Source organism: Citrobacter sp. NCU1, assembly GCF_010231475.1.
Lineage (GTDB): Bacteria > Pseudomonadota > Gammaproteobacteria > Enterobacterales > Enterobacteriaceae > Citrobacter_D.
The window spans coordinates 1-44,227 of sequence record NZ_NRDO01000038.1 but is presented as its reverse complement, the minus strand read 5'-3'; the positions used below and the strand labels follow the sequence as shown (position 1 = coordinate 44,227).

The 44,227-nt window shown below is 51.4% G+C and carries 43 protein-coding genes and 2 pseudogenes; 24 read left to right on the top strand and 21 right to left on the bottom strand.

Translation table 11 applies throughout. The features are described from left to right. Positions 1-327 precede the first annotated feature (327 nt). The gene (gene mobB / locus CJP72_RS12715) at positions 328-849 is read right to left on the bottom strand and encodes a molybdopterin-guanine dinucleotide biosynthesis protein MobB (RefSeq protein ID WP_162381629.1); all 522 of its coding nucleotides are present in this window, start codon (positions 847-849) and stop codon (positions 328-330) included. Further along, complete coding sequence (gene mobA, locus CJP72_RS12710; protein ID WP_162381627.1) at positions 831-1,415, bottom strand: molybdenum cofactor guanylyltransferase MobA; 585 nt, start codon at positions 1,413-1,415, stop codon at positions 831-833. Before mobA ends, mobB begins: the two co-directional genes overlap by 19 nt. Positions 1,416-1,484: 69 nt before the next feature. Between mobA and CJP72_RS12705 the strand changes: the two genes are divergently transcribed. The 3 genes from CJP72_RS12705 (at position 1,485) to dsbA (ending at position 3,466) form a co-directional block, all read left to right on the top strand. Next, a complete protein-coding gene (locus CJP72_RS12705) occupies positions 1,485-1,754 on the top strand; it encodes a YihD family protein (protein WP_162381625.1) in 270 nt (89 codons plus the stop codon). 76 nt (positions 1,755-1,830) lie between these two features. Continuing rightward, positions 1,831-2,817 (top strand): serine/threonine protein kinase, encoded by a 987-nt coding sequence (locus CJP72_RS12700; protein ID WP_162381623.1) that lies wholly within the window; start codon positions 1,831-1,833, stop codon positions 2,815-2,817. Positions 2,818-2,842: 25 nt separating this feature from the next. Next, positions 2,843-3,466: a thiol:disulfide interchange protein DsbA gene (gene dsbA / locus CJP72_RS12695; RefSeq protein WP_162381613.1), complete on the top strand. Its 624-nt coding sequence runs from the start codon at positions 2,843-2,845 to the stop codon at positions 3,464-3,466. Between the two features lie 12 nt (positions 3,467-3,478). Here dsbA and CJP72_RS12690 read toward each other — a convergent pair whose 3' ends face one another. Beyond that, positions 3,479-4,414 carry an acyltransferase gene (locus CJP72_RS12690; RefSeq protein ID WP_162381611.1) on the bottom strand — a complete coding sequence of 312 codons (936 nt, stop codon included), beginning with the start codon at positions 4,412-4,414 and terminating at the stop codon, positions 3,479-3,481. A 365-nt stretch (positions 4,415-4,779) separates the two neighbouring features. On the opposite strand from CJP72_RS12690, the gene polA reads away from it, so the two are divergent. Together polA and CJP72_RS26320 are read left to right on the top strand one after the other, a co-directional pair. Beyond that, a complete protein-coding gene (gene polA / locus CJP72_RS12685; RefSeq protein ID WP_162381610.1) occupies positions 4,780-7,566 on the top strand; it encodes a DNA polymerase I in 2,787 nt (928 codons plus the stop codon). A 166-nt stretch (positions 7,567-7,732) separates the two neighbouring features. After that, on the top strand, positions 7,733-7,780 hold the full coding sequence (locus CJP72_RS26320) for a spot 42 RNA, inhibition of DNA synthesis (protein ID WP_071892919.1): 48 nt from the start codon (positions 7,733-7,735) through the stop codon (positions 7,778-7,780). A gap of 243 nt (positions 7,781-8,023) precedes the next feature. On the opposite strand, the gene yihA is transcribed toward CJP72_RS26320, so the two are convergent. Next, positions 8,024-8,656, bottom strand: a complete 633-nt coding sequence (gene yihA, locus CJP72_RS12680; protein WP_162381608.1) for a ribosome biogenesis GTP-binding protein YihA/YsxC — start codon at positions 8,654-8,656, stop codon at positions 8,024-8,026. A 280-nt stretch (positions 8,657-8,936) separates the two neighbouring features. Between yihA and CJP72_RS26115 the strand changes: the two are divergent. The 3 genes and pseudogenes from CJP72_RS26115 to hemN all read left to right on the top strand — a co-directional run bounded on the left by CJP72_RS26115 (position 8,937) and on the right by hemN (position 11,306). Next, a pseudogene (locus CJP72_RS26115) lies at positions 8,937-9,120 on the top strand (hypothetical protein). A 117-nt stretch (positions 9,121-9,237) separates the two neighbouring features. Beyond that, a complete protein-coding gene (gene yihI, locus CJP72_RS12675) occupies positions 9,238-9,744 on the top strand; it encodes a Der GTPase-activating protein YihI (protein ID WP_193568704.1) in 507 nt (168 codons plus the stop codon). Between the two features lie 188 nt (positions 9,745-9,932). Further along, positions 9,933-11,306, top strand: coding sequence for an oxygen-independent coproporphyrinogen III oxidase (hemN, locus tag CJP72_RS12670; protein WP_162381606.1), 1,374 nt, complete (start codon positions 9,933-9,935; stop codon positions 11,304-11,306). Between the two features lie 73 nt (positions 11,307-11,379). Here hemN and glnG read toward each other — a convergent pair whose 3' ends face one another. From glnG to glnA, 3 genes are all read right to left on the bottom strand, one after another. Next, positions 11,380-12,789: a nitrogen regulation protein NR(I) gene (gene glnG, locus CJP72_RS12665; RefSeq protein WP_162381604.1), complete on the bottom strand. Its 1,410-nt coding sequence runs from the start codon at positions 12,787-12,789 to the stop codon at positions 11,380-11,382. A gap of 11 nt (positions 12,790-12,800) precedes the next feature. Next, the gene (gene glnL / locus CJP72_RS12660) at positions 12,801-13,850 is read right to left on the bottom strand and encodes a nitrogen regulation protein NR(II) (protein WP_162381602.1); all 1,050 of its coding nucleotides are present in this window, start codon (positions 13,848-13,850) and stop codon (positions 12,801-12,803) included. A gap of 272 nt (positions 13,851-14,122) precedes the next feature. Then, positions 14,123-15,532 carry a glutamate--ammonia ligase gene (gene glnA, locus CJP72_RS12655; protein WP_162381600.1) on the bottom strand — a complete coding sequence of 470 codons (1,410 nt, stop codon included), beginning with the start codon at positions 15,530-15,532 and terminating at the stop codon, positions 14,123-14,125. 376 nt (positions 15,533-15,908) lie between these two features. On the opposite strand from glnA, the gene typA reads away from it, so the two are divergent. The 5 genes from typA to CJP72_RS25530 all read left to right on the top strand — a co-directional run bounded on the left by typA (position 15,909) and on the right by CJP72_RS25530 (position 21,855). Beyond that, positions 15,909-17,732 carry a ribosome-dependent GTPase TypA gene (gene typA, locus CJP72_RS12650; RefSeq protein ID WP_162381599.1) on the top strand — a complete coding sequence of 608 codons (1,824 nt, stop codon included), beginning with the start codon at positions 15,909-15,911 and terminating at the stop codon, positions 17,730-17,732. A gap of 242 nt (positions 17,733-17,974) precedes the next feature. Then, the gene (locus CJP72_RS12645) at positions 17,975-18,685 is read left to right on the top strand and encodes a GntR family transcriptional regulator (protein WP_162381597.1); all 711 of its coding nucleotides are present in this window, start codon (positions 17,975-17,977) and stop codon (positions 18,683-18,685) included. Positions 18,686-18,692: 7 nt separating this feature from the next. Next, positions 18,693-19,673, top strand: coding sequence for a sugar phosphate isomerase/epimerase family protein (locus CJP72_RS12640; RefSeq protein ID WP_162381635.1), 981 nt, complete (start codon positions 18,693-18,695; stop codon positions 19,671-19,673). 105 nt (positions 19,674-19,778) lie between these two features. Continuing rightward, positions 19,779-21,044, top strand: coding sequence for an MFS transporter (locus CJP72_RS12635; protein ID WP_162381595.1), 1,266 nt, complete (start codon positions 19,779-19,781; stop codon positions 21,042-21,044). A 166-nt stretch (positions 21,045-21,210) separates the two neighbouring features. Beyond that, positions 21,211-21,855: a DUF2778 domain-containing protein gene (locus tag CJP72_RS25530; RefSeq protein ID WP_238340060.1), complete on the top strand. Its 645-nt coding sequence runs from the start codon at positions 21,211-21,213 to the stop codon at positions 21,853-21,855. 571 nt (positions 21,856-22,426) lie between these two features. Here CJP72_RS25530 and CJP72_RS12625 read toward each other — a convergent pair. Continuing rightward, positions 22,427-22,687 (bottom strand): annotated as a pseudogene (locus CJP72_RS12625) (integrase core domain-containing protein); the annotation flags it as partial. Positions 22,688-22,876: 189 nt separating this feature from the next. Here CJP72_RS12625 and yihX point away from each other — a divergent pair. Genes yihX through fabY form a run of 4 tightly spaced genes read left to right on the top strand, consistent with a single transcriptional unit; the run spans position 22,877 to position 25,762 of the window. Then, positions 22,877-23,476, top strand: coding sequence for a glucose-1-phosphatase (yihX, locus tag CJP72_RS12620; RefSeq protein WP_162381593.1), 600 nt, complete (start codon positions 22,877-22,879; stop codon positions 23,474-23,476). Then, entirely contained in the window at positions 23,470-24,342 is an 873-nt protein-coding gene (locus CJP72_RS12615; protein WP_162381591.1) for a virulence factor BrkB family protein, read from the top strand. The genes yihX and CJP72_RS12615 overlap by 7 nt, the downstream gene beginning before the upstream one ends. Next, positions 24,339-24,776: a D-aminoacyl-tRNA deacylase gene (dtd, locus tag CJP72_RS12610; protein ID WP_162381589.1), complete on the top strand. Its 438-nt coding sequence runs from the start codon at positions 24,339-24,341 to the stop codon at positions 24,774-24,776. The genes CJP72_RS12615 and dtd overlap by 4 nt, the downstream gene beginning before the upstream one ends. A gap of 44 nt (positions 24,777-24,820) precedes the next feature. Beyond that, positions 24,821-25,762 (top strand): fatty acid biosynthesis protein FabY, encoded by a 942-nt coding sequence (fabY, locus tag CJP72_RS12605; RefSeq protein ID WP_162381587.1) that lies wholly within the window; start codon positions 24,821-24,823, stop codon positions 25,760-25,762. An 11-nt stretch (positions 25,763-25,773) separates the two neighbouring features. Here the strand turns inward: fabY and CJP72_RS12600 are convergent, their stop codons facing one another. Next, positions 25,774-26,694: an alpha/beta hydrolase gene (locus CJP72_RS12600; RefSeq protein WP_162381586.1), complete on the bottom strand. Its 921-nt coding sequence runs from the start codon at positions 26,692-26,694 to the stop codon at positions 25,774-25,776. A 206-nt stretch (positions 26,695-26,900) separates the two neighbouring features. Between CJP72_RS12600 and CJP72_RS12595 the strand changes: the two genes are divergently transcribed. Together CJP72_RS12595 and CJP72_RS12590 are read left to right on the top strand one after the other, a co-directional pair. Next, complete coding sequence (locus CJP72_RS12595; RefSeq protein ID WP_162381631.1) at positions 26,901-27,143, top strand: ribbon-helix-helix protein, CopG family; 243 nt, start codon at positions 26,901-26,903, stop codon at positions 27,141-27,143. Continuing rightward, positions 27,143-27,517, top strand: coding sequence for a type II toxin-antitoxin system VapC family toxin (locus CJP72_RS12590; protein WP_162381584.1), 375 nt, complete (start codon positions 27,143-27,145; stop codon positions 27,515-27,517). Before CJP72_RS12595 ends, CJP72_RS12590 begins: the two co-directional genes overlap by 1 nt. A gap of 37 nt (positions 27,518-27,554) precedes the next feature. Here the strand turns inward: CJP72_RS12590 and fdhE are convergent, their stop codons facing one another. Genes fdhE through fdnG form a run of 4 tightly spaced genes read right to left on the bottom strand, consistent with a single transcriptional unit; the run spans position 27,555 to position 33,078 of the window. Beyond that, the gene (gene fdhE / locus CJP72_RS12585; protein WP_162381582.1) at positions 27,555-28,484 is read right to left on the bottom strand and encodes a formate dehydrogenase accessory protein FdhE; all 930 of its coding nucleotides are present in this window, start codon (positions 28,482-28,484) and stop codon (positions 27,555-27,557) included. Then, positions 28,481-29,116 carry a formate dehydrogenase cytochrome b556 subunit gene (fdoI, locus tag CJP72_RS12580; RefSeq protein WP_162381580.1) on the bottom strand — a complete coding sequence of 212 codons (636 nt, stop codon included), beginning with the start codon at positions 29,114-29,116 and terminating at the stop codon, positions 28,481-28,483. The genes fdhE and fdoI overlap by 4 nt, the downstream gene beginning before the upstream one ends. After that, on the bottom strand, positions 29,113-30,015 hold the full coding sequence (fdxH, locus tag CJP72_RS12575) for a formate dehydrogenase subunit beta (RefSeq protein ID WP_162381578.1): 903 nt from the start codon (positions 30,013-30,015) through the stop codon (positions 29,113-29,115). The genes fdoI and fdxH overlap by 4 nt, the downstream gene beginning before the upstream one ends. A 12-nt stretch (positions 30,016-30,027) precedes the next feature. Beyond that, positions 30,028-33,078, bottom strand: a complete 3,051-nt coding sequence (fdnG, locus tag CJP72_RS12570; protein WP_162381576.1) for a formate dehydrogenase-N subunit alpha — start codon at positions 33,076-33,078, stop codon at positions 30,028-30,030. 191 nt (positions 33,079-33,269) lie between these two features. Here fdnG and fdhD point away from each other — a divergent pair, with 191 nt between their 5' ends. Both fdhD and CJP72_RS12560 read left to right on the top strand, forming a co-directional pair. Further along, entirely contained in the window at positions 33,270-34,106 is an 837-nt protein-coding gene (gene fdhD, locus CJP72_RS12565) for a formate dehydrogenase accessory sulfurtransferase FdhD (RefSeq protein ID WP_162381574.1), read from the top strand. 129 nt (positions 34,107-34,235) lie between these two features. Beyond that, positions 34,236-34,448 carry a DUF1471 domain-containing protein gene (locus tag CJP72_RS12560; RefSeq protein WP_162381572.1) on the top strand — a complete coding sequence of 71 codons (213 nt, stop codon included), beginning with the start codon at positions 34,236-34,238 and terminating at the stop codon, positions 34,446-34,448. A 43-nt stretch (positions 34,449-34,491) separates the two neighbouring features. On the opposite strand, the gene CJP72_RS12555 is transcribed toward CJP72_RS12560, so the two are convergent. Both CJP72_RS12555 and CJP72_RS12550 read right to left on the bottom strand, forming a co-directional pair. After that, the gene (locus CJP72_RS12555; RefSeq protein WP_162381570.1) at positions 34,492-34,815 is read right to left on the bottom strand and encodes an AzlD domain-containing protein; all 324 of its coding nucleotides are present in this window, start codon (positions 34,813-34,815) and stop codon (positions 34,492-34,494) included. Further along, positions 34,815-35,474 (bottom strand): AzlC family ABC transporter permease, encoded by a 660-nt coding sequence (locus tag CJP72_RS12550; protein WP_162381568.1) that lies wholly within the window; start codon positions 35,472-35,474, stop codon positions 34,815-34,817. Before CJP72_RS12550 ends, CJP72_RS12555 begins: the two co-directional genes overlap by 1 nt. 100 nt (positions 35,475-35,574) lie before the next feature. Between CJP72_RS12550 and CJP72_RS12545 the strand changes: the two genes are divergently transcribed. Next, complete coding sequence (locus CJP72_RS12545) at positions 35,575-36,123, top strand: helix-turn-helix domain-containing protein (protein WP_162381566.1); 549 nt, start codon at positions 35,575-35,577, stop codon at positions 36,121-36,123. Positions 36,124-36,222: 99 nt separating this feature from the next. Here CJP72_RS12545 and rhaM read toward each other — a convergent pair whose 3' ends face one another. From rhaM to rhaB, 5 genes are all read right to left on the bottom strand, one after another. Next, positions 36,223-36,537 carry an L-rhamnose mutarotase gene (rhaM, locus tag CJP72_RS12540; protein ID WP_162381564.1) on the bottom strand — a complete coding sequence of 105 codons (315 nt, stop codon included), beginning with the start codon at positions 36,535-36,537 and terminating at the stop codon, positions 36,223-36,225. Beyond that, on the bottom strand, positions 36,534-37,682 hold the full coding sequence (fucO, locus tag CJP72_RS12535; protein ID WP_162381562.1) for a lactaldehyde reductase: 1,149 nt from the start codon (positions 37,680-37,682) through the stop codon (positions 36,534-36,536). The genes rhaM and fucO overlap by 4 nt, the downstream gene beginning before the upstream one ends. 75 nt (positions 37,683-37,757) lie before the next feature. Further along, on the bottom strand, positions 37,758-38,582 hold the full coding sequence (gene rhaD, locus CJP72_RS12530; RefSeq protein ID WP_162381560.1) for a rhamnulose-1-phosphate aldolase: 825 nt from the start codon (positions 38,580-38,582) through the stop codon (positions 37,758-37,760). 143 nt (positions 38,583-38,725) lie between these two features. Beyond that, positions 38,726-39,985, bottom strand: a complete 1,260-nt coding sequence (gene rhaA, locus CJP72_RS12525) for an L-rhamnose isomerase (RefSeq protein ID WP_162381558.1) — start codon at positions 39,983-39,985, stop codon at positions 38,726-38,728. Continuing rightward, positions 39,982-41,451 carry a rhamnulokinase gene (rhaB, locus tag CJP72_RS12520; protein WP_162381557.1) on the bottom strand — a complete coding sequence of 490 codons (1,470 nt, stop codon included), beginning with the start codon at positions 41,449-41,451 and terminating at the stop codon, positions 39,982-39,984. The genes rhaA and rhaB overlap by 4 nt, the downstream gene beginning before the upstream one ends. Positions 41,452-41,754: 303 nt before the next feature. On the opposite strand from rhaB, the gene rhaS reads away from it, so the two are divergent. Both rhaS and rhaR read left to right on the top strand, forming a co-directional pair. Further along, a complete protein-coding gene (rhaS, locus tag CJP72_RS12515; protein ID WP_162381555.1) occupies positions 41,755-42,591 on the top strand; it encodes an HTH-type transcriptional activator RhaS in 837 nt (278 codons plus the stop codon). Between the two features lie 92 nt (positions 42,592-42,683). After that, positions 42,684-43,532, top strand: coding sequence for an HTH-type transcriptional activator RhaR (gene rhaR / locus CJP72_RS12510; protein ID WP_162381554.1), 849 nt, complete (start codon positions 42,684-42,686; stop codon positions 43,530-43,532). Here the strand turns inward: rhaR and CJP72_RS12505 are convergent. Beyond that, positions 43,529-44,227, bottom strand: a 699-nt coding sequence (locus CJP72_RS12505) for an L-rhamnose/proton symporter RhaT (RefSeq protein WP_162381552.1), incomplete at its 5' end; no start/stop codon positions are given. The two genes, rhaR and CJP72_RS12505, sit on opposite strands and share 4 nt — an antisense overlap.

Genomic DNA, 44,227 nt, shown 5'->3' with positions numbered 1-44,227 from the left:
ACTGCCAGGCATCAAATTAAGCAAAAGGCCCAGTCGAAAGACTGGGCCTTTTGTTTTATCTGTTGCTTAATGGCGAGCACTCTCCGGAACAGGACCTATTCGTCGGGAGCGGATTTAAACGTTGCACAGCAACGGCCCGGAGGGGGTAGGACGCCAGCCATAAGCGGCCAGGTATAAAGCACGTGAAGAAGCCCATCCTGACGGATGGGCTTTTTTGCGTCTGTGGTCCGGGTGAAATGCCGGATTGAGCAGATTTTATCAGTCCATATCCGACGTGCAGGCCTGATAAGCGCAGCGCCATCAGGCAATCCAAATAAATAGCACGGCTCATAAACCCCGCATCCATTGCTCAACGAAATCAGCAAGTTGCTGAACGTCATTGATATCTAATAACGGGACATTAACCGTCAAAGGCACATCGCTGGCGACGGCAATCACGTGCGCGTCAGTCACCAGCTCTTCGTGATGGTGCCCGGTTCCCTCGCGAAACAACACGATCTTCGCGATGTCCTCATGCTTAAACCCTTCTACCAGAAGCAAATCCAGCTTTGAGGCATCCATTCTGCTGGCCAGAAAGGCGAGATCCAGTTCCTGTTCTTCCGGCGTTTCCGTCATGAGTGCCCAACGCTGTTGGCTGGCTACCAGCGTTTGTGCAGCACCCGCTTTACGTAGCTCGTAGCTGTCTTTACCGGGTTTGTCGACATCCATATTGTGATGAGTGTGCTTAATCAGTCCTGGACGAATGCCTCTGGCACACAGTTCCGGGATCAATTTTTTGAGCAGCGTAGTTTTTCCCGTGCCGCTCCATGCGGCAATGGCAAGTAGTGGAATCATCGTTTCTCCTGCCATCTGGCAAGTTCTTCAGGGGTATTCACATTAGCAAACGCGTCTTTTTGGTCACTAAAATCGACGGCATGCCCACCGGCAAGACGCATAAAGACCATTACTCGTCGCTCGCCGGACTGAAGGTAATCCTGTAGTAAAGGTTGTACTGAGCGGTTTACCAACGCGATAGTAGGGTGATCCCGCTCGCCGTCATGGACCCACACGACGGCAGCGTCGTTGCGTTGGGCCTTTAAACGCGCAACCAGATCGCGAGGGATATATGGCGTGTCACAGGGGCAGAATAGAAACCAGTCGCCTTTTTCTTGCAGAAAAACGGACAGCATTCCCGCCAGTGGACCAGGAAAATCTGCAAGCGAATCGGGGATCACTCGCAGCCCGCTTTTTTGGTAAATATTTCGATGGCGATTGGCATTAACCACAACGGTTTCAAGCTGCGATAAAAGGTTATCGGCAACGTGTTTCCAAAGAGGTTTGCCATGCAGTTCAAGTAAACCTTTATCGGCCCCACCCATCCGACGAGCTTTACCCCCCGCCAGTACAACCCCCGTTATTGCACTATCCTGATTCACTGATATCGCCTCTTTTATTGTGGGATTGACCCTGCTAACGTATCTATATCAAGAGTAAGGAGCACAACCATGAAATGTAAACGCCTGAATGAAGTTATCGAACTCCTGCAGCCAGCCTGGCAGAAAGAGCCCGAACTCAACCTGATGCAATTTTTGCAGAAACTGGCGAAAGAGTCAGGTTTTGACGGCGAACTGGCCGATTTAACTGATGACATTCTGATCTATCACCTGAAAATGCGTGACTCAGCAAAAGATGCCACGATCCCTGGGATCCAAAAAGATTATGAAGAAGATTTTAAAACGGCGTTGCTGCGTGCGCGTGGCGTCATTAAAGAGTAAAACCTTGTAAGTCGTTCCACCGAAAGCGTCATGAAATGATATCCTGAATTATTCGTAGTATTTTCCGGATGATGGGATGAACGACAGCGCTTTTACTTTCCAGACATTACACCCGGATACCATCGTGGATGCACTGTTTGAACAGGGGATCCGGGTGGATTCCGGTCTTACTCCGCTCAACAGTTATGAAAACCGCGTCTATCAATTTCAGGACGAAGACCGTCGACGTTTTGTCGTTAAGTTTTACCGTCCAGAGCGTTGGTCTGTGGATCAAATACTGGAAGAACACCAGTTTGCGTTAGAGTTGGTGAATGACGAGGTTCCGGTTGCAGCCCCCATTGTGTTTAACGACCAGACGTTGTTAAACCACGAGGGTTTCCACTATGCGATCTTTCCCAGTGTCGGCGGCAGGCAGTTTGAAGCCGACAACATTGATCAAATGGAAGCTGTAGGTCGTTATCTTGGCCGCTTGCACCAGACCGGACGTAAACGACCTTTTACCTCCCGACCGACAATGGGCCTCGAAGAATATCTCATCGAGCCCCGTAAGTTGTTCGAAGATGCGCCGCTGATTCCATCAGGTCAAAGGGGCGCTTTTCTGAAAGCAACCGATGGGCTCATTTCTGCTGTAGCCCAAAGATGGCACACTCGTTTTGACACGCTGCGTTTACATGGTGATTGCCATGCAGGAAATATTCTTTGGCGCGATGGCCCACTGTTTGTCGACTTAGACGATGCCCGTAATGGGCCAGCCGTGCAGGATCTCTGGATGTTGCTCAATGGCGATAAAGCAGAGCAGCGGATGCAGCTTGAAACGATCGTTGAGGCTTATGAAGAGGTGAGTGAATTTGATACCACCGAACTCGGACTGATTGAACCTTTACGCGCCATGCGTTTAGTTTATTATCTTGCCTGGCTTATGCGTCGTTGGGCTGATCCTGCATTTCCTAAAAACTTCCCATGGCTCATCGAAGAAGATTACTGGCTGCAGCAAACGGCGACTTTTATCGCGCAGACTAAAATTCTGCAGGAGCCCCCTTTACAATTAACGCCAATGTATTAATCGAACACATCAGGAGAGAGATTACATGAAAAAGATTTGGCTGGCGCTGGCTGGTATGGTTTTAGCTTTTAGCGCATCGGCAGCGCAGTTCAGTGATGGCAAACAATACATCACGCTGGATAAGCCTATCGCTGGTGAGCCTCAGGTTTTGGAGTTTTTCTCGTTCTATTGCCCGCATTGCTATCAATTTGAAGAGGTTCTTCATGTTTCTGAAAACGTGAAGAAAAAACTGCCGGAAGGCGTGAAAATGACCAAGTACCACGTTGAGTTCCTGGGACCGTTGGGGAAGGATCTGACGCAGGCATGGGCAGTTGCGATGGCTCTGGGTGTGGAAGACAAAATCACCGTTCCGATGTTTGAAGGTGTCCAGAAACTGCAGACCGTCCAGTCTGTCGCGGACATTCGCAAAGTCTTCGTTGATGCGGGTATTAAAGGTGAAGATTACGATGCGGCATGGAACAGCTTTGTGGTGAAATCACTGGTTGCGCAGCAGGAAAAAGCGGCTGCTGACCTGCAACTGCAGGGCGTACCGGCGATGTTCGTCAACGGTAAATATCAGATTAACCCGCAGGGGATGGATACCAGCAGCATGGATATCTTCGTGCAGCAGTACGCCGATACTGTAAAACATCTGGTTGAGAAGAAATAAAAAAAGCGCCGGTCACTGACCGGCGTTTTTATTTGATGTTTTAATCTCTTCTATCAGTTCATCTTTCTGAACCCACAGCGTATTCAACCAACGCTGGAAGCGGCGTTTAAATCCTTTGTCGTTAATATAATCGCCGTGCAATTCTTCCTGGATAGGCTCCAGGTTTACACGTACGACGATACGGGTCAGTTTGCCGCTCAGCATGTCGTAGAAGGGATGACGGCTGTTTTCCGGATAGCACAGCGTTACATTGAGTAACTTATCAAATTGCGATCCCAGAACATTCAACGCCATAGCAATACCGGCTGCTTTTGGAGGCAACAGGTTTTTGTAGGGTGATCGCGTCTGCTGGTGCTTCTCATCGGTAAACCGTGAGCCCTCGACGAAATTCACAATGGTAGTTGGATGCGCACGAAACTTCTCGCAAGAGCGTCGGGTAGTTTCCACATCCTTGCCACGCTGCTCAGGGTGACGCAGCAGATAGCTGCGCGAGTAGCGTTTCATAAAGGGCATATCCAGCGCCCAGCATGCCAGACCGATAAACGGAACCCAGGCCAGTTGCTGTTTGAGAAAATATTTATTCATGGGGATGTGCTTACGGAACAAAACGCAAAGCACAACAATATCCGCCCAGCTGTAATGATTACAGATGAGCAGATACCAGTTTTTCTTGTTCAGCCCCTCCAGCCCTTCTACGTCCCACTTTAACCAGGGGTTGAGGTGCAGGAGCAGTGCAAGGCCTTCACACCAGCAAAACATCATGAAATTGCAGAAGACGGAAACCTTGTGCCAGACGAAAGGAATGGGCAAAAGGAGTTTCACAATTCCGGCGATAATGATCGGTACAGAACATAAAATCGTGACCAAAATGGTCAATACGATACTCAGCAAAAGTGTTATCGCAGCGAGTATTCTCGTCATAATTAAATTATTCAAAAGGTTAGCCATAAATATAGCGCGCTAAAGACACGCAAGGGGCAGATTTTATCAGAAAACGGGCCAAATAATGGCTCTTCGCGAAATAGAAAAGTTAACTATATCTATCCACATCCTGATATCGGCGTCATTTTAAGAATAAATCTCTGGATTCATGTCTAACATGGTGAAAATGTTGAATAAAAATCATGATGCTTAAAGCATAATACCTGAGATAAACTGAATTAAAATATTTATGCACAAAGTTATCCACAATTTACTTTGCGAGCACTCCAGAAGATCTGCAAAAGTTTTACGACAAATACGGTGAAAAACTCATGTTTTCATCCTGTCTGTGGCATCCTTTAACCATAATCTGATAAACAGGCACGGACATTATGGTTCAGATCCCAGAAAACCCACTTATCCTTATAGATGGTTCATCTTATCTCTATCGCGCATATCACGCGTTCCCGCCGCTGACGAATGGCGCGGGGGAACCAACGGGTGCGATGTACGGCGTTCTTAACATGCTGCGCAGCCTGATTATGCAGTATCAGCCGACGCATGCAGCCGTGGTATTTGATGCTAAGGGTAAAACCTTCCGTGATGAATTGTTCGAGCATTACAAATCTCATCGCCCACCGATGCCTGATGATCTGCGGGCGCAGATCGAACCCCTGCATGCAATGGTAAAAGCGATGGGGTTGCCGTTGTTGGCGGTTACCGGTGTTGAAGCGGATGACGTTATCGGTACATTGGCACGTGAAGCAGAAAAAGTCGGTCGCCCAGTGCTCATTAGTACTGGCGATAAGGACATGGCCCAGTTAGTGACGCCGAACGTTACGCTTATCAACACCATGACCAATACAATTCTTGGCCCGGATGAGGTGGTGAATAAGTACGGTGTCCCGCCAGAATTGATCATCGACTTCCTGGCCCTGATGGGGGACTCCTCCGATAACATTCCGGGTGTTCCGGGTGTCGGCGAAAAAACCGCGCAGGCTTTGCTGCAAGGGCTTGGCGGCCTCGATACGTTGTATGCGGAATCAGACAAAATTGCCGGCCTTACTTTCCGCGGTGCGAAAACCATGGCGGCGAAGCTCGAGCAGAATAAAGATGTGGCGTATCTGTCTTATAAGCTGGCGACGATCAAAACGGATGTCGAGCTGGAACTGACCTGCGAGCAACTTAACGTACAGCCGCCTTGTGCAGACACGTTACTGGATCTGTTTAAAAAGTACGAATTTAAGCGCTGGATTATCGATGTTGAAGCAGGGAAATGGCTGCAAGCGAAAGGCGCAAAACCCGCGACAAAACCGCAAGAAAGTATCGTGGTGGATGACACGCCTGAAGAACCTGTGGCGGCACTCTCCTATGACCACTATGTGACGATACTGGACGAAGCCACGCTGGAAAGCTGGATTGAGAAACTGAAAAAAGCGCCAGTCTTTGCATTTGACACAGAAACTGACAGTCTCGACAACCACTCTGCGAATCTGGTGGGCCTCTCGTTTGCCATTGAACCGGGTGTCGCCGCTTACGTTCCCGTTGCTCATGACTATCTTGATGCGCCCGATCAGATCGCCCGCGACCGCGCACTGGAACTGCTAAAACCGCTACTGGAAGATGAGAATGCCCGTAAAGTTGGGCAAAACCTGAAGTATGACCGCGGCGTATTGCAGAACTATGGCATTGAGCTGCGCGGCATCGCGTTCGATACGATGCTGGAGTCTTACATCCTGAATAGTGTTGCCGGTCGACACGATATGGATAGCCTGTCCGACCGTTGGCTGAAGCACAAAACAATCACCTTCGAAGAGATTGCGGGCAAAGGTAAAAACCAACTGACCTTCAACCAGATTGCGTTGGAAGAAGCCGGGCGTTATGCCGCGGAAGACGCCGACGTCACCCTGCAACTGCATCTGAAAATGTGGCCTGAACTGCAGAAGCACAAAGGACCGCTGAATGTCTTTGAGAACATCGAAATGCCACTGGTGCCAGTGCTGTCTCGTGTTGAGCGTAACGGTGTGAAGATTGATCCCGCCGTACTGCACAAACATTCGGAAGAGCTATCGTTACGTCTGACCGAACTGGAGCAAAAGGCGCATGAGATCGCGGGCGAGGCATTTAATCTCTCCTCCACAAAACAGCTGCAAACGATTCTGTTTGAAAAACAGGGGATTAAACCGCTGAAGAAAACCCCGGGCGGTGCGCCGTCAACGTCAGAAGAGGTGCTGGAAGAGCTGGCGCTAGACTACCCGTTGCCGAAGGTGATTTTAGAGTATCGTGGTCTGGCGAAGCTGAAATCGACCTACACCGATAAGCTGCCGCTGATGATCAACCCAAAAACGGGTCGCGTGCATACCTCCTATCACCAGGCGGTTGCTGCAACCGGGCGTTTATCATCAACCGATCCCAACCTGCAAAATATTCCAGTACGTAACGACGAAGGTCGCCGTATTCGTCAGGCATTTATTCCGCCACAGGATTATCTGATTGTCTCGGCGGATTACTCGCAAATCGAGCTGCGTATTATGGCGCATCTCTCGCGAGACAAAGGGTTGTTAGCCGCGTTTGCACAAGGAAAAGATATCCACCGCGCAACGGCAGCTGAAGTCTTTGGTCTGCCGTTGGAGAGTGTAACGGGTGAACAACGTCGTAGCGCAAAAGCCATTAACTTTGGTCTGATCTACGGCATGAGCGCCTTCGGGCTTGCGCGTCAGTTGAACATTCCGCGCAAAGAAGCGCAGAAGTATATGGATTTGTATTTCGAGCGGTACCCTGGCGTGCTGGAGTATATGGAGAGTACGCGAGCGCAGGCAAAAGAGCAGGGTTTCGTTGAAACCCTGGAAGGACGTCGTCTTTACTTACCCGACATCAACTCGAGCAATGCTGCGCGACGTGCAGGCGCTGAACGTGCAGCGATCAACGCGCCGATGCAGGGGACGGCGGCAGACATCATCAAACGCGCGATGATTGCCGTTGATGACTGGCTGCAAACTGAGCAACCTCGTGTGCGCATGATTATGCAAGTGCACGATGAACTGGTGTTCGAAGTGCATAAAGACGATCTCGATGCCGTAACGAAAAAGATCCATCAATTGATGGAAAACTGTACGCACATTGATGTGCCGCTGCTGGTGGAAGTAGGAAGCGGTGAAAACTGGGATCAAGCGCACTAAGGGGTGACCGAATAGCGCCCTTTTTTCGTAACTAAGCAACATAAGAGAGAGGATTTTGTGATGATCATTGGAATTCCCTATGAAAGGAATGAAAAAAAATTACAAAAAATGCTTTCTGAGCTGCTCAAAAAAGAGTAAAGTTATTCGCGTAGGGTACAGAGGTAAGATGTTCTATCTTTCAGACCTTTTACTTCACGTAATCGGATTTGGCTGAATATTTTAGCCGCCCCAGTCAGTTAATGACTGGGGCGTTTTTTATTGTACTCTTCATACTTCACGCTGCAGGTGCGTTGGTTTCCTCGCTCACCTCAGTCACTTACTGATGTAAGCTCCTGAGGATTCATTGCGTCACCGTCTTCCTGCAACTTGAATTATTTTGAGTAAAAGCGAAAACACGATCCGTAGACCGGATAAGCCGTGGTAACGACATTATCCGGCACAACCTTGCAGGAAGGGATTATTCTGCGTCCTGGCTCTCTTCAATCGGCGCCAGTTCGCTAAACCAGGTATCCAGCTTCTGACGTAACTTATCCACGCCTTGCTTCTTCAGCGACGAAAACGTTTCTACCTGCACATCACCGTTAAACGCCAGAACGGCTTCACGCACCATATTTAGCTGAGCTTTGCGCGCTCCGCTGGCCAGTTTGTCTGCTTTCGTCAGCAGAACCAAAACCTGAACATTACTCTCAACGGCCCATAGAATCATCTGCTGGTCGAGATCCTTCAATGGGTGGCGAATGTCCATCAGCACCACCAACCCTTGCAGGCTCTGACGCTTCTCCAGGTATTCTGCCAGCGCACGCTGCCATTTGCGCTTCATCTCTTCCGGGACTTCGGCATAACCGTATCCTGGCAGGTCGACAAGACGTTTACCTTCCACGACTTCAAACAGGTTGATCAACTGTGTGCGACCGGGTGTTTTAGATGTACGCGCCAGGCTCTTCTGGTTCGTCAGGGTATTCAGTGCGCTGGATTTGCCTGCATTGGAACGGCCAGCGAACGCCACTTCGATTCCCGTATCGGAAGGTAAGTGGCGAATATCAGGCGCACTCATCACAAAGTGCGTCTGTTGATAATTCAAATTAATCAAAGGGGTCGTCTCCGTCAGTCAAAGCTTTGCAGCGATTATACCTGAACCCCAGCAAAAGACGGATGTTTCGACATATGCCCGTGTAAGTAAAAACCCTGTGCTTTGTGAGACATTGACGATTGTAGATATACGAAATCTCAGAATCATTGCCGGGTTGGACGCCATATAGTTTAAATAAATCATCAGGTTATTTTTTCAGCGGCGCGCTTACGCGTTGACATCATGGCGTGGGTGGCTTGTCTGTTTGATCTGAGGGCGTAAAGTAGTGCTCATAGCGAGGATGCTGGCAGGACAAACGGACTCAGGATGAGGGTCAGGAGCGCCAGGAGGCGAAGACACAGGATTGTCAGGAAGACAAACGTCTGGAGACGTGTATAAAAGGAAATGGAAACAACACGGAACGTTTCAGGCTAAAGGAAAGACAGGGCGTGTTGATGGCCGACAGGGAATGTAGAACCCGTTAAGGGTGATGAGTAAAGAAAAAAGGCGACAGATGACTCTGTCGCCTTTTTTCTTTACTTGCTTTCTGCTAGATTCCGCCGCAAATGTATACTGAATAAAACGGCCAAAGACGAATTATTATGAAATCAACTTCTACACCACGCGGCAAAGGTCCCGCAAAAGCGCGCCGTAAAACACGCGAAGAGCTTAACCAGGAGGCTCGTGACCGTAAGCGCCAGAAAAAGCACCGTGGTCATACGGCGGGTAGTCGTGCGACGGGCGGTGAAGGTTCTTCTGGCTCGAAGAATACGAACAAACAAAAAGATCCACGTATTGGCAGTAAAACCCCCATCCCATTGGGAGTGACTGAAAAAGTCACCAAACAGCACAAACCGAAGAGTGAGAAACCTATGCTTTCACCGCAGGCTGAGTTGGATTTACTGGAAACGGATGAGCGCCTGGATGCGCTGTTAGAACGTCTGGAAGCAGGCGAAACCCTCAGTGCAGAAGATCAGTCCTGGGTGGATGCTAAGCTGGACCGCATCGATGAACTGATGCAGAAGCTGGGTCTTTCTTATGATGACGATGAAGAAGAAGACGACGAGAAGCCGGAAGATATGATGCGCCTGCTCAAAGGCGGCAACTAACGGGTTTACACCGTGGGCCTCCCCGTCCTGCTTATAACCCTTCCGGTTATATGTTATCTGGTGTGGTTATTCGTTAAACTACAGCGGTTGTCGCAGCGACAGAAGTGGCTGCGCAACCGGCTTATCACCCGTAGTGGAGGAAAGCCGGTACGCCCTACCCGCCAGCGACGCCATCGGAAGGAGTAAGCATGTCTGAACAGCTAATAGACTGGGATCTGGCCCTGATCCAGAAATATAACTATTCCGGGCCACGATATACCTCGTATCCCACCGCGCTGGAGTTTTCTGAAGACTTTGGCGAAGAGGCATTCCGGCACGCGGTGGCGCGTTATCCTGAGCGCCCGCTGTCTCTTTATGTACACATCCCGTTCTGCCATAAGCTCTGCTACTTTTGCGGCTGCAACAAGATTGTGACCCGCCAGCAGCATAAAGCCGATCAGTATCTCGATGCCTTAGAGCAGGAAATCGTGCATCGTGCGCCGCTTTTTTCCGGACGTAACGTTAGCCAATTGCACTGGGGGGGCGGTACGCCAACCTATCTGAATAAAGCGCAAATCAGCCGCTTAATGACGTTGCTGCGCGAACATTTCCATTTTAATGCGGATGCGGAAATCTCGATCGAGGTCGATCCCCGTGAGATTGAATTGGATGTGCTCGATCATTTACGCGCAGAAGGTTTTAATCGTCTGAGTATGGGCGTACAGGACTTTAACAAAGAGGTCCAGCGTCTGGTCAACCGTGAGCAAGACGAAGCGTTTATTTTTGCACTGCTTAATCACGCGCGTGACATCGGTTTTACCTCCACCAACATCGATCTGATTTACGGTTTACCGAAACAGACGCCGGAAAGCTTCGCATTCACCCTGAAACGCGTGGCGGAACTGAGGCCTGACCGTCTAAGCGTCTTTAACTACGCGCATTTGCCGACCCTGTTTGCCGCTCAACGTAAAATTAAAGATGCCGATCTGCCCACTGCGCAGCAGAAACTGGATATTTTGCAGGAGACCATCTCTTCATTAACCGAAACGGGTTATCAGTTTATTGGGATGGACCACTTTGCCCGTCCGGATGATGAGTTAGCCGTCGCGCAACGTGAAGGCGTACTGCACCGTAATTTCCAGGGCTATACCACCCAGGGGGATACCGACCTGCTGGGCATGGGGGTCTCCGCCATCAGTATGATTGGCGACTGCTATGCGCAAAACCAAAAAGAGCTGAAACATTATTACCAGCACGTTGATGAGCAGGGAAATGCGTTGTGGCGCGGTATTGCATTGACCCAGGATGATTGTATTCGTCGGGATGTGATTAAGTCGCTGATTTGCAACTTCCGTCTGGATTACGCGACGATTGAGCAGCAATGGTCGCTGAATTTTGCAGACTACTTTGCAGAAGATCTGAAACTGTTGGCGCCATTGGCAAAAGATGGGCTGGTGGACGTGAATGAAAAAGGAATTCAGGTGACGGCAAAAGGACGTTTGCTGATCCGTAACATTTGCATGTGCTTTGATGCGTATCTGCGCCGTAAAGCGCGGATGCAGCAGTTCTCACGCGTCATTTAAAACTGCGCAGGCACCAGTACTTATCGGGCCTGTAAGCCCGTATAAGTGCTGGTCTCTTTGGCAAGGAATCCGATCACTCCATTCCCAACTCTTTGAGCTTGCGCGTCAGGGTATTACGACCCCAGCCGAGCAATCTTGCCGCTTCTTGTTTATGTCCCTGCGTATGGCGTAACGCGGTCGTTAACAATGTGCGTTCCATTTCCGGTTGCGCTTCCGAGAGCAGGTTTTGATGACCGGAACGCAGCGCCCGATCGGCCCACTGCGCCAATAGGGTGGCCCAACTGTCCGGCTGCATATGTGAAGGACTATCAGGAACGGCGACGTCAAACAGCTCGCTGGGGAGATCCTGAATTAACACTTCCTGTCCGGCGGCCATAACCGTTAGCCAACGGCAGGTGTTCTCCAACTGACGCACGTTACCCGGCCACGCCAGGCGCGTCAGGGCGGTTTCCGTTTCCGGGTGTAATTGTTTGGCTTCAACCCCGAGTTCCTGCGCGGCGACTTGCAGAAAATGGCGCGCCAGACGGGGGATATCTTCCCGACGTTCACGCAGCGGCGGCAAATGAACGCGAATCACGTTCAGACGATGGAACAAGTCTTCGCGAAATTTACCTTCCTGCACGCGTAATTCCAGGTTCTGGTGAGTGGCGGCAATGATCCGCACATCCACTTTCACTGGCGCATATCCGCCGACGCGATAAAACTGCCCGTCGGCGAGGACACGCAATAAGCGTGTTTGCACATCCAGCGGCATGTCGCCAATTTCATCCAGAAACAGCGTCCCACCGTCAGCCTGTTCAAAACGCCCCTGGCGAATAGTATTCGCGCCGGTAAATGCCCCTTTTTCGTGACCAAATAACTCTGATTCAATCAAATCTTTCGGAATGGCCGCCATATTAAGGGCAATAAACGGCGCTTTGGCACGCGGGCTGTGGCGATGCAGCGCATGGGCAACCAACTCTTTGCCGGTGCCGGACTCGCCGTTGATCAACACGCTGATTGAAGAACGAGACAATCGACCGATAATACGAAATACATCCTGCATAGCAGGCGCTTCACCAATGATGTCGGTGGTCGGGCCGTTGTTCTGGATATTCCGGGGTTGCTGCTGTTCCTGATAATGGCTGATGGCGCGCTCAACCAGCGCAACCGCTTCGTCAATATCAAACGGTTTTGGCAGGTAATCAAATGCGCCCTGTTGATAAGCGCTGACTGCAGCGTCCAGATCGGAATGCGCCGTCATAATGATGACCGGCAGCATAGAGTGGCGTTGCTTAATCTGTTTTAACAGCGCCAGACCGTCCATTCCTGGCATACGGATATCTGACAGCAGAACATCTGGCGTTTTGCTCGCCAGCGCGTCCAGGACCTCGTTACCGCTTTCAAATGTGGTGCAGTTCAACCCAGCCCCGGCGAGCGCACGTTCAAGCACCCAACGGATGGAACTATCGTCATCGACTACCCAGACTATTCCTCGTTGCATAAACGTCACCTTTATTTCCTGATAGGCAGGTAAACCGAGAACTCGGTATGACCCGGCCAACTGGTAAATTCAATCTTGCCGGAATGTTGATCAATCAAATTACGGGCGATGGACAGACCCAGCCCGGTACCGCCTTCGCGGCCGCTCACCATGGGGTAAAACAATGTGTCCTGCAAATGAGAAGGAATACCCGGGCCGTTGTCTTCTACGTCAATACGCGCTGCCAGGCGATAACGCATCCCGTGCAGGGTTAGCTGGAAAGCGGTGCGGGTACGCAAAATTATTTCTCCGCCGTTCGGCCCCAGCGCCTGAAGGGCGTTACGCACGATATTCAACAGTACTTGCTCGATTTGGTCCGGGTCGTGCGCAAGCTCAGGCAGACTCGGATCGTAATCACGAATCAGCGTAACGTTTTCTGGCAGTTCCATTGAAACCAGCGCTACCACGCGTTCTGCGACCTTATGAATACTCTCGGTGATGTGCATGCCTGGCTGTTGCGGTCCCAACAGGCGGTCAACCAGATTACGCAGCCTGTCTGCCTGCTCAATAATGACTTTGGTGTATTCCGTCAGCGCCGGATCGGGAAGCGCCTTACTCAATAACTGCGCCGCGCCGCGTAAACCGCCAAGCGGATTTTTAATTTCATGTGCCAGACCACGCACCAGGTCGCGGGCAGCAATTTGTTGAGCATGCTGCAACTGTTCCTGGCTCAAACGGCGTTGGTTATCCATTGGCGCCATTTCCAGCAGGATAAGACCATCTGGCAGCCTCTGTGCGGTCACAGAGAGGATGTGTGAGTGACTATCTATCACCAGCGTGACTTCGTTGTCTGTAAAGCCCTGACCTGCTTCTAAGCTTTCACGCATTAGCGCAATGTTTAACGAAAAATAGCTCAGCAATTCAGGAAGCGGCGAGCCAAACAGTTTGCGGGAACTCTGGGCGAGCAACTGCTGCGCGGCGGGATTGGCGTAATGCACCACCAGCTCGTCATCGACAAGTAAGATGCTATTGATTAAAGAATTAAGGATCTGCCCAGCATCGGGCAGCATGCCAGTTGCCATTCAGCAGTCTCCTGGAAAAGTTTGCACCAATTTAGTGCATTATAGCTTTTTACTGATAAAAAGCGCGTGAAGTCAGGTTGTTGGTGGAGAAAAAAGCCCATCCGGAGATGGGCTAAAAGTTTCCACGGCAACTAAAACTCTCGACGCTTTTCACGCCGCTGCAGTGTTGGCTACCTTCGCTCACCCCAGTCACATAGCTATTTATGCTTCTGGGGATTTGCTCTGTCGCCGCCTGGCCGCAACGCGAGATTCGTCGGATTTTTACGATACGGTTAAACGCTGTAGTACAGTTCAAACTCTACCGGGTGTGGCGTCATACGTACGCGGTCATCTTCTTCACGACGCAGCGCAATGTACGCATCGATCGCTTCGTCGGTGAACACGCCGCCAGCGGTCAGGAACTCGCGGTCCAGATCCAGTTCTTTCAGTGCTTCTTCCAGAGAGCCAGCAACCTGTGGGATCTCTTTCGCTTCTTCCGGCGGCAGGTCATACAGGTTTTTGTCCATGGCTTCGCCCGGGTGGATCTTGTTCTTAATGCCGTCAAGACCCGCCATCAGCAGGGCAGCAAAGCACAGGTACGGGTTAGCGGCCGGATCCGGGAAACGCACTTCGATACGACGCGCTTTCGGAGAAGCAACCACTGGAATACGGATAGAGGCAGAGCGGTTACGGGCAGAGTAAGCCAGCATGACCGGTGCTTCATAACCCGGAACCAAACGTTTGTAGGAGTTGGTGGTCGGGTTTGCCAGGGCGTTGATCGCTTTAGCGTGTTTGATAACGCCGCCGATGTAGTACAGCGCCTGCTCAGACAGACCGGCATATTTGTCGCCAGAGAACAGGTTTACGCCGTTCTTGGACAGAGACATGTGGCAGTGCATACCAGAACCGTTATCGCCAAACATCGGTTTCGGCATAAAGGTTGCGGTTTTACCGAAGCGGTGAGCAACGTTGTGCACCACATATTTGTAGATCTGAATTTCGTCCGCTTTTTTGGTCATGGTGTTAAAGCGGGTTGCGATTTCGTTCTGGCCAGCGGTTGCCACTTCGTGGTGATGTGCTTCGACAACCAGACCCATCTCTTCCATGATCAGACACATGGTGGAACGAATGTCCTGAGAAGAGTCTACTGGAGGAACCGGGAAATAGCCGCCTTTCACACTAGGACGGTGGCCTTTGTTACCACCTTCATATTTGGTGGAAGAGTTCCATGCACCTTCGATATCGTCGATTGCCACGTGGGAACCGGAGATAGATGCGCCGAAACGAATGTCATCGAACAGGAAGAATTCTGGCTCTGGCCCGAACAGAACGGTGTCTGCGATACCGGTAGCGCGCAGGTATTCTTCAGCGCGTTTAGCGATGGAGCGCGGGTCACGGTCATAGCCCTGCAGCGTACCTGGTTCCAGGATATCGCAACGGATGATCAGAGTGGACTCTTCAAAGAACGGGTCAATGAGTGCAGTAGAAGCATCTGGCATCAGAACCATGTCTGATTCGTTAATGCCTTTCCAGCCGCCGATTGAGGAGCCGTCAAACATTTTGCCTTCTTCGAAGAATTCGGCATTTACCTGATGAGCAGGAATAGTGACGTGCTGTTCTTTACCTTTAGTGTCAGTGAAGCGCAAATCAACAAACTTCACTTCGTGTTCGTTCAGCATCGTCAAAACGTGTTCAGCGGACATACTTACTCTCCCGGATTGGTCATTGTCGTCGTGGTAACGAGGTCTTCAATTCTGCAAAAATTGGCCGTGTCGCCGTAAAAAATATAAAGCGAAAACTGTGCCAACTTTTAAATTGCCCCTAAAAGGCGTTATCATGCGCACCATCGTGCAAAAGGGCTGCACCATGGTGAGCACGCTGCACCAATATAGTGCTTCAATGTGAACATTAAGCACCATGTTGGTGCAATGAGCAATGAGTAACCCTTTTAACGCTCCGTGAAAGCGATCACAAAGAAACTCTGCAAAACTTGTTTGCGGAGGATGTTTGTGATCCTGTTTTGTAGTGCGATTAATCCGTGTACAATAACGCGCTATTCCTAATGCCCGAGGCAAAGTTGTGATCGAAAATTTGCGTAACATCGCCATCATCGCGCACGTTGACCATGGTAAAACTACCCTGGTTGATAAGCTGCTGCAGCAATCCGGTACGTTTGATGCGCGTGCCGAAACCCAAGAGCGTGTGATGGACTCCAACGATTTGGAGAAAGAGCGTGGGATTACCATCCTCGCTAAAAACACCGCTATCAAATGGAATGATTACCGTATCAACATCGTTGATACCCCAGGGCACGCCGACTTCGGTGGTGAAGTTGAACGTGTAATGTCCATGGTAGACTCAGTGCTGCTGGTGGTGGATGCATTTGACGGCCCAATGCCGCAGACGCGCTTCGTGACCAAAAAAGCCTTTGCCCATGGTCTGAAACCCATTGTTGTTATCAACAAAGTTGACCGCCCTGGCGCGCGTCCGGACTGGGTTGTTGACCAGGTCTTTGACCTGTTCGTTAACCTTGACGCGACCGACGAACAACTGGATTTCCCAATCATTTACGCTTCGGCGTTGAATGGTATCGCGGGTCTGGATCACGAAGATATGGCGGAAGATATGACCCCGCTGTACCAGGCGATCGTTGACCACGTACCGGCACCGAACGTTGACCTTGATGGTCCGTTGCAGATGCAGATCTCTCAGCTGGACTACAACAACTACGTTGGTGTTATCGGTATCGGCCGTATCAAACGCGGTAAAGTGAAGCCGAATCAGCAGATCACTATCATTGATAGCGCAGGCAAAACCCGCAACGGTAAAGTCGGTAAAGTTCTGACCCATCTGGGTCTGGAACGTATCGAGAGCGACCTTGCAGAAGCCGGCGACATCATCGCCATCACCGGTCTGGGCGAACTGAACATCTCTGACACCATCTGTGATACCCAGAATGTTGAAGCGCTGCCAGCACTGTCTGTTGATGAACCGACCGTGACCATGTTCTTCTGCGTAAACACCTCTCCGTTCTGCGGTAAAGAAGGTAAGTACGTTACCTCTCGTCAGATCCTTGACCGCCTGAACAAAGAGCTGGTACACAACGTGGCACTGCGCGTTGAAGAAACCGAAGATGCGGATGCGTTCCGTGTTTCTGGTCGTGGCGAACTGCACCTGTCTGTTCTAATCGAAAACATGCGTCGTGAAGGTTTCGAAATGGCGGTTTCCCGTCCGAAAGTTATCTTCCGCGAAATCGACGGCCGCAAACAAGAGCCGTTCGAAAACGTCACGCTGGACGTCGAAGAGCAACACCAGGGTTCTGTGATGCAGGCACTGGGTGAGCGTAAAGGCGACCTGAAAAACATGAATCCAGATGGTAAAGGCCGCGTACGTCTCGACTACGTGATCCCAAGCCGTGGTCTGATCGGTTTCCGTTCAGAATTCATGACCATGACCTCCGGTACGGGTCTGCTGTACTCTACCTTCAGCCATTACGACGATGTTCGTGCGGGTGATGTTGGTCAGCGTCAGAACGGCGTACTGATCTCCAACGGTCAAGGTAAAGCGGTTGCGTTCGCACTGTTCAGCCTGCAGGATCGCGGTAAGCTGTTCCTCGGTCACGGTGCAGAAGTTTACGAAGGTCAGATCATCGGTATTCACAGCCGTTCTAACGACCTGACTGTAAACTGCCTGACCGGTAAGAAACTGACCAACATGCGTGCGTCCGGTACTGACGAAGCCACTGTTCTGGTTCCGCCGGTTAAGATGACTCTGGAACAAGCTCTGGAATTCATCGATGACGACGAACTGGTAGAAGTTACCCCAACCTCTATCCGTATTCGTAAACGTCACCTGACGGAAAACGATCGTCGCCGTGCAATGCGTGGTGCAAAAGAAGATTAATTAACGCCTCTTCTTACAATAAACCCTGCCTTCGTGGCGGGGTTTTTTTTTGGATCTTGCTGACCGCACAGTGACCTCATCTACAGGGTTCCCCCCTGCCACTTTTCACTTGCCAAACTCCCGTCCCCCCGCCTTAAGAGAGCTTTGTCACATTTATCTTCAAAGCATGTAGGCGCTGTTTGCTTTCTTTTTTAGCGTCAGCGTATGATGCTTTCACTGGTTTAAACCAAATGGGTTAAACAATGACGAACAATCAGTCGACCGTTGAAAATGCGAAAGAGAAGCTGGACCGTTGGTTAAAAGATGGGATCACCACGTCAGGTGGAAAGCTGCCTTCTGAGCGGGAATTAGGTGAGCTTCTGGGTATTAAGCGTATGACACTACGCCAGGCGCTGTTAAACCTTGAAGCTGAATCCAAAATATTCCGTAAGGATCGTAAAGGATGGTTCGTTACCCAACCACGCTTCAATTACAGCCCGGAATTATCGGCGAGCTTTCAGCGTGCCGCGCTTGAACAGGGCAGGGAACCGTCATGGGGATTTACCGATAAAAGCCGTATTTCCGATTTTCCAGAGATGGTTGCTCCTTTGACAGCCGTCACCGCGTCCGATGAATTGTATCGAGTGACGGGCTGGGGAGCATTGGAAGGGCATAAAGTTTTCTACCATGAAACTTTTATTAATCCCGTTGTGGCTCCAGGTTTTATTGATCAGCTTGAAAACCAATCTTTTTCTACCGTATGGGAACAAATCTATAAAAAAGAAACGGTGGTAAAGAAGCTGGTTTTCAAACCGGTTCGCATGCCTGGCGATATCAGTAAGTTTATTGGCGGCTCCGCCGGGATGCCTGCCATTCTTATTGAAAAACATCGGGCTGACCGAGATGGAAATATTGTACAGATAGACATTGAATACTGGCGATTTGAGGCAGTTGATCTCTTTATTAACTTGTAGGTGTATTATGGTCACAATGAATAATGCAGAAAAAATTCTGGCGCGTGTAGACAACCTCCCCCTTTATCTTCATGCCTATGCTTATCATCTGAATATGCGTCTCGAGCGCATTTTACCCAATGATTTATTGGATATCGCGCATGAGAACCAGTTACGGGGTGTCAAAATTCATGTTCTTGATGGGGAAAGCTATTCACTCGAAAACATGAATGACAGCGAGCTTTCTGCTTTTGGCGATAAAGCACGTCAGCTGAATCTTGACGTTCATATTGAGACCAGTGCCTCAGATAAAAAAGCCATTGATCAGGCTGCCGCGATTGCATTAAAAACAGGTGCGTCATCCGTCCGCTTTTATCCGCGCTATGAAGGTAATCTGCAGGAGGTCATGTCGATTATCGCCAAAGACATCGCCTATATTCGTGACACTTACCACAACAGCGGCTTAACCTTCACACTTGAACAGCATGAAGATCTGAAAAGCCACGAGCTGGCCTCATTAATTAAGCAAAGTGAAATGGAGTCACTCTCTCTACTGTTTGACTTTGCCAATATGATTAACGCGAATGAGCATCCCCTCGACGCACTGGACACAATGGCACCGTATATTACTCAGGTGCACATTAAAGATGCGTTGATCGTTAATGAAGAAGGTGGACTGGGTCATAAAGCGTGTATCTCTGGTCAGGGCCACATGCCGTTCAAAGCATTGTTAACAAAACTGATCTGTTTAGGTGATGAAAAACCTCAGGTTATGGCCTATGGCCTGGAAGAAGAAGTTGATTATTATGCCCCGGCATTTCGTTTCGAAAATGAAGGCGACAATCCCTGGATCCCATGGCGTCAAATGAGTGAAACACCACTGCCTGAAGCCAATGCTCTGGAAGAACGTCTAATAAAAGAAAAAGAAGATGCGATTAACCAGATAAAATTTGTGCGCAGTGTTCTGCAGCAAATCAAAAAAGAGGCGATTGATACTCTAAATACATAATGCTGTTTTAATTTCTCTTATGTGCATGGAAAACCATTCCTGGAGAATGGTCAGGTTGCTATTGCCTTTAGAAACAATAAATTTAGTCTTACTTTAGGGGATGTTATGCTCACGAAAAAGAAATGGGCGTTGTTTAGCCTGTTAACGCTGTGTGGCGGTACAATTTATAAATTACCGTCATTAAAAGATGCGTTTTATATACCAATGCAGGAATACTTTCATTTGACCAATGGTCAAATTGGTAATGCGATGTCGGTGAACTCATTCGTTACGACAGTGGGTTTTTTCCTGTCTATTTATTTTGCCGACAAGTTGCCACGTAAATACACCATGTCATTTTCGCTGATTGCCACAGGGTTGTTAGGGATCTATCTGACAACAATGCCTGGTTATTGGGGAATACTCTTTGTATGGGCGTTATTTGGCGTGACCTGTGACATGATGAACTGGCCAGTACTACTAAAATCGGTGAGCCGATTGGGTAATAGTGAACAGCAAGGACGTTTATTTGGCTTCTTCGAAACCGGTCGCGGAATCGTCGATACTATTGTGGCATTTTCTGCTCTGGCTGTATTTGCCTGGTTTGGTAGTGGCTTGTTGGGATTCAAAGCCGGTATCTGGTTCTATTCAATCATCGTCATTGCGGTTGGGGTAATCATCTTCTTTGTTCTGAATGATAAAGAGGATGCGCCTACGGTCAATGTCAGCGACACCGAAGAAACGAAAAAAAGCCCAGGTATGGCATCGGTACTGAAGGATAAAACGATTTGGTTAATCGCCTTCAACGTCTTCTTTGTCTATGCCGTCTACTGTGGTTTAACGTTCTTCATTCCGTTCCTGAAAAATATTTATATGCTGCCAGTAGCGCTGGTGGGGGCCTACGGCATCATTAACCAATATTGCCTGAAAATGATCGGTGGTCCGGTTGGCGGTATGATTTCAGATAAGATTCTGAAATCACCCAGTAAATACTTATGTTATACCTTCATGATCAGCACGGTCGCACTGGTGCTTCTCATTATGCTGCCTCATGAAAGTATGCCGGTCTATTTAGGGATGGCGTGTACGTTAGGATTTGGCGCGATCGTATTTACGCAGCGCGCTGTTTTCTTCGCACCGATTGGCGAAGCGAAAATTGCGGAAAACCATACCGGGGCCGCGATGGCGCTGGGCAGCTTTATTGGTTACGCACCTGCCATGTTCTGTTTCAGTCTCTATGGCTATATCCTGGATTTAAATCCAGGAATGGTAGGATATAAAATTGTCTTCGGCATTATGGCCTGCTTCGCATTCTGCGGCGCGGTTGTTTCGGTGATGCTGGTTAAACGCATCAGCCAGCGTAAGAAAGAGATGCAGACAGCCGAGGCCTGATACCTTCTCTGTAATAAGCTTGTATAAAAGCCGCTGATCACCAGCGGCTTTTTTATTTATCTTTTACGACATTCATCAAAGAATTATTTTTATTATTGCTTAACCTGAAGTAAATGTAACATTGAACCTGAATGTATTCACCATATATATGGTTTGGGAGTGGGCAATGATTTATTGTACTTTAAATCTCAGAGAGGTGTCTCGGGACGGTAGGCTAAAGTTGAGATGTGCAGGATCCGGATCATTTGATGTTTTCTCAGGCTTTGGTGAATATAAAAATAATGCTGATTATTATATGAAAAAAAATGGGCCAATACCTCCAGGTATCTACTGGATTGTTGATCGCCCTACAGGAGGGATCAGTTCATGGTTTAAACAAGTCGAGAAGGAGTGGCGAACAGGGAATAATTATGATGACTGGTTTGCTTTGTATAAGGATGATGGGATTATTAATGATCAAACGATAGTGGTATTTAAGTCATTTATCGGGCATGGGCAACAGGAAGTCTTGAGTGATGAACGAGGTCTTCTGGATTATGATTTCCCTTTCGATGAGCCACCTGAAAATAATCACCATAAAAGTTCTTACGTCGGCACGGATGACAGACCCTTTGTCTATGAAACAAAAGTGAGATCGTCGTTCAGATTACATCCATTAAGGCCCGATGGAACAGGTGTGTCGGATGGGTGCATCACATTTTACAACAGCGAAGATTTTTACAGACTTAGATTTTACCTGCTAAATGCTATCAGGTATCCCATCGCGGGTGGAAGAATTTTATCCTATGGACAAATCACTGTAACGGATTAATTTGATGTCGAATATAAGTTATATTGTTTTATTTATAACATCCATCACTTTTGCGATTTTAGGTTTAAATTTTTTATATTTACACGACGTTCATGGCAGTGAAATGACGGCGTGGTTCTGTATGTATATTGCCACTTGCTATGTAGTGTATTTATTTATGTTACGAGTATTTCATCCATTTAACTGGAATGTGCACCTCGGTGGCATTATTTATTTGGTTACCTTTACGTTCATTCCGTTTCTTATTGGCTTAATGGAGTTAATTGACTGTTTTGCAAGGGGTGTATTTTCCTTGTTGGGCTGGGAACTATATGAACAAATACATTTTTTGAATATGTATGAGATACATATCTACATCACGATAACATCGCTTTTAGCGCTGGGAGTTACATGGTTGTTTGATACCTTGCTAGTTTTAATTATGAAAAGAGAAAAAACCGGTAAGTAAGATCCTACCGGTTTTTTTATTATCAATCTTAAATGTAGTGGTCAACAAAAATTGACCACAGCTTTAGCATTTTTCCAGAACAATCGTTAGGATTTGACCTGTCCCCATTATTCTATACAACTGTCAGTTAGTAATATCAGTTCTTTTATTGCCTAATTTCCCATTTCGCCACTTTGCTGCAAACTCTGATGGCGTCTGATAATTCAGTGCTGAATGTGGGCGACATTCGTTATAGTCCTGCCGCCAGTCATTAATGATTTTCCTGGCGTGAACGATATCGCTGAACCAGTGCTCATTCAGACATTCATCGCGAAAGCGACCATTAAAGCTCTCAATAAATCCGTTCTGTGTCGGCTTGCCCGACTGGATTAAGCGCAGTTCCACAGGTTGGCGACAACAGTTATAGATATACGGGGGTAAATACAGTTTCTAAATGTGACACCAGGAAAACAAGGCGATGCAGGTCATCGTCTTTTTTCAGATATAACTGTTACCGGTTTCACGATGGGGCACATAGTCAAACTTCTCCTTTCCCGCTACAGTTATTCATCCACGGCTAGCAAGGAGAAGAACATGCTCTATATCTTTGACTTAGGTAATGTGATTGTCGATATCGACTTCAACCGCGTGTTAGGCACCTGGAGTGATCTGAGCCGTGTCCCGCTGGCTTCGTTGAAACACAGTTTTACGATGGGAGAGGCTTTTCGCCAGCATGAACGGGGTGAAATCACTGACGAGGATTTCGCCGAAGCTGTTTGTCATGAAATGGCGCTGCCGCTGAGTTACGAACAATTTTCTCATGGCTGGCAGGCCGTTTTCGTCGGCATTCGCCCGGACGTTATTGGCATTATGCAAAAGCTGCGTGAGCAAGGGCATCGCGTTGTTGTTCTTTCTAACACTAACAGACTGCATACCACATTCTGGCCGGGCGAATACCCGGAAGTTTGCCAGGCTGCCGACCATATTTATCTTTCTCAGGAACTGGGGATGCGTAAACCGGAAGCACGTATTTACCAGCATGTCCTGCAGTCAGAAGGTTTTTCTGCGGATGATACCGTCTTTTTTGATGACAACGGCGATAATATAGAAGGGGCTAACCAGTTGGGGATCACCAGCATCAGGGTGACCGACAAAACAACCATCCCGGACTATTTCGCGAAGTTGTTATGCTAAAAAACGTTCACCAAAAAGCCAGGCATCACACGCGTCCAATATGGGCCTGGCTTAAGTTATTGTGGCAGCGCATTGATGAAGACAATATGACGACCCTGGCGGGTAATCTTGCCTACGTCTCGTTGCTCTCATTGGTGCCCTTCATTGCCGTTGTTTTTGCCCTTTTCGCTGCATTTCCCATGTTTTCCGACGTGAGTCTTCAACTTCGTCACTTTATCTTCTCCAACTTTCTCCCGGCGACGGGGGATGTCATTCAGCGTTATATCGAACAGTTTGTCGCCAACTCAAACAAAATGACGGTGGTGGGGGCCTGCGGGCTGATCGTGACGGCGCTGTTGCTGATGTATGCTGTTGATAGTGCGTTGAATGCCATCTGGCGCAGCAAACGCACGCGTCCAAAAGTTTACTCTTTTGCCGTTTACTGGATGATCCTGACGCTGGGCCCGCTGCTGGCTGGTGCCAGTCTGGCGATCAGTTCATATTTACTCTCCCTTCGCTGGGCCAGTGAACTCAATAGCGTGATTGATGATGTGTTGCGCATTTTTCCGCTTTTGCTTTCCTGGATCTCATTCTGGTTGTTGTACAGCGTTGTTCCCACCACGCGCGTTCCGAACCGGGATGCGATTGTCGGGGCGTTTGTCGCCGCCATTCTGTTTGAGGCGGGGAAGAAAGGATTTGCGCTCTATATCACCACATTCCCCTCTTATCAGCTCATTTACGGTGTACTGGCGGTGATCCCAATTTTGTTTGTCTGGGTTTACTGGACGTGGTGTATCGTCTTGCTTGGTGCAGAAATAACTGTCACTCTCGGGGAATACCGAAAACTCAAACTAGCCGCAGAACAAGAAGAAGCAGACCAACCATGATTGCATTAATTCAGCGCGTAACCCGTGCCAGCGTCACCGTGGAGGGAGAGGTGACGGGTGAAATTGGCCCAGGACTTTTAGTGTTATTGGGTGTCGAAAAGGATGATGACGAACAGAAAGCGAACCGCTTGTGCGAACGCGTACTGGGCTATCGAATTTTCAGTGATGCCGAAGGCAAAATGAACCTGAACGTGCAGCAGGCGGGAGGCAGCGTGCTGGTGGTTTCACAGTTTACGCTGGCAGCCGATACCGAGCGCGGTATGCGTCCGAGTTTTTCGAAAGGCGCCGCGCCGGATTGTGCACAAGCGCTATATGAATACTTTGTTGAGCGTTGCCGCCAACAGGAAATGAACACGCAAACCGGGCGTTTTGCTGCTGATATGCAGGTTTCGCTGGTTAATGATGGCCCCGTGACGTTTTGGTTACAGGTATGAACCAGCTTCCGGTGTGGCCGCGGGTAACAAGAGAGAGTACAGCTATGTATCACCTTCGAGTACCGCAAACAGAAGAAGAATTAGAGCGTTACTATCAGTTCCGCTGGGAAATGTTGCGTAAGCCTCTGCATCAGCCAAAAGGCTCCGAACGCGATGCCTGGGACGCCATGGCGCATCATCAAATGGTCGTCGACGAAGAGGGGAATCTGGTCGCTGTTGGCAGGTTATATATCAATGCCGACAACGAAGCCTCTATCCGCTTTATGGCCGTTGATCCTGCGGTGCAGGAGAAGGGACTGGGCACATTGATGGCGATGACCCTGGAATCTGTCGCGCGCCAGGAAGGGGTTAAACGCGTTACCTGTAGTGCCCGTGAAGACGCGGTCGAGTTTTTCGCCAAACTGGGTTTTGTTAATCAGGGCGAAATCACCACGCCGCAAACCACACCGGTTCGACACTTTTTAATGATTAAGCCCGTTGCCACACTGGATGACATTCTGCATCGCGGCGACTGGTGCGGGCAGCTTCAGCGCGCCTGGTATGAGCACATCCCTCTGAGTGAGAAAATGGGGGTGCGTATTCAGCAGTACACCGGGCAAAAATTTATCACCACCATGCCTGAAATGGGTAACCAGAATCCGCATCACACCCTATTTGCCGGAAGTCTTTTCTCTTTGGCAACGCTGACGGGGTGGGGGCTTATCTGGTTAATGCTGCGCGAACGCCATCTTGGCGGCACGATTATTCTTGCTGATGCCCATATTCGCTACAGTAAGCCCATCAGCGGCAAGCCGAGCGCAGTCGCTGATTTAGGCTCATTGAGCGGCGATCTGGATCGTCTGGCAAGAGGCCGCAAAGCGCGCGTTCAGATGCAGGTTGAACTCTTCGGTGATGATGTGTCGGGTGCGGTGTTTGAAGGCACCTACATTGTGCTACCCGCGAAGCCGTTTGGCGCGTATGAAGAGGGCGGCAACGAAGAAGAGTAAACGCTTCTCTGCTATTCCCGGCCTGGTGCGGCACAGCGCCAGGCTACATCTCTCATCAGGTCTCGCGCAGATCGACTCACTCCCGCCAACTGGAAAAAACCATGTATCACGCCGGACCAGCGTTGTGCAGTGCAGTTGACGCCTTGTTCTGTCATGCGCGAGTACAGCGCTTCGCCTTCATCACATAGCGGGTCGAATTCTGCGGTAATGATATGAACAGGCGGCAGGCCATAGAAATCATCTCGCCACAGCGGGCTGGCTTCAGGATGGTGGGGATCGATACCCGAAAGATACATCTCATAACCGCTCAGCAACGTATCGCGGGTGATGATGTAATCCATTCCATTGCAGGTATAGCTTTCAAAGTAAGCCGTTGCGTCGAGCATGGGGTAAATCAGGATGAGTTGTGCAGGTAGCCACTCTCCTGCAGCTTTGAGCCGTAAGGCCGTCACCAACGCCAGATGTCCGCCTGCGCTATCGCCCGCAAGAGTGATGCGATGTTTATCCACGCCAAACAGTTCGGCATGTTGCCAGATCTGGTCTGCCCCTTTTAGAGCGTCATCATGAGCCGCGGGAAAAGTGTGTTCTGGTGCCAGTCGATACTGGATAGCGATCACCCGACATTCACCATAAAACGCCAACTGGCGCAGCTGTTTGTCATGAGTGGCAAACTCACCGCTAACAAAACAGCCACCGTGGTAGTAGATAACCGTGGGCAGAGTCGCGGGGCCACGAAGCGGTGAATAGATGCGAAACAACATCCCTTCCCGTTCGACAGTTTGGATATGGACTCGTGATTCAGCCTCTCCGGCCAGAACGGTACTGTCGATGTAACCCGCCCTCCGTTCATCAATACTCTGTTGACGTGAAGAGGGGCGACCCGCTGCGATAAACGCTGCAACTTGCTCTGCAATACCTTTTTCCAGTGTCATGGTGAAATCCTTTTTCGCTGTATGGATGTACAGTTTTATACGCTCACTTTTGGCGGATGGGAATAGGGGAGGCAGGGAAAAATGAATTCTGGAAAGGTGCTCGCAAAAGTAAAAATACCTCCACAAACATACTATTTTTAAAAATATCCTGGGTGTAAATTGCTCGTGTTTTAACCTCTGATGATATACTGGAGATATATATGAGCATAATGGCTGGACTGGATATGGGCAGAATTTTACTCGATTTATCAGATGAAGTGATTAAACGGCTGGATGACCTCAAGGTGCAGCGCAATCTTCCTCGCGCGGAACTGTTGCGGGAAGCGGTCGAGCAGTATCTGGAAAGGCAAGATCAGGCAGAAACAACGATTTCTAACGCGCTTGGCTTGTGGCAAGGCTGTGAAGAAGATGGCGTTGAATACCAGCGCAAACTGCGTGGGGAGTGGTAATGGCTAAAGGCCCGGCACTTTTTGACACCAATATTTTAATCGATCTGTTCAGCGGGCGAGAAGAAGCAAAGCAAGCACTGGAGTCGTGGCCGCCACAAAACGCGATAAGCCTTATCACCTGGATGGAAGTGCTGGTTGGTGCCAGGAAATACAATCAGGAACATCGCACGCGGGTTGCAATGAGCGCATTTAACGTCATTGGTGTTTCACAGGAGATCGCCGAGCGAAGTGTTGCTTTGCGCCAGGAGTATGCGATGAAACTTCCGGATGCGATCGTTCTGGCGACAGCGCAAATTCACCGTCTTGAATTGGTCACGCGTAATACGAAGGATTTTGCGGGAATACCTGGCGTCGTGATGCCCTATGCACTGTAACTCGGGCGACTTGCGCCGCCCGGTACTGTAAGGGAGCTTACTCCCCCTCTCCTGGGAACAGGAACGGGTTGATAGAACTGCGGGCAAAGCCCTCTTGCTCCATACGTGCGTCCAGAATCAGTGAGGCGAGGTCGTCGGCAACGGCTTCTACTTTCGGGTCTTTTTCCTGATACAGAATCTTCAGGTAAGTGCCGCAGTCACCGCAACTTTCCGCTTTAATCGCTGACTGCTCATTATCAAGAGACCAGTAGTGCAAATCACGGCTCTGTTCGCAGTTGCTGCATTTCACGCGCACCACGTGCCACTCGGTTTCGCACAGGTTGCAGTGCAGGTAACGCAGCCCCTGGGTCGTGCCAATTTGCACAACGCTGGAGACTGGCATTGAGCCGCACACCGGGCAAAATTGGCGTTGCTCGCCATATTCAGCACGGGCTTTCCCCGGAATCAGGCTCGCCATCTGCGCCCAGTAGAGTGACAACGCGGCCCAGATAAACGGCGCTTTATCGCTGCTCACTAACGAGAAGTCAGAGGCAAACAGTGCGCTGGCCATCATTTCCAGTTCCTGAGAGGACGCCTTCTCCAGATTCTCAATCACGGCCAGTGCCGGGCCGCTCATTTCGGGTTTCAGCTCGGCAATCAGTGAAAGCAGGAGTTTCTGCCAGTGTTTATCACGCGGTAAAACGTGAATATCCAGCGGCGGCTTACCTTGCTCATTCGCCTCTTTGATGCGTGCGGTGAGATCTATCTCCAGCGGATGATCGTACAGCACCACTTCCTGGGCATGCGCGATCAGCGCGGCAAAGCGCAGGTAATCGCCCAGTGGGTTATTCTCGGCCAGCTCGCGCAGACGTTCAGCACGGCGGTTATATACATTTTTGAGTCTGGGGAATAACAACGGCGGAATCATATCCGCCGTGCGTTTTTCGCTCGAACCCAGCTCATCTTGCGGGATTATGCGAATACTCATTCAGATGACTTTTCCTGTTTCTGGCGAACTTCACGGTACCAGCGCGGGTGATGTTTCTTCGCCCACGACTTGGTAACCCATCCTTCCACCATCGCGGTAATGGTGCCTTTCACCCAAAGGGCGGCGTAAATATGCACCATGATAACCACAATTAACGCCACTGCGGCAAATGAATGCAGCATTAACGCGAATCGGATCACCGGGATTGAGAAAGCAGGCGCAAAGTACGGCCGCCAGATGATCACACCACTCACCAGCAACAGCACCAGGAAGATAATCGCCGCCCAGAATACGCATTTCTGACCGAAGTTATACCGCCCGGTGTCACCGACTTCCTCGTTGACGACGATCTTACGAATATTCTTCGCCCAAAAGATATCATCCCGATTGATTAGATTGTGGTGCCAGTAGCGGAAAAACATGATGATGAACGAGGCAAACATCACCACGCCCACAAACGGGTGCAGAATTCGCGCCAGTTGTGGAGTGCCCATTACCTGCATCAGCCAGTTGAAGGAGGGGAAGAAGAACCCCAGCCCGCTCACCGCCGCCAGGATGAAGCAGAAGGCGGTGACCCAGTGGTTGATACGTTCCGGCGCGGAGTAGCGCACGATGGTGTCACGTCGTTTCATTTGCGCACCTCGTCATTCTCTTCGTGCAGATTGTCATCTTCCTCTTCCGTACGGTTCGGACCTACGCCAACGTAGTGGAAGATACTGGCTGCAAAGGTCGCGGCAAAGCCGACCGCTGCGAGAGGTTTCCAGATGCCTTTCCAGAACTTCACGGTTGCGCTGATTTCCGGGTTCTCCGGCAGCCCGTGGTACAGATTCGGCTTGTCGGCATGGTGCAGCACGTACATCACGTGCGTACCGCCAACGCCTGCCGGATCGTACAGACCCGCATTGTCGTAGCCACGCGTTTTTAGTTCGGCCACGCGTTCACCCGCCAGCGTTTTCATATCCTCTTTGGTGCCAAAGTGAATCGCACCCGTCGGACATGTTTTCACGCAGGCCGGTTCTTGCCCGACGTTCACACGGTCAACACACAGCGTACATTTGTAGACGCGGTTGTCTTCCGGGTTCAGTCGCGGCACGTTGAACGGGCAGCCAGCAATGCAGTAACCACAGCCGATGCACTGTTCAGACTGAAAGTCGACGATGCCGTTGGCGTACTGAATGATCGCGCCTTCTGCCGGGCACGCCTTCAGGCAGCCCGGATCGGCGCAGTGCATACAGCCGTCTTTGCGGATCAGCCATTCCAGTTTGTCGTCCTGCTCCACTTCCGAGAAGCGCATCACCGTCCAGGATTTGGCGGTTAAATCCGCCGGGTTGTCATACACCCCGACGTTGCTACCGATTTCATCACGAATATCGTTCCACTCAGAACAGGCCACCTGACAGGCTTTGCAGCCGATACAGGTGGTGACGTCAATAAGCTTCGCCACCTCTTCCTGATGGTCCCGCGCCTGAGGCGCGGGGGTGAAACCGTTAGTCGCGGAACGACGGATAATGTCTTGCGATTGATAAGCCATAAGTCGTCTCCGTTACACCTTTTCCACGTTCACCAGGAAGGACTTAAATTCCGGCGTCTGCGTGTTCGCATCACCAACGAACGGCGTCAACGTATTGGCGATAAAGCCTTTTTTCGCCACGCCCTCGTAGCCCCAGTGAATAGGAATACCGATGGTATCGATATCCTTGCCGTTTGCTTTCAGCGTGCGAATACGCTTGGTCACTACCGCCTTGGCTTTGATGTAGCCACGGTTGGAAGAGACCTTCACGGTATCGCCATGGGCGATGCCGAGTTTATTCGCCAGCTTCTCGCCGATCTCCACGAACTGTTCCGGCTGCGCGATAGCGTTAAGCAGCGCATGTTTGGTCCAGTAGTGGAAGTGTTCAGTCAGACGATAGGTGGTCCCGACGTACGGGAATTTATCGGCTTTACCCAGCGCTTCTTTGTCGCCTTTAAAGATACGGGCGGCAGGGTTGGAGATAACGTTCGGGTGCAGCGGGTTAGTGCCCAGCGGCGTTTCAAACGGCTCGTAGTGTTCCGGGAACGGTCCTTCCGCCATCTTATCGATAGCAAACAGGCGGCCCATCCCTTCCGGTTGCATGATAAACGGCCCGACATTGCTGCCCGGTGCGGCGGCGCTGTAGTCCGGAATATCCATCCCGCTCCATTTAGCGCCATCCCATTTCAGGATCTGGCGTTTCGGATCCCACGGGTTGCCCTGCGGGTCAGCGGAAGCACGGTTATACAGAATACGACGGTTGAGCGGCCACGCCCACGCCCAGCCCAGCGTATTGCCGAGGCCTGATGGGTCAGCGTTATCGCGACGCGCCATCTGGTTGCCTTCCGGCGTCCAGCTACCGGCGAAGATCCAGCAACCGCTGGAGGTGGTGCCGTCGTCACGCAATTGTGCGAACGAACTGAGCTGTTGGCCTTTCTTGACGATCACGGCACCGGTTGCCGGGTCGATGATATCGGCCAGCGCCTTACCGTTACTCTCCATCGCCACTTCTTCCGAAGCCGGCTCATGTGGGGTGGAGTAGTTCCAGCTCATGCTCAGCACTTGTTCCGGGTTGGCGCCACCCTGTTCGGCATACATCTTGCGCAGCCGCAGGAAGATACCCGCAAGGATTTCGCCATCAGTGACCGCATCACCCGGGGCATCCGCGCCTTTCCAGTGCCACTGCAGCCAGCGACCGGAGTTCACGATAGAACCGTTCTCTTCGGCAAAGCAGGTAGACGGCAGACGGAACACTTCAGTCTGGATTTTTGACGGATCAACGTCGTTCGACTCACCGTGGTTTTGCCAGAAGGTAGATGTTTCCGTGTTGAGCGGGTCAATCGTCACCAGGAATTTCAGTTTGGAAAGTGACGCCACTACTTTGTTTTTGTTCGGGAATGAAGCTACAGGGTTAAAGCCCTGGCAGATATAGCCGTTGACCTTGCCCTCGCTCATCATCTCGAAATACTGCAGGACGTCGTAACCCTTGTCCCACTTCGGCAACCAGTCAAAGCCCCAGCTGTTTTCCGCTGTCGCTTTATCACCAAAGAAGGCCTTCATCATTGAGACGAAGAATTTCGGGTAGTTGCCCCAGTAGTTCACCTGACCTTCCAGCAGTGGTTTTGGCGTGCTGGCGGCAAGGTAGGTTTGCAGGTCAGTTTGCTTCTCGCTTGGCAGCGTCATGTAGCCCGGCAGACTCTGCGACAGCAGGCCCAGGTCGGTCAGACCCTGAATATTGGAGTGACCACGCAGGGCGTTAACGCCGCCGCCTGCCATCCCCATGTTGCCGAGCAGCAACTGGATCATCGCCATAGTACGGATGTTCTGCGCGCCAACGGAGTGCTGTGTCCAGCCCAGCGCATACAGGAACGAGGCGGTTTTGTCTTTCGCGCTGGTTTCTGCAATGTACTCGCAGACTTTCAGGAAGTCGGCTTTCGGCGTTCCGCAGATGTTTTCTACGACATCTGGCGTGTAGCGGGAGACGTGCTGTTTCAGCAGGTTCCACACGCAGCGTGGGTGTTGCAGGGTGGTATCACGTTTAGCGAAGCCGTTTTCGTCCAGCTCATAGTTCCAGCTGGTTTTGTCGTACTTGCGTTTATCCGCGTCATAGCCGGTAAACAGGCCATCTTCAAAGCCAAAATCTTCACGCACGATCAGGCTGGCGTTGGTATAGGCTTCGGTATATTCGCGGTTGAATTTTTCGTTGTTCAGCAGGTACAGCATGACGCCTGACAAGAAGGCAATGTCAGTACCGGAACGGATTGGCGCATAGAAATCGGCCACCGACGCTGTACGCGTGAAACGAGGATCGATCACAATCAGCTTCGCGCCGTTGTGAATTTTGGCTTCCATCGCCCAGCGGAACCCTACAGGGTGAGCTTCAGCGGCGTTGCCGCCCATCACCACGATCAGGTTGGCGTTCTTGATGTCGACCCAGTGGTTGGTCATCGCACCGCGACCAAATGTTGGAGCAAGACTTGCTACCGTTGGTCCGTGTCAGACGCGTGCCTGGTTGTCGACCGCGAGCATACCCAGCGCGCGGGAGAATTTTTGTGTTAAATAGCCGGTTTCATTACTGGAAGCGGATGCACACAGCATCCCGGTGGAGAGCCAGCGGTTAACGGTGACGCCTTCGGCGTTTTGTGCAACGTAGTTGGCGTCGCGGTCTTCTTTCATCAGTTTGGCGATGCGGTCAAATGCCTCATCCCAACTGATTTGTTGCCACTTATCAGAGCCTGGCGCGCGGTATTCCGGGAACTTCAGGCGGCTTTCCGAGTGAATGAAGTCCACCAGGCCAGCCCCTTTCGGGCAGAGAGCACCGCGGTTTACCGGATGGTCCGGATCGCCTTCGATGTGGAAGATAGATGCTTTGGCGTTTTTAGCTCCATCGCCGAGACTGTACATTAACAGTCCACAGCCGACGGAACAGTAAGTGCAGGTGTTACGGGTTTCACGGGTGCGCAGCAGTTTATATTGCCGTGTTTCCGCGAGCGCTACGCCGGGCGCAAAGCCCAGTGCCGCTGCCGTGGTGCCTGCCATACCGCCAGCGCAGATCTTAAAGAACTGCCTTCTGCTGACCTGCATGGTTTGCTCCTTGTTTCGACATTGTCACTTCCCTTTTACATTTGTATCCAGATGCGCGGGGAGTGGTTGTTATTTTTCTTTACGGATATGCCCGTAAAGGTCCAGAATTGGGATAATTTCCCTCCATCCAGGAGGGGTTTGTAAAGAATACCACAATGTTGGTATGCGTGTTCTTATACGGTTAAAAGAAAGTGAATAAGATACATCCCGAAGAGATCAAAAGTGTGACAAGTGTCGCAGGGTGTCGCCAGGTGGCCCTATGGAAACGTGAGGATTTACAACATCCTCAGCCGGATGAGGTCGCTGAAGAAGTGCCCGTTGCGTTGGTATACAACGGGATTTCTCACGTCGTTATGATGGCTTCACCAAAAGATCTTGAGCACTTTGCGATGGGCTTTTCACTTTCTGAAGGCATTATCGACCACCCGCGCGATATTTATGGGATGGAGGTTGTGCCTTCCTGTAACGGTCTTGAAGTCCAGGTTGAACTCTCCAGCCGTCGCTTCATGGGGCTTAAAGAGCGACGCCGGGCGTTAGCCGGAAGAACCGGTTGCGGGGTTTGTGGCGTTGAGCAACTCAACGATATCGGTAAACCCGTTCAACCTCTGCCATTTACCCAGACGTTTGATCTTGCAAACCTTGATCATGCCCTCAGGCATCTGAGCGATTTTCAGCCAATTGGGCAACTCACGGGTTGTACTCACGCCGCGGCATGGGTTCTGCCCTCTGGTCATCTGGCAGGAGGGCATGAGGATGTGGGGCGCCACGTTGCACTTGATAAACTGCTGGGCCGGCGTGGCAGGGAAGATGATACCTGGCGAAGCGGGGCCGCGCTGGTTTCCAGCCGCGCCAGCTATGAGATGGTGCAGAAATCAGCGATGTGCGGCGTCGAGATCCTGTTCGCCGTTTCCGCCGCCACCACGCTTGCGATTGACGTCGCCGAACGCTGTAATCTGACGCTGGTGGGGTTTTGCAAACCGGGCAGAGCGACGATTTATACCCATCCGCAGCGATTGATTGTGGTGTAAAATAACAATCAATTAATTTGAATAACTTTGGCAAATCCTTCCGCTTTTAGTTGTGTGATGTGACGGCTAATATTTATCACATCAAGGCATGCTGCCTTATCCTGACAACTAAATTAAAAGGGTTACATCATGAAAAGCATCAAAACTTTTGTCGCAGTTATCGCTCTCGCTACCTCTTTCGGTTCTTTCGCTGCTCAGTCGATTACCGCGACAGGCCCGACGCTGGAAAGCGCTGAAGCGAAAATTGCCGCTCAGGCTGAACAAGCGGGTGCCAGCGCCTACAAAATCACCCAGGCTTACACTGGTAACCACGTGCATATGACTGCCGAACTGTTGAAATAAGCCGCCCAGTCAACTATCGAAATAGCGCCTCTGAGGCGCTTTTTTAGTTTATGCCCGCCAGTCTCAGCAATGCAGTGACCACGGCTGCCGCAATAATCACGACAATCAATGGCATTTTGCGCCAGGCTAAAAATACGGCAAAGGCGACGCCCAACACGCGCGCCATTCCGGCAAAATGATCGCTTTCATAAAAGGTGGTCGCCAGCGCCACAGAAAACAGCAAGACGGTGGCCGCGTCGGAGAGTAATGCCTGGGAACGCTCAGAAAGGGCTAAGCGACTTCCGAGTTTTGCCCCGCCAAGTCGCATCAGATAGGTGCCTGCCGACAGGATGGCGATGCCAATGATAAACAGCGTCATGTTGCCCATTATTTTTTCCTCGTCAGTAAGCCAAGCAGGGAAAGCAGTACAGGCAGTCCCACGGGAGCAAAAGGAACGGCGGCGAGCGAGAGTGTCGCCCCGCTACAGGCGCGGATCAGCGTGGTTCGATTCCTGAATGCCGGGATCACCAGTGCCAATAAAATGGCCGGGAATACGGCATCCAGACCGATGGTTTCCGGATCGGGTAGCATTTTGCCAACCACTGCGCCAAGCAGTGTGCCCAGCGGCCATAAAATAGCTACACCTGCACCGCACAGCCAATAGGCGGCTTTACGTTGTTCAGCGGTTTTTTGCGACAGGCCAAAGACCACGCTTTCATCGTTCATAATATGGCAACCGAGAAAGCTGGCTGCGCGCGTGCCCACCAGATCGCGGACCGTAACGCCAAACGGGATGTGTCGCGCATTGACCAGTAAACCGGCTGCCGCAGCAGCCAGCGGGTTACCCCCACTGGCGATGATCCCAATGAACATAAATTCGGATGCGCCAGCCAGTACGGTGATGGAGAGCACAAACGGTACCCAGAGAGGGAAACCATAGGCCATCGCCAGTGAGCCGTAGGACATGCCGACAACCCCCACGGCCAGACAGACTAAAAATATCGCTTTGATCGTGTCTCCTTTGAGACAAGAGAGAAAGTGCTTCATGTTATTTAGCCATATCGAACGAATTTCCATTATAATGAACGCAACAGATTTGCATTACAAGACGAACGATTCGTTCGATATAAAAAACATGGAGTCGTGTATGACACAACCCATCAGCGTGATTGCCAAAAGCCTGGTGCGTGAGCGTCAACGTACAGGTTTGTCGCTGGCAGAAATCGCCCGGCGGGCAGGGATTGCCAAATCCACGCTTTCGCAACTGGAGGCGGGGAATGGTAATCCTAGCCTGGAAACACTCTGGTCGCTCTGCGTTGCGCTGGATATTCCTTTTGCACGCTTACTTGAACCCCAGGTACAAAAAACGCAGGTGATTCGTTGCGGTGAAGGCACCAAAGTAGTGGCTGAGCAGGCTCATTATCAGGCGATTTTGCTGGCAGCTTGCCCACCCGGCGCACGGCGTGACATCTATCTGCTGTTGACGCAACCTGGGGCGGATCGCATTTCGCACCCACATTCGCCGGGGTCGATTGAACACATTATTGTGACGAAGGGAAAAGCGCTGGTCGGTCTGACGGAAGCGCCAGAAGAGTTAAACGAAGGCGATTATATTTGTTACCCCGCCGATCAGGAGCATATCTTCAAAGCGCTGGAGACGGATACGCAGGCTATTCTGGTGGCTGAGCAAAATTAATTGAACGCTGCGTAATGCCGGATGGCGGCGCATAAGCGCTTTATTCGGTCTGCTGACCTGTTATTTGCCCGGTAAGCTTGCGCCACCGGGCAATGATGTTCACTCCAGATAAAACACGTCTTTTAACTCTGTGCTCAACGGGCTGTTGTCCGGGTGAGTCGGCATGACTTCACGCATATGTTTCCACCAACGCTGGCAGACGTCGGTACTGGCAACCGCGTTCCAGCGTTCCTCAGACTCAATCTCGACGGTCGCGAACAGCAGGTTGCGTTCTTTATCGAGATAAATCGCGTAGTGGTGCGCGCCGTGTGCTTTCAGCACTGCTTCCAGTTCCGGCCAGATGGGGTTATGCCTGCGTTGATACTCATCGTGCGTGTCGGCATACACCTGCATTACAAAAGCCTTACGGATCATAATGCCTCCAGATACAGCTCGCGGACGTCGTCACGGCTGGCGGTACGCGGGTTACACGGCGCGCACGGATCGGCCATCGCTTTGTCCAGCCAGCCTTCGATATCCTCTTTGGTTACGCCAAGCTGACTGAAACCTGCCGGAATGCCCACACGTTTGCTCAATGCGCGAATCGCGTTGATCGCTTCCATACTTGCTGCTTCGTCGCTCATTCCGCGGGTATCGACACCCATCGCCTGCGCCACGCGAGCAAAACGCGCAATAGCATTTGGACGGTTAAAGTTCTCAATGATTGGCAGCAGGATGGCGTTGCAGACGCCGTGCGGCAGGTTGTGGGTGGCGCCAGGTTGGTGTGCCAGCGCGTGAACCAGACCAAGACCGGCACTGTTGAACGCCATACCCGCCAGATACTGGCCAAACGCCATTTGCTCACGCGCTTCGAGGTTATGACCCTCGTCTACCGCTTTTGGTAGCCACAGGGCGATCAGGCGAATCGCTTCCAGCGCGTTGGCGTCGGTGAGCGGGTGCGCGCCAATGGAAACATACGCTTCGATTGCGTGCGTCAGCGCATCCATACCGGTCGCGGCCGTGACAGATGCCGGGATTTCCAGCATGACGCTGGCGTCATCGACGGCAATGTCAGGAATGATGTTTGAGTCGATGATGACCTCTTTGACCTGGCGCGCAGAATCAATGATCACGGCGTTACTGGTCATTTCCGCTGCGGTACCGGCAGTGGTATTAATTGCGACCAGCGGGACGCCTGCGTTTTTGACTTTTCCGATGCCGGAATATGCGGTTGAGGGGCCAGGGTTCGCCGTCAGGATTTTCACTGCTTTGGCGGTATCGATTGGGCTGCCGCCGCCGAAAGCGATAATGTACTCGCACGCAGCGTCCTGATAGGCTGCAAACCCTTTTTGTACCAGCTCTTCGGTTGGGTTTGGGAACACCTCATCGAACAGATGGTAAGACATTTGATGCGCATCCAGCGCGGCAAACAGGCTATCCAGCAGACCCAGCTTGACCAGTTGACCATCGGTGACGATAAGCGCTTTACCCCATTGCTTATTCGCCACGAGGTTAACCATATCGCCAATTGCCCCTGCGCCATGCAGACTGATTTTCGGAAGTGCCAACATAAAGCTCATGATTACTCTCCTTAAATTATCGCTATATGTCCGGCGGCAGTGTCTCCGTGTCGCCGGGTGCGGGCGGTGCTGCTGTTACAGCGCCAGGGCGCTGGCCAACGGGGTCACGCCAAAACGTTTACCGAGCGCAATCAGCTCTTCACGCGTGATCGTTTGTTTCATACCACCCATCGAATAGATTTTGACTAAAACTTCAGCAGATTTCTCAGCGGTATCTATCAAACCGAACGCTTCATCCAGCGTTGGGCCACTGCCGAATACGCCGTGGAACGGCCACAGAACCAGTGAGTGTTTTTGCATTTCCTGCGCGGTGGCCTGGCCGATTTCATCAGTACCTGGCACCATCCACGGCAGGATGCCGACGCCATCCGGGAAGACCACCAGGCATTCGGTACTGCCTTCCCACAGTTGGCGGGTAATGACGTCGGTACGGTTTTCCAGCACGTAGGTCAGGGCGATCAGGTTGGTGGCGTGGCAGTGCATGATCACGCGGTCTTTGCCACCGGTGGCCTTGATGCGCTCACAGTGGGAAAGGAAGTGCGCCGGCAGTTCGGAAGTCGGCATCGCTTCGTGGGTCAAACCCCACAGGATGTGATAGCCCGCACCGTCGCTGTCGACTTTCACCACGCCGATGTTTGCCGCAGGGTCGAGCTGAACGTTGCGGAAGAATTTACCGGAACCGGTCACGATAAACGGGGTATTCGCCAGTAACGGCATCGGCTGACTCAGCGCGATATAGCGCGGTTCTGCGTGGAAATCGCCAGTAAATGGCGCAATATCCGCATCGTCCAGGCGCAGGGTCAGGTTGCCGCCGTTGCGCTCATCCCAGCCTTTCAGCCAGGCGTCAGAGGTGGCTTTGATCATTCCCTGGACGAACCAGGAATTCATAATGTTCTGCATGTTCGGTGTTCCTGTTTGTGGCCCGAACGCTGTCGGGTCTTACGTAGGCCGGATAAGCGCAGCGCCATCCGGCATTCGTGTTTTATTTATTGCCGGATGGCGACGCGATGCGTCTTATCCGGCCTACAGACCAATTGCGCCAGTTAGCCGCGTTTGCTCAGAATGTCTTTTTCGTACGCGCGCACGTTCTCCAGCCACTGGCTGCCCGCAGGCGTATCATGACGCTGGCAATACATCTCCCATACCGCCTGCCACGGCAGGGATTTCTGCTCTTCCAACAGCGCCAGACGCGCGGTGTAATCACCTTCTGCTTCCAGCTTACGCAGCTCGGCAGTCGGCTCCAGCAGCGCGCGCAGCAGCGCTTTCTTCATGTTGCGGGTACCGATAACCCATGCGGCAATACGGTTGATAGACGCATCGAAGAAGTCGAGGCCAATGTGCACGCGATCGAACAGATCGTTGCGCACAATCTCGCTGGCAATTGCTTGTGTTTCATCGTCCAGCAGCACCACGTGGTCGCTGTCCCAGCGCACCGGGCGGCTCACGTGCAGCAGCAGACGCGGTACATACAGCATGGCGGAGGAGATTTTGTCGGAAATCACTTCTGTCGGATGGAAGTGGCCCGCATCCAGGCACAGCGCGGTCTGACGGCTGGCGGCGTAGCCCATGTAAAACTCATTGGAGCCTACGGTGTAGCTTTCTGCACCAATACCGAACAGCTTGCTCTCTACGGCGTCAATGTGGTGCGCCGGGTCCAGTTTTTCACTGATCACGTCATCCAGGGCTTCCATCAGACGCTTGCGCGGCGCTAAACGGTCAACGGTGATATCTTTCATGCCATCCGGGATCCAGATGTTCATTACCGACGGAGTGCCCAGTTGCTCACCGAAATACGCCGAGATGCGACGGCTGGCTTTGCAGTGATCGATCCAGAACTGGCGAATTTTCGCGTCCGGGTGGGAAAGGGTGAAACCGTCAGCGCTCAGCGGATGAGAGAAGCAGGACGGGTTAAAATCGAGACCCAGTTGGTTAGCTTTCGCCCATTCCACCCAGTTTTGGAAGTGTTCTGGTTTGATCTGGTCGCGGGAGACCGGCGTGTCGGATTCCAGATAGATCGCATGCAAATTCAGGCGTTTTGGCCCTGGGATCAGGCTCAGCGCCTGCTCCAGGTCGGCACGTAATTCGGTCGCGTTACGCGCTTTGCCCGGATAGTTACCCGTCGCCTGAATACCGCCAGTCAGGTTGCCTTCCGGGTTTTCAAAACCGGCGACGTCATCGCCCTGCCAGCAGTGCATTGATACCGGCAGACGATCGAGCTGACGCAGGGTCTCTTCGACGTCGATGCCAATGGCGGAATAACGCTGTTTCGCCAGTTCCCAGGCTTGTTCAAGTTGAGTAGTCATGCGCAAAGCTCCTTTGTCTGTCGTGTGGATTGAAACTGCGCAACATGGCGGGCAATTTCGCTATCAGGATGAGGAATAAAGGTTGTCAGGTCGTAGTTGGTTCTCACCACCTGACGGAAATCATCAACGTTGGTCAGTTCGTCCAGCGTCATGAGCTGGATACCGATGTTGCCGAGCGTAGATGCCTCTATGGGACCCGCCATCACACGGATACCACAGGCGTCGGCACACAGCTGGTTCAGCAGCGCATTCTGGCAACCGCCACCGACGATATGCAGGTCGGTAAAGGCTTCACCGCGAAGCTCGGCCAGTTCCTGCAAGACGCGGGCGTACAACAACGCCAGACTGTCGAAAATGCAGCGCGCCAGTTCAGCATCTTGCGTGGGGATGGGTTGACCGGTTTCACGGCAGGCGGCCTGAATTTCCGCGCACATATCGGCAGGGTTAATAAAGCGATCGTCATTGGGATTAATCACGAAACGACAAGCGGGCAACGCCTGCGTCTGCTTGATCAGCGCAGGCAGGTCAGCAATCTGCCGTTCTTTCAGGACGCGCTGTAGCAGCCACAGTCCCATGATATTTTTCAGCACGCGGTAGCGCCCTTCCGCGCCACCTTCGTTGGTAATATTGGCGCTTAACGCGGCGTCATTGGTATAGGGGGTTCTGCTCTCGAAGCCCATCAGCGACCAGGTACCGGAAGAGAGGTAAGCGCTGTTTTTCTCGGCCAGCGGGGAGGCAATCACCGCGCTGGCGGTATCGTGGCTGGCAACGGCAACGACCGGGATCTGATTACCCTGCGGGCAAATCCAGTGACCGATGACATTGCCCGGATGCGTTGGTGTGCCAAACCAGGCGGGATCCGCTCCGGTCCATGCCAGCAGCGTGTCATCCCAGTCGTCGTTATGAATATTGACGAGCTGCGTGGTAGTGGCGTTGGTGTATTCCCAGTTCATTTTGCCCGTCAAACAATAGGCAAAGTAATCAGGAATCAGCAGGGCATGTGCCACCTGGGGGATCAGTTCTGGTTGCTGTTCAACCAGTGCGCGTAACTGATATAGCGTGTTAAACGGCAAAAACTGAATACCGCTGCGGCGATAGATGTCATCTTTTCCGAGTTGCGCCTGCGCCTGTTGCATCACGCCGGTGGTGCGGCTGTCACGGTAGGAGACGGGCAGACCGACGCGCTGACCATTTTTATCCAGCAGGACATAGTCCACGCCCCAGGTATCAATCCCGATGCTGTCAATACGGATGCCTTCATCGCAGACCTTCTCCAGCCCGAGACGAATGGCCCCTTCCAGACTGTCGATATCCCAGGCGTCGAAGCCGTCTGTTTTTTGCAGGCAATTCACGAAACGGTGGATTTCACGCAATGTCAGGGTGCGGTGTTCACTGTCGTAACACGCCAGCATAACGCGTCCACTGGATGCGCCGAGATCGACAGCGACACAATGGCGAAAAGTCATAATGAGGTCCTTCCAGGAGTGATGGCAATGAGTCTAAGAACCCCTGAGAAAAGGTACCTTCTTGCTACTGACAGCCAAAATTGGCCGCTGGCAAGAAAGCAAAGATGAACGTGATGACGTTCACAGTTTCCAATAATGAACCTGTTTTTACCTGATGTGACGGCGTCCGCATTTAGTGAACTTTCCTGCTCTGTCTTGAAAAAATGACCGGATATGCGCGCTTTCATGTCAAAACTTTAAGGTGAGGTGGCGGCCCCTTAATTACTATTTCAGTCATGTTCCACTCCTTGTCAGGAAGCCATCATGACCCTATTGCGCAGCGTGGATTTTTTTCCGTCAGGTAAAGCCCCCATCGCCATTGAACCCCGGCTTCCTCAGTCTGCTTTCCCTGAACACCATCATGATTTTCATGAAATAGTGATTGTTGAACACGGCACGGGAATTCATGTTTTCAACGGACAGCCGTATACCATCAGCGGTGGCACCGTCTGTTTTGTTCGCGATCATGACCGACACATGTATGAACATACTGACAACCTGTGTCTGACCAACGTGCTCTATCGTTCGCCGGATGCGTTCCAGTTTCTGGCAGGGCTGAACCAACTTTTGCCTCAGGAGCAGGATGGGCTGTACCCGTCCCACTGGCGGGTAAACCAGAGCGTGTTACAGCAAGTGCGCCAGCTGGTTGCTTCACTGGAGCAACCCGATGAAGAGATGGATACGCCAGCGGTCGCTAATCGCGAAATCGTGTTTATGCAGTTGCTGGTATTGCTCCGCAGAAGTAGCCTGATGGAAGGGTCGGCGGATAATGATGCGCGACTGAATCATCTGATGGCCTGGCTGGAAGATCACTTTGCTGAAGAAGTCTGCTGGGAAGCCGTGGCCGATCGGTTTTCGCTCTCATTACGCACATTGCACCGTCAGTTGAAACAACAAACCGGGCTGACGCCACAGCGCTATTTGAACCGGCTGCGTTTAATTAAAGCGCGTCATCTGCTACGCCATAGCGATGACAGTGTTACAGATATCGCCTATCGCTGCGGTTTTGGCGATAGTAACCACTTTTCGACGCTGTTTCGCCGCGAGTTTGACTGGTCGCCGCGTGATATCCGCCAGGGGCGTGACGCATTGCTGCAGTAACGCAGATGCCACGTGAAGTATGACGGGTATATCAACGTTTTTTGCCACCGCTTGACGCATAATATTATGCTGTTATTGGTTGAGGTGATGTGGTGGCAAATCAGCTCGTTCTTCATAAAACCGACTTTTTTGCAGGCGACGCGCAGGCTGTTGCTGTTGCCGATCGCTATCCGCAAAATGTATTTGCGGAACATACCCATGAGTTTTGTGAACTGGTGCTGGTCTGGCGTGGCAACGGTTTGCATGTACTCAATGAACGGCCGTATCGCGTTACACGCGGCGACCTGTTCTACATTCGCGCCGAAGATAAACACTCCTACACATCTGTTAACGATCTGGTATTGCAGAACATCATCTATTGCCCGGAGCGGCTGAAGCTGAATCTGCGGTGGGAAGAGGCGATACCTGGATTTAACGGCACTCAATGGCAGCCGCACTGGCGTCTGACCAGCGCAGGTATGACCCAGGCGCGGCAGGTTATCAGTCAACTTGAGCATGAAAGCCAGCAGAACGATCCATTGGCTAATGGTATGGCGGAGTTGCTGTTTGGACAACTGGTGATGATCCTGAAGCGCCATCGCTATGCCACGGATAATCTGCCTGCTACTTCAAGTGAAACGCTGTTGGATAAACTGATTACTGCGCTGGCGGGCAGTCTGGAGCGTCCGTTTTCGCTGGATGAATTTTGCGTTCGGGAAGTGTGCAGTGAACGCGTGTTGCGCCAGCAGTTTCGCTCCCAAACCGGCATGACCGTCAACCAGTATTTGCGCCAGATACGCGTCTGCCACGCGCAATATTTACTCCAGCATAGTCGCCTGATGGTTGGTGAGATTTCGATGCAATGTGGGTTTGAGGACAGTAACTATTTTTCAGTGGTGTTCACGCGGGAAACCGGGATGACGCCAAGCCAGTGGCGTCATCTCAGCCATCAAAGCGGTTAACTCGCCATTCCCATTCCAACAATATTGGCAGCGATGATAATTACCACGCAGCCCAGGCTCAGCACACCTACAGGATGTCGACCCGCGTTTTTCCACTCTTTCAATACCAGCCCGACAATACCGCCGCACAGGACGTAGAAACTCATGTGCAGCATCCAACTGATGTAGTCATACTGCGCCGGAATGCGTGCGTGACCCCAGGCGTAGAAGAAGAACTGTAAATACCACATCAGACCGGCCAGCGCTGACATCAACACATTGTTGATGATCAGGGGTTTTGCCAGCGAGAAATCGGCTTTTATCGACAGATCTTTGACTTTTGCCAGACGAACGAAGCAGAAGCCCAGGTTGATCAGCGCGCCACCCCCCATGATTACCACGTAGCTGGGCAGGGCGACATACAGCGGGTCCACGCCGAGGGCGGCAGCGGCTTCATGCATCGGTTTGGCGGCATTCATTGCAAAGGACATGCCGGCAGAGAAGATCCCGCACATGACTGCCAGCAGCAGACCTTTTTTCAGGTTGAACTCTTCGGCCTTAATGCCCATTCGACGCTCTTTCAACTGCCCGGCACGAGTCACAATCCCCACGCCGATGAGCGCCACTAACACGCCAAGCAGCGTCATGCGCCCGCCTTCCGTGTTGATCAGAACATCGAATTGACCGTTGATAATGGGCGTCATCAACGTACCGAC

Bases quoted from the DNA above. Each gene is read 5' to 3' on its own strand.
- CJP72_RS12700 (WP_162381623.1), top strand. From the start codon at position 1,831: ATGAACGACAGCGCTTTTACTTTCCAGACATTACACCCGGATACCATC.
- glnG (WP_162381604.1), bottom strand. From the start codon at position 12,789: ATGCAACGAGGAATAGTCTGGGTAGTCGATGACGATAGTTCCATCCGT.
- hemN (WP_162381606.1), top strand. From the start codon at position 9,933: ATGTCTGAACAGCTAATAGACTGGGATCTGGCCCTGATCCAGAAATAT.
- rhaD (WP_162381560.1), bottom strand. From the start codon at position 38,582: ATGCAGAACATTATGAATTCCTGGTTCGTCCAGGGAATGATCAAAGCC.
- rhaS (WP_162381555.1), top strand. From the start codon at position 41,755: ATGACCCTATTGCGCAGCGTGGATTTTTTTCCGTCAGGTAAAGCCCCC.
- dtd (WP_162381589.1), top strand. From the start codon at position 24,339: ATGATTGCATTAATTCAGCGCGTAACCCGTGCCAGCGTCACCGTGGAG.
- rhaB (WP_162381557.1), bottom strand. From the start codon at position 41,451: ATGACTTTTCGCCATTGTGTCGCTGTCGATCTCGGCGCATCCAGTGGA.
- CJP72_RS25530 (WP_238340060.1), top strand. From the start codon at position 21,211: ATGATTTATTGTACTTTAAATCTCAGAGAGGTGTCTCGGGACGGTAGG.
- CJP72_RS12555 (WP_162381570.1), bottom strand. From the start codon at position 34,815: ATGGGCAACATGACGCTGTTTATCATTGGCATCGCCATCCTGTCGGCA.
- CJP72_RS12645 (WP_162381597.1), top strand. From the start codon at position 17,975: ATGACGAACAATCAGTCGACCGTTGAAAATGCGAAAGAGAAGCTGGAC.
- CJP72_RS12590 (WP_162381584.1), top strand. From the start codon at position 27,143: ATGGCTAAAGGCCCGGCACTTTTTGACACCAATATTTTAATCGATCTG.
- fucO (WP_162381562.1), bottom strand. From the start codon at position 37,682: ATGAGCTTTATGTTGGCACTTCCGAAAATCAGTCTGCATGGCGCAGGG.
- rhaM (WP_162381564.1), bottom strand. From the start codon at position 36,537: ATGATCCGTAAGGCTTTTGTAATGCAGGTGTATGCCGACACGCACGAT.
- fdoI (WP_162381580.1), bottom strand. From the start codon at position 29,116: ATGAAACGACGTGACACCATCGTGCGCTACTCCGCGCCGGAACGTATC.
- polA (WP_162381610.1), top strand. From the start codon at position 4,780: ATGGTTCAGATCCCAGAAAACCCACTTATCCTTATAGATGGTTCATCT.
- CJP72_RS12550 (WP_162381568.1), bottom strand. From the start codon at position 35,474: ATGAAGCACTTTCTCTCTTGTCTCAAAGGAGACACGATCAAAGCGATA.
- rhaA (WP_162381558.1), bottom strand. From the start codon at position 39,985: ATGACTACTCAACTTGAACAAGCCTGGGAACTGGCGAAACAGCGTTAT.
- fdhE (WP_162381582.1), bottom strand. From the start codon at position 28,484: ATGAGTATTCGCATAATCCCGCAAGATGAGCTGGGTTCGAGCGAAAAA.
- CJP72_RS12705 (WP_162381625.1), top strand. From the start codon at position 1,485: ATGAAATGTAAACGCCTGAATGAAGTTATCGAACTCCTGCAGCCAGCC.
- fabY (WP_162381587.1), top strand. From the start codon at position 24,821: ATGTATCACCTTCGAGTACCGCAAACAGAAGAAGAATTAGAGCGTTAC.
- CJP72_RS12635 (WP_162381595.1), top strand. From the start codon at position 19,779: ATGCTCACGAAAAAGAAATGGGCGTTGTTTAGCCTGTTAACGCTGTGT.
- yihX (WP_162381593.1), top strand. From the start codon at position 22,877: ATGCTCTATATCTTTGACTTAGGTAATGTGATTGTCGATATCGACTTC.
- CJP72_RS12545 (WP_162381566.1), top strand. From the start codon at position 35,575: ATGACACAACCCATCAGCGTGATTGCCAAAAGCCTGGTGCGTGAGCGT.
- fdxH (WP_162381578.1), bottom strand. From the start codon at position 30,015: ATGGCTTATCAATCGCAAGACATTATCCGTCGTTCCGCGACTAACGGT.
- CJP72_RS12560 (WP_162381572.1), top strand. From the start codon at position 34,236: ATGAAAAGCATCAAAACTTTTGTCGCAGTTATCGCTCTCGCTACCTCT.
- CJP72_RS12600 (WP_162381586.1), bottom strand. From the start codon at position 26,694: ATGACACTGGAAAAAGGTATTGCAGAGCAAGTTGCAGCGTTTATCGCA.
- mobB (WP_162381629.1), bottom strand. From the start codon at position 849: ATGGCAGGAGAAACGATGATTCCACTACTTGCCATTGCCGCATGGAGC.
- dsbA (WP_162381613.1), top strand. From the start codon at position 2,843: ATGAAAAAGATTTGGCTGGCGCTGGCTGGTATGGTTTTAGCTTTTAGC.
- yihI (WP_193568704.1), top strand. From the start codon at position 9,238: ATGAAATCAACTTCTACACCACGCGGCAAAGGTCCCGCAAAAGCGCGC.
- CJP72_RS12690 (WP_162381611.1), bottom strand. From the start codon at position 4,414: ATGGCTAACCTTTTGAATAATTTAATTATGACGAGAATACTCGCTGCG.
- glnA (WP_162381600.1), bottom strand. From the start codon at position 15,532: ATGTCCGCTGAACACGTTTTGACGATGCTGAACGAACACGAAGTGAAG.
- glnL (WP_162381602.1), bottom strand. From the start codon at position 13,850: ATGGCAACTGGCATGCTGCCCGATGCTGGGCAGATCCTTAATTCTTTA.
- CJP72_RS12615 (WP_162381591.1), top strand. From the start codon at position 23,470: ATGCTAAAAAACGTTCACCAAAAAGCCAGGCATCACACGCGTCCAATA.
- CJP72_RS12640 (WP_162381635.1), top strand. From the start codon at position 18,693: ATGGTCACAATGAATAATGCAGAAAAAATTCTGGCGCGTGTAGACAAC.